At 62.8% G+C, this 57,260-nt stretch carries 55 protein-coding genes and 1 pseudogene (1 of these 56 running past the window's edge); 46 read left to right on the forward strand and 10 right to left on the reverse strand.

What is annotated here, in order from left to right:
• From JQ46_RS02550 to deoC, 10 genes and pseudogenes are all read left to right on the forward strand, one after another.
• Positions 1 to 234: pseudogene (locus JQ46_RS02550) on the forward strand (malate synthase G); the annotation flags it as partial.
• Between the two features lie 226 nt (positions 235 to 460).
• Positions 461 to 1,219 carry an HAD family hydrolase gene (locus JQ46_RS02555; protein ID WP_034985202.1) on the forward strand — a complete coding sequence of 253 codons (759 nt, stop codon included), beginning with the start codon at positions 461 to 463 and terminating at the stop codon, positions 1,217 to 1,219.
• A gap of 164 nt (positions 1,220 to 1,383) precedes the next feature.
• On the forward strand, positions 1,384 to 4,062 hold the full coding sequence (locus JQ46_RS02560) for a glycoside hydrolase family 65 protein (protein WP_034985204.1): 2,679 nt from the start codon (positions 1,384 to 1,386) through the stop codon (positions 4,060 to 4,062).
• A gap of 333 nt (positions 4,063 to 4,395) precedes the next feature.
• A complete protein-coding gene (locus JQ46_RS02565; protein WP_034985206.1) occupies positions 4,396 to 5,181 on the forward strand; it encodes a succinate dehydrogenase cytochrome b subunit in 786 nt (261 codons plus the stop codon).
• 33 nt (positions 5,182 to 5,214) lie between these two features.
• Positions 5,215 to 7,248 (forward strand): fumarate reductase/succinate dehydrogenase flavoprotein subunit, encoded by a 2,034-nt coding sequence (locus JQ46_RS02570; protein ID WP_034985208.1) that lies wholly within the window; start codon positions 5,215 to 5,217, stop codon positions 7,246 to 7,248.
• Entirely contained in the window at positions 7,248 to 7,997 is a 750-nt protein-coding gene (locus tag JQ46_RS02575) for a succinate dehydrogenase/fumarate reductase iron-sulfur subunit (protein ID WP_034985210.1), read from the forward strand. The genes JQ46_RS02570 and JQ46_RS02575 overlap by 1 nt, the downstream gene beginning before the upstream one ends.
• Before the next feature lie 40 nt (positions 7,998 to 8,037).
• Positions 8,038 to 8,358, forward strand: coding sequence for a hypothetical protein (locus JQ46_RS02580; protein WP_034985212.1), 321 nt, complete (start codon positions 8,038 to 8,040; stop codon positions 8,356 to 8,358).
• Between the two features lie 529 nt (positions 8,359 to 8,887).
• Positions 8,888 to 10,162, forward strand: a complete 1,275-nt coding sequence (locus tag JQ46_RS02585) for a DUF445 domain-containing protein (protein ID WP_337588503.1) — start codon at positions 8,888 to 8,890, stop codon at positions 10,160 to 10,162.
• A gap of 5 nt (positions 10,163 to 10,167) precedes the next feature.
• Entirely contained in the window at positions 10,168 to 10,482 is a 315-nt protein-coding gene (locus JQ46_RS02590) for a DUF2516 family protein (protein ID WP_034985216.1), read from the forward strand.
• Complete coding sequence (deoC, locus tag JQ46_RS02595; protein ID WP_034985218.1) at positions 10,479 to 11,237, forward strand: deoxyribose-phosphate aldolase; 759 nt, start codon at positions 10,479 to 10,481, stop codon at positions 11,235 to 11,237. The genes JQ46_RS02590 and deoC overlap by 4 nt, the downstream gene beginning before the upstream one ends.
• 81 nt (positions 11,238 to 11,318) lie before the next feature.
• Here deoC and JQ46_RS02600 read toward each other — a convergent pair whose 3' ends face one another.
• The 3 genes from JQ46_RS02600 to JQ46_RS02610 form a co-directional block, all read right to left on the reverse strand.
• Positions 11,319 to 12,512, reverse strand: a complete 1,194-nt coding sequence (locus JQ46_RS02600) for a DUF2993 domain-containing protein (protein WP_034985220.1) — start codon at positions 12,510 to 12,512, stop codon at positions 11,319 to 11,321.
• A gap of 103 nt (positions 12,513 to 12,615) precedes the next feature.
• On the reverse strand, positions 12,616 to 13,467 hold the full coding sequence (locus JQ46_RS02605; RefSeq protein ID WP_034985222.1) for a class I SAM-dependent methyltransferase: 852 nt from the start codon (positions 13,465 to 13,467) through the stop codon (positions 12,616 to 12,618).
• A gap of 70 nt (positions 13,468 to 13,537) precedes the next feature.
• A complete protein-coding gene (locus JQ46_RS02610; RefSeq protein ID WP_034985223.1) occupies positions 13,538 to 14,035 on the reverse strand; it encodes a DUF2505 domain-containing protein in 498 nt (165 codons plus the stop codon).
• Between the two features lie 23 nt (positions 14,036 to 14,058).
• Here JQ46_RS02610 and JQ46_RS02615 point away from each other — a divergent pair, with 23 nt between their 5' ends.
• Positions 14,059 to 15,375: a UDP-N-acetylmuramate dehydrogenase gene (locus JQ46_RS02615; protein WP_034985225.1), complete on the forward strand. Its 1,317-nt coding sequence runs from the start codon at positions 14,059 to 14,061 to the stop codon at positions 15,373 to 15,375.
• Between the two features lie 34 nt (positions 15,376 to 15,409).
• On the opposite strand, the gene JQ46_RS02620 is transcribed toward JQ46_RS02615, so the two are convergent.
• From JQ46_RS02620 to JQ46_RS02635, 4 genes are all read right to left on the reverse strand, one after another.
• Entirely contained in the window at positions 15,410 to 15,574 is a 165-nt protein-coding gene (locus JQ46_RS02620; protein WP_034985227.1) for a rubredoxin, read from the reverse strand.
• 50 nt (positions 15,575 to 15,624) lie between these two features.
• Entirely contained in the window at positions 15,625 to 15,930 is a 306-nt protein-coding gene (locus JQ46_RS02625) for a hypothetical protein (RefSeq protein ID WP_005292164.1), read from the reverse strand.
• Positions 15,927 to 17,159, reverse strand: coding sequence for an alkane 1-monooxygenase (locus JQ46_RS02630; protein WP_011274219.1), 1,233 nt, complete (start codon positions 17,157 to 17,159; stop codon positions 15,927 to 15,929). The genes JQ46_RS02625 and JQ46_RS02630 overlap by 4 nt, the downstream gene beginning before the upstream one ends.
• 458 nt (positions 17,160 to 17,617) lie before the next feature.
• Complete coding sequence (locus JQ46_RS02635; protein ID WP_034985229.1) at positions 17,618 to 19,351, reverse strand: long-chain-fatty-acid--CoA ligase; 1,734 nt, start codon at positions 19,349 to 19,351, stop codon at positions 17,618 to 17,620.
• Between the two features lie 157 nt (positions 19,352 to 19,508).
• Between JQ46_RS02635 and mshA the strand changes: the two genes are divergently transcribed.
• From mshA to JQ46_RS02660, 5 genes are all read left to right on the forward strand, one after another.
• Positions 19,509 to 20,768, forward strand: a complete 1,260-nt coding sequence (gene mshA, locus JQ46_RS02640; protein WP_034985231.1) for a D-inositol-3-phosphate glycosyltransferase — start codon at positions 19,509 to 19,511, stop codon at positions 20,766 to 20,768.
• A gap of 58 nt (positions 20,769 to 20,826) precedes the next feature.
• Entirely contained in the window at positions 20,827 to 21,483 is a 657-nt protein-coding gene (locus JQ46_RS02645; protein WP_034985233.1) for a YbjN domain-containing protein, read from the forward strand.
• 64 nt (positions 21,484 to 21,547) lie between these two features.
• A complete protein-coding gene (locus tag JQ46_RS02650; RefSeq protein ID WP_034985235.1) occupies positions 21,548 to 22,312 on the forward strand; it encodes a phosphoglyceromutase in 765 nt (254 codons plus the stop codon).
• Between the two features lie 36 nt (positions 22,313 to 22,348).
• Positions 22,349 to 23,674 (forward strand): sensor histidine kinase, encoded by a 1,326-nt coding sequence (locus JQ46_RS02655; RefSeq protein ID WP_034985237.1) that lies wholly within the window; start codon positions 22,349 to 22,351, stop codon positions 23,672 to 23,674.
• 143 nt (positions 23,675 to 23,817) lie between these two features.
• Positions 23,818 to 24,510 carry a response regulator transcription factor gene (locus JQ46_RS02660; RefSeq protein WP_034985238.1) on the forward strand — a complete coding sequence of 231 codons (693 nt, stop codon included), beginning with the start codon at positions 23,818 to 23,820 and terminating at the stop codon, positions 24,508 to 24,510.
• Between the two features lie 6 nt (positions 24,511 to 24,516).
• Here the strand turns inward: JQ46_RS02660 and JQ46_RS02665 are convergent, their stop codons facing one another.
• The gene (locus JQ46_RS02665; protein ID WP_051876213.1) at positions 24,517 to 25,473 is read right to left on the reverse strand and encodes a hypothetical protein; all 957 of its coding nucleotides are present in this window, start codon (positions 25,471 to 25,473) and stop codon (positions 24,517 to 24,519) included.
• 33 nt (positions 25,474 to 25,506) lie between these two features.
• On the opposite strand from JQ46_RS02665, the gene JQ46_RS02670 reads away from it, so the two are divergent.
• The 5 genes from JQ46_RS02670 (at position 25,507) to JQ46_RS10925 (ending at position 29,540) form a co-directional block, all read left to right on the forward strand.
• On the forward strand, positions 25,507 to 26,442 hold the full coding sequence (locus tag JQ46_RS02670; protein WP_034985240.1) for a Ppx/GppA phosphatase family protein: 936 nt from the start codon (positions 25,507 to 25,509) through the stop codon (positions 26,440 to 26,442).
• A 125-nt stretch (positions 26,443 to 26,567) separates the two neighbouring features.
• Positions 26,568 to 27,647: a membrane protein gene (locus tag JQ46_RS02675; RefSeq protein ID WP_034985243.1), complete on the forward strand. Its 1,080-nt coding sequence runs from the start codon at positions 26,568 to 26,570 to the stop codon at positions 27,645 to 27,647.
• 115 nt (positions 27,648 to 27,762) lie between these two features.
• Complete coding sequence (gene proC / locus JQ46_RS02680; protein ID WP_034985245.1) at positions 27,763 to 28,629, forward strand: pyrroline-5-carboxylate reductase; 867 nt, start codon at positions 27,763 to 27,765, stop codon at positions 28,627 to 28,629.
• Between the two features lie 323 nt (positions 28,630 to 28,952).
• On the forward strand, positions 28,953 to 29,153 hold the full coding sequence (locus tag JQ46_RS02685) for a helix-turn-helix domain-containing protein (protein WP_005292138.1): 201 nt from the start codon (positions 28,953 to 28,955) through the stop codon (positions 29,151 to 29,153).
• Positions 29,154 to 29,438: 285 nt separating this feature from the next.
• The gene (locus tag JQ46_RS10925) at positions 29,439 to 29,540 is read left to right on the forward strand and encodes a 30S ribosomal protein bS22 (protein WP_003855542.1); all 102 of its coding nucleotides are present in this window, start codon (positions 29,439 to 29,441) and stop codon (positions 29,538 to 29,540) included.
• 87 nt (positions 29,541 to 29,627) lie between these two features.
• Here JQ46_RS10925 and JQ46_RS02690 read toward each other — a convergent pair whose 3' ends face one another.
• Entirely contained in the window at positions 29,628 to 30,884 is a 1,257-nt protein-coding gene (locus tag JQ46_RS02690) for an HAD family hydrolase (RefSeq protein WP_237744685.1), read from the reverse strand.
• A gap of 85 nt (positions 30,885 to 30,969) precedes the next feature.
• Here JQ46_RS02690 and JQ46_RS02695 point away from each other — a divergent pair, with 85 nt between their 5' ends.
• From JQ46_RS02695 to JQ46_RS02805, 23 genes are all read left to right on the forward strand, one after another.
• Positions 30,970 to 31,293, forward strand: a complete 324-nt coding sequence (locus JQ46_RS02695; RefSeq protein WP_424647993.1) for a glutaredoxin family protein — start codon at positions 30,970 to 30,972, stop codon at positions 31,291 to 31,293.
• Positions 31,294 to 31,443: 150 nt separating this feature from the next.
• The gene (locus JQ46_RS02700; RefSeq protein WP_034985247.1) at positions 31,444 to 32,907 is read left to right on the forward strand and encodes a glutamyl-tRNA reductase; all 1,464 of its coding nucleotides are present in this window, start codon (positions 31,444 to 31,446) and stop codon (positions 32,905 to 32,907) included.
• A gap of 8 nt (positions 32,908 to 32,915) precedes the next feature.
• Positions 32,916 to 34,019 (forward strand): hydroxymethylbilane synthase, encoded by a 1,104-nt coding sequence (hemC, locus tag JQ46_RS02705; protein ID WP_237744686.1) that lies wholly within the window; start codon positions 32,916 to 32,918, stop codon positions 34,017 to 34,019.
• 148 nt (positions 34,020 to 34,167) lie between these two features.
• Positions 34,168 to 36,042: a uroporphyrinogen-III synthase gene (locus JQ46_RS02710; RefSeq protein WP_034985249.1), complete on the forward strand. Its 1,875-nt coding sequence runs from the start codon at positions 34,168 to 34,170 to the stop codon at positions 36,040 to 36,042.
• A gap of 35 nt (positions 36,043 to 36,077) precedes the next feature.
• Positions 36,078 to 37,082: a porphobilinogen synthase gene (hemB, locus tag JQ46_RS02715; protein WP_034985250.1), complete on the forward strand. Its 1,005-nt coding sequence runs from the start codon at positions 36,078 to 36,080 to the stop codon at positions 37,080 to 37,082.
• Between the two features lie 68 nt (positions 37,083 to 37,150).
• Positions 37,151 to 38,017, forward strand: a complete 867-nt coding sequence (locus JQ46_RS02720; RefSeq protein ID WP_237744687.1) for a hypothetical protein — start codon at positions 37,151 to 37,153, stop codon at positions 38,015 to 38,017.
• A 2-nt stretch (positions 38,018 to 38,019) separates the two neighbouring features.
• A complete protein-coding gene (locus tag JQ46_RS02725; RefSeq protein ID WP_034985252.1) occupies positions 38,020 to 38,565 on the forward strand; it encodes a hypothetical protein in 546 nt (181 codons plus the stop codon).
• Positions 38,566 to 38,570: 5 nt separating this feature from the next.
• On the forward strand, positions 38,571 to 41,342 hold the full coding sequence (locus JQ46_RS02730) for a heavy metal translocating P-type ATPase (RefSeq protein WP_034985253.1): 2,772 nt from the start codon (positions 38,571 to 38,573) through the stop codon (positions 41,340 to 41,342).
• A 63-nt stretch (positions 41,343 to 41,405) separates the two neighbouring features.
• Positions 41,406 to 42,737 carry a glutamate-1-semialdehyde 2,1-aminomutase gene (hemL, locus tag JQ46_RS02735; RefSeq protein ID WP_034985254.1) on the forward strand — a complete coding sequence of 444 codons (1,332 nt, stop codon included), beginning with the start codon at positions 41,406 to 41,408 and terminating at the stop codon, positions 42,735 to 42,737.
• A 109-nt stretch (positions 42,738 to 42,846) separates the two neighbouring features.
• Positions 42,847 to 43,452 (forward strand): histidine phosphatase family protein, encoded by a 606-nt coding sequence (locus JQ46_RS02740; protein ID WP_034985255.1) that lies wholly within the window; start codon positions 42,847 to 42,849, stop codon positions 43,450 to 43,452.
• Positions 43,453 to 43,489: 37 nt separating this feature from the next.
• Positions 43,490 to 44,062, forward strand: coding sequence for a TlpA family protein disulfide reductase (locus tag JQ46_RS02745; RefSeq protein ID WP_192817225.1), 573 nt, complete (start codon positions 43,490 to 43,492; stop codon positions 44,060 to 44,062).
• Complete coding sequence (locus JQ46_RS02750; RefSeq protein ID WP_034985257.1) at positions 44,063 to 44,860, forward strand: cytochrome c biogenesis CcdA family protein; 798 nt, start codon at positions 44,063 to 44,065, stop codon at positions 44,858 to 44,860.
• A 93-nt stretch (positions 44,861 to 44,953) separates the two neighbouring features.
• Positions 44,954 to 46,612, forward strand: a complete 1,659-nt coding sequence (locus JQ46_RS02755; RefSeq protein WP_034985258.1) for a cytochrome c biogenesis protein ResB — start codon at positions 44,954 to 44,956, stop codon at positions 46,610 to 46,612.
• 92 nt (positions 46,613 to 46,704) lie between these two features.
• A complete protein-coding gene (ccsB, locus tag JQ46_RS02760; protein ID WP_034985259.1) occupies positions 46,705 to 47,817 on the forward strand; it encodes a c-type cytochrome biogenesis protein CcsB in 1,113 nt (370 codons plus the stop codon).
• A 48-nt stretch (positions 47,818 to 47,865) separates the two neighbouring features.
• Complete coding sequence (locus tag JQ46_RS02765; RefSeq protein WP_051876211.1) at positions 47,866 to 48,237, forward strand: cupin domain-containing protein; 372 nt, start codon at positions 47,866 to 47,868, stop codon at positions 48,235 to 48,237.
• A gap of 1 nt (position 48,238) precedes the next feature.
• Entirely contained in the window at positions 48,239 to 49,375 is a 1,137-nt protein-coding gene (locus JQ46_RS02770) for a dTDP-glucose 4,6-dehydratase (protein ID WP_034985260.1), read from the forward strand.
• Positions 49,376 to 49,489: 114 nt separating this feature from the next.
• The gene (locus JQ46_RS02775) at positions 49,490 to 50,482 is read left to right on the forward strand and encodes a siderophore ABC transporter substrate-binding protein (RefSeq protein WP_034985261.1); all 993 of its coding nucleotides are present in this window, start codon (positions 49,490 to 49,492) and stop codon (positions 50,480 to 50,482) included.
• 91 nt (positions 50,483 to 50,573) lie between these two features.
• Positions 50,574 to 51,575 carry an ABC transporter permease gene (locus JQ46_RS02780; protein ID WP_034985262.1) on the forward strand — a complete coding sequence of 334 codons (1,002 nt, stop codon included), beginning with the start codon at positions 50,574 to 50,576 and terminating at the stop codon, positions 51,573 to 51,575.
• A complete protein-coding gene (locus JQ46_RS02785; RefSeq protein WP_034985263.1) occupies positions 51,575 to 52,633 on the forward strand; it encodes an iron chelate uptake ABC transporter family permease subunit in 1,059 nt (352 codons plus the stop codon). The genes JQ46_RS02780 and JQ46_RS02785 overlap by 1 nt, the downstream gene beginning before the upstream one ends.
• A complete protein-coding gene (locus tag JQ46_RS02790) occupies positions 52,630 to 53,397 on the forward strand; it encodes an ABC transporter ATP-binding protein (RefSeq protein WP_034985265.1) in 768 nt (255 codons plus the stop codon). Before JQ46_RS02785 ends, JQ46_RS02790 begins: the two co-directional genes overlap by 4 nt.
• Before the next feature lie 55 nt (positions 53,398 to 53,452).
• Entirely contained in the window at positions 53,453 to 54,148 is a 696-nt protein-coding gene (gene rfbC, locus JQ46_RS02795) for a dTDP-4-dehydrorhamnose 3,5-epimerase (RefSeq protein ID WP_034985266.1), read from the forward strand.
• The gene (rfbA, locus tag JQ46_RS02800) at positions 54,148 to 55,023 is read left to right on the forward strand and encodes a glucose-1-phosphate thymidylyltransferase RfbA (protein WP_034985267.1); all 876 of its coding nucleotides are present in this window, start codon (positions 54,148 to 54,150) and stop codon (positions 55,021 to 55,023) included. Before rfbC ends, rfbA begins: the two co-directional genes overlap by 1 nt.
• Before the next feature lie 4 nt (positions 55,024 to 55,027).
• On the forward strand, positions 55,028 to 56,089 hold the full coding sequence (locus JQ46_RS02805) for a phosphotransferase family protein (RefSeq protein WP_034985268.1): 1,062 nt from the start codon (positions 55,028 to 55,030) through the stop codon (positions 56,087 to 56,089).
• Here the strand turns inward: JQ46_RS02805 and JQ46_RS02810 are convergent, their stop codons facing one another.
• On the reverse strand, positions 56,090 to 56,446 hold the full coding sequence (locus JQ46_RS02810) for a hypothetical protein (RefSeq protein WP_034985298.1): 357 nt from the start codon (positions 56,444 to 56,446) through the stop codon (positions 56,090 to 56,092).
• Between the two features lie 84 nt (positions 56,447 to 56,530).
• Here JQ46_RS02810 and JQ46_RS02815 point away from each other — a divergent pair, with 84 nt between their 5' ends.
• The gene (locus tag JQ46_RS02815; protein WP_034985269.1) at positions 56,531 to 56,896 is read left to right on the forward strand and encodes a DUF4229 domain-containing protein; all 366 of its coding nucleotides are present in this window, start codon (positions 56,531 to 56,533) and stop codon (positions 56,894 to 56,896) included.
• Positions 56,897 to 56,915: 19 nt separating this feature from the next.
• Positions 56,916 to 57,260 carry the start of a hypothetical protein gene (locus JQ46_RS02820; RefSeq protein ID WP_034985271.1) on the forward strand. The gene runs 387 nt beyond the window's last position, so the window shows 345 of its 732 coding nt (coding positions 1–345); it begins with the start codon at positions 56,916 to 56,918; its stop codon lies off the right edge, out of view.

The raw sequence follows: 57,260 nt of genomic DNA on the forward strand, positions 1-57,260 counted from the left end.
GTGGTGACTGAGGAGCAGGTTCTGGAGTCTTTGCAGCGTATGGCTGCGAAGGTGGATGAGCAGAACGCTGGTGATGCGAACTACCGCAACATGGCACCGAACTTTGATGAGTCTGTGGCTTTCCAGGCTGCGAAGGATTTGGTGTTTAAGGGTCTGGAGCAGCCGGCTGGTTACACCGAGCCGATTCTGCACGCCCGTCGTTTGGAGTTTAAGGCTAAAAACGGCATCGCCTAAAGCCCCGCGCATAGCTAACGCTGCTTAAGGCGTTAAGGATCTAGCCGCCGGTGTGAGCCCGCCTCACCCGGCGGTTTTCCTATGCCCACTTCCGCGCAGCTTCCTTGCAGCTTTCTTGCAACTTCCTTGCACGGACAGCTGTCCAACCCCCTGGTTAGACTGGTGGACACACGAACACACACGCACGAACGCACATGCATCAAGGCGCCCCGGAAGGAGCCCGACTTTGTCCGTCACCACCTTTGGCACCCCGCCCGCCCGTTCTCTCTTTGATTTTGACGCCGTACTTTTCGACCTCGACGGTGTGATCACCCCGACCGCAGAGCTCCACCGCCAGGCGTGGGCACGGATGTTCAGTGCGTTCCTGGAGGCCAAGGGTGCTAAGCCCTACACCGAACAGGATTACTTCGACTACCTGGACGGCCGCCGCCGCGACGAGGGCGTGGCTGCCCTGCTGGCCAGCCGTGACATTGAGGTTCCAGAGGGCAACGCGGACGATAACGCGGATCAGGATACGATCCACGGCCTGGGAGCCCGCAAGAACGCGGACTTCCTGAAGCTGGTGGAAGAAGGTGTGCAGGCCTACGAGGGCTCCGTGCAGCTGCTGGATTCCATCCGGGATCGCGCCGCGGCGGGGGAGAAGGCTCCGCAGATCGCGATCGTCTCCTCCTCGAAGAACGCCCGCCCGGTGCTTAAGGCGGCGGGGCTGCTCGATCGGTTTGAGGTTGTTGTGGATGGGAAGGTGGCGTCCGAAAAGAACCTGCCGGGTAAACCCGCACCAGATACGTACCTGTATGGCGCACAGCAGCTCGGTGCCAGTGCGGAGAACTCGGTGGTGGTGGAGGATGCCACCAGTGGTGTGGCCAGCGGAAAGGCCGGCAAGTTCGGGCTGGTAATCGGCGTGGATCGCGGGGCAGGCGCGGAGGCGCTGCACGAACACGGCGCGGACATCGTGGTCGACGACCTGGCGGACCTGCTGGGCTAGAGTACGTGGCCGGGGGCTAACACGCAGAACCTTTACACGCTGAGCCTTTAGACGAACAACCGGCACAGAACTGCAAAGACTTACGCAGGTTTACATAGGCTTACGCAGGCCTATAAAGAAGTAGACGGAACTAGACAGAACTAGACGGAGAAACCGGAAACACTATGGGAATCAACGCGCAACGACAGACCAAGCGCAGCCCGGAAGACCAGCGGCTGAAGGACTTCCTAGCAACCCGCCGAGAGGGAGCGGAGCCGGGTTATAAGCGACCTGTCGACGGTGGCGATCTGCGTGCGGAGGGCTTCCGCGCCGACCGGAAACACAGCGCCGTCGATCCGCTGAAGGCTGTGAATCGTGATAACAACCCGGTCGATGAGTGGGCGCTGATTGAGACCCGCCCGAACTACATGGATCTGGGCGTTTCCGAAACTCTCTTCGCGCTGTCCAACGGCTACCTGGGCCTGCGCGGTAACCCGGAAGAGGGGCGCGATTCCAAGACTCACGGAACGTTTATCAATGGCGTGCACGAGACCTGGGACATCGAGCACGCAGAGGATGCCTATGGCCTGGCGCGGACCGGCCAAAGTATCGTCTCGGTACCAGATGCGAAGGCCATGCGACTGTACATCGACGACGAGCCGCTGCGCCTGGGCAACGCGGAGGTCATGGAATACAACCGCAGCCTGGACTTCCGCGAAGGCGTGCTGCGCCGCAGCCTGGTCTGGCGCACTCCGGGCGGTAAGCACGTGCGCGTGACCTCCGAGCGCATGGTGAGCTTTCAGGAACGCCACCTGGCGCTGCAATCCCTGGAGGTCGAGCTGCTGGATGCACCGGCGGCCGTCGTGGTCTCCTCCCAGCTGCTGAACCGCGAGGACGGCCAGGGCGAATTCCCGGATAACAACGCCCGCGTGGCCGGCGAGGAGGGCTTCGACCCGCGCAAGGGCGAGCAGTTCCAGGACCGCGTGTTCATCCCGAAGTACCAGTCCAGCACTGAGCCAGAGCGCGCCACGCTGGGCTACCAGATCAACCACTCGGGCATGACCGTGACAGTCTCCATGGACCACATCCTGGACATCGACAATCCCTCGGATGAGACGGACACGGGCGTGGATACCGGCGTGGAGGTCTCCACAGAGGTGGAGGAGGACGTCGCGCGCGTGACATACCACCTGAACGGCAAGAAGGGGATGAAGATGCGCCTGGAGAAGTTCACGGCGTACCACTCCTCCCGCCACGTGGCCCCGCAGGAGCTCGCGTTCCGCTGCGCCCGCACCATCAACCGTGCGAAGTCGGTGGGCTTTAGCAACCTGATGGACAACCAGGCCGAGTGGCTGGCCCGCTTCTGGGAGCGCTCCGACGTGCGCATCGCCGGCCAGCCCGCGCTGCAGCAGGCAGTGCGCTGGAACATCTTCCAACTGATCCAGGCCTCCGCCCGCGCGGAGACAAACGGCGTGCCAGCAAAGGGCATGACCGGCTCCGGTTACGGCGGACATTACTTCTGGGATACGGAAATCTACGTGATGCCGTTCCTCTGCTACACCAACCCCAACCTGGCCCGGAACGCCCTACGCTTCCGTTATGACATGTTGCCCGCGGCCAAACAGCGCGCACTGGAGTTGTCGCACGACGGCGCCCTGTTCCCGTGGCGCACCATCAACGGCCAGGAATCCTCGGCCTACTACGCGGCGGGCACCGCGCAGTACCACATCGATGCCGACATCGCGTTTGCGCTGATGAAGTACGTCTACGCAACCGGCGATACGGAATTCCTGCTGCAGCAGGGCATCAGCCTGCTGGTGGAGACCGCCCGGTTCTGGATGTCCATCGGCTTCTTCAACAGCGAGCAGAATAAGTTCGAGATCCACTCTGTGACCGGCCCGGACGAGTACACGACCGTGGTGAACAACAACCTGTACACAAACGTGATGGCCCAGTACAACCTGGAGGTCGCGGCGGCGGTGGTAAGCCAGATGGAAAAGGAGCGCCCGGAGGAATACCGCAACCTGCAGGATCTCAAGCACATCACGCAGGCCGAGGTTGAACTCTGGCGCAAGGCTGCCGAGTGCATGTACATCCCGTACAACGAGGAGCTGAAGGTTAACCCCCAGGACGACCAGTTCCTGCATCGCCGAATCTGGGACCTGGACGATCCGGAGGTCGGCCCGAAGCGCCCGCTGCTGCTGCACTACCACCCGCTGACGATCTACCGCTATCAGATTTTGAAGCAGGCCGACGTGGTGCTGGCGCTGTTCCTGCAGGGGCAGCGCTTCTCCACCGAGGTCAAGCGCGCGGACTACGACTACTACGACATTCTGACCACGGGAGATTCCACCCTGTCGGCCGTCGTGCAGTCCATCATCGCGGCGGAGCTGGGCTACAAGGAGAAGGCCGAGGAGTTCTTCTACCGCGGCCTGTTCGTGGACATGGGCGATCTGCACCACAATGCCTCCGACGGCGTGCACATCGCCTCGTGCGGTGGTGCGTGGACGGCGCTGACCAATGGCTTCGGCGGGTTCCGCGATTTCTATGGGCAGTTCACCATCGACCCGCGACTGCCGGACGAGTGGGAGTCCCTGACCTACCACATCACCCTGCACGGCGAGCGCCTGCGTGTGGAGGTTCGCCCCGGTGAGGTAGAGCTGGTGCTGGAGGAGGGCGACCGCAAGGTCGGTCCGATCTGGGTCATGGGCGAGGAGGTCGTCGTCGGCCACGAGCCCATCGTTGTGAAAGGACCGACGCTGCTCAGTGAACACCGTACCGACGGAGCCGATGGGGTCGAAGCTGCCCGGGATGCAGATGGCGGTTCTAAGAATGGTTCCCCGGAACACTGGGTAAAGCTATAAAAATATATATTTTCTGACGCCCACCGCCAGCGCACGCCGCCATCCCCGCATTCTCTGTGAGGCGGGTGATGGGCGCAAAGCGGTTGGGGCGTGGCGTCAATAAGAAAGAAACAGAGCGACTCCCGAAAACCGTGTGACCAGTGTGACGCTATGCAGTAACGACCTCTAAGGGGGAATCTAACAGTACGGTCGTACCGTTATGGGTATTTTTGCAAGGTTTGTATTGCGGAAATGCTATACCCCATAACGGGGTGTAAGACCGGGAATATGCAGGTACACAAGTAGTCCGACGGGGGCTTAAGCACATACAGTGTCTATGACACTGGAGGTGCCATGACTGTTAAATATGACGACCGTGAGGCAATCGCTCACGGAAAACTGAGAACTTCGAGCCTGCGCGAGAAGCCAGGCTTCCCTTCGTGGGCGATGAAGCTGACGATGGCCATCACGGGTATCATCTTCGCGCTGTTCGTCCTGGTTCACATGGTTGGAAACCTGAAGGTTTACATGGGGGCCGAATCCTTCAACACCTACGCCGACTTCCTGCGTGAGTTCGGCTACCCGCTGCTGCCGCACGAGTCCTTCCTGTGGGTTGCTCGTATCGTGCTGCTGGTGTGCCTGATCCTGCACGTATGGTGCGCATTCGCACTGACCAGCCGTGCCCACCAGTCCCGCGGCCGCTACCGCCGCAAGGGCATGGTCAGCAGCTGGAACACCTTTACCGCCCGCAGCATGATCGTCACCGGCATCGTGCTGCTGCTGTTCATCATCTTCCACATCCTGGACCTGACGATGGGCGTAAAGCCGGTCGCTTCCGAGGACTTCCAGGGTCCGACTGACGGCGCACACGCTGCCTACCAGAACCTGATTGCATCCTTCGACCGCCCGGCTGTGGCCATCTTCTACATCCTGGCGATGCTGATCCTGTTCATGCACCTGTCCCACGGCATTTGGACTGCCACCTCGGACCTGGGCATCACCGGCCACCGCACCCGCAAGGTCATGCTGTGGATCGCTTACCTGCTGCCCGCGATCGTGATGATCGGCAACATCTCCATCCCGCTGGCTGTGATGTTTGGGCTGGTTGATCAGGTCCCGTTCGTCCCGGCTGGGCAATAACGGCGAGTCTGGTTACAAGGAGAAGAGAGTTAAATGAGCGAAGTAACTAACCACCCGCACAATCAGACCGCGGACTTCGACTACGACAAGGCCGTCGCTGCTTTCACGGCGCCGGAATCCGTCGTCGAGGGCGTGACCGTCGGCAAGGTCCTGAAGGACAACGCACCCCACGTAGTCGGCCAGGATAAGCAGTGGCAGTATGCCAAGGAGCACTTCGGAATGGTGTCTCCGCTGAACCGCAACAAGTTCCGCATCCTCATCGTCGGCACCGGCCTGGCCGGTGGCGCCGCAGCTGCCGCACTCGGCGAGCTGGGCTACGACGTCAAGGTGTTCACCTACCACGACTCCCCGCGCCGCGCGCACTCCATCGCTGCGCAGGGTGGTGTGAACTCCTCCCGCGGTAAAAAGCTGGATAACGACTCCACCTACCTGCACGCCAAGGACACGGTCAAGGGCGGCGACTACCGCTGCCGCGAGAACGACTGCTGGCGCCTGGCTATGGAGTCCCCGAAGGTCATCGACCACATGAACGCTGTCGGCGCGCCGTTCTCCCGCGAGTACGGCGGCACCCTGGCAACCCGTTCCTTCGGTGGCGTTCAGGTCTCCCGCACCTACTACACCCGTGGTCAAACGGGTCAGCAGCTGCAGCTGGCCACCACCTCTGCGCTGTACCGCCAGATCGGTGCCGGCCACGTGGAGATCTTCACCCACAACGACCTGGTTGACCTGATCGTCAACGACGGCCGCTGTGAGGGCGTGATCATGCGCAACCTGCTGACGGGCGAGCTAAAGGCTCACACCGGCCACGCAACCGTGCTGGCCACCGGCGGTTACGGCAACGTGTACCACATGTCCACGCTGGCCAAAAACTCCAACGCTTCGGCCATCATGCGTGCCTACGAGCTGGGTGCCTACATGGCGTCCCCGTCCTTCGTGCAGTTCCACCCGACCGGCCTGCCGGTGAACTCCACCTGGCAGTCCAAGACGATCCTGATGTCCGAGTCGCTGCGTAACGACGGCCGCATCTGGACCCCGAAGAAGAAGGGTGACGACCGCAAGCCGAACGACATCCCGGAGGACGAGCGCGACTACTTCCTGGAGCGCCGCTACCCGGCCTTCGGTAACCTGGTTCCGCGTGACATCGCTTCCCGTGCCAACGCTCAGCAGATCAACGCTGGCTACGGTGTGGGCCCGATGAAGAACTCCGTGTACCTGGACCTGGGCGACGCTATCCAGCGCCTGGGCAAGGACACGATCCGCGAGCGCTACTCCAACCTGATCCAGATGTACGAAGAGGCCATCGGCGAGTCCGCTTACGAGACCCCGATGCGCATCGCCCCGACCTGCCACTACACCATGGGTGGCCTGTGGACCGACTTCAACGAGATGACGTCCATCGACGGTCTGTTCTGCTCCGGTGAGTCCTCCTGGATGTACCACGGCGCGAACCGCCTGGGTGCTAACTCCCTGCTGTCCTCCTCTGTGGAGGGCTGGTTCACCCTGCCGTTCACCATCCCGAACTACCTGGCGCCGCACCTGGGCGAGGAAATCCCGGCCGCCGATTCCCCGGCAGCTCAGGAAGCCCTGCAGCGCGCCAAGGACCGCATCGAGCGTCTGACCACCATCAAGGGCGACGACCCGCACGGTCCGGAGTACTACCACCGCCAGCTGGGTGAGATCCTGTACTTCTCCTGTGGCGTGTCCCGCAACGTGAAGGACATGAAGGACGGCATCGAGAAGATCCGCGCACTGCGCAAGGACTTCTGGGCCAACGTCCACATCCCGGGCGGTACCGAGGAAATGAACCAGACCCTGGAGTACGCAACCCGCGTTGCCGACTACCTGGATCTGGGCGAGCTGATGTGCGTGGACGCACTGGACCGCGACGAGTCCTGTGGTGCCCACTACCGCGATGACCACCTGTCCGAAGACGGCGAGGCAGAGCGTGACGATGACAACTGGTGCTTCGTCTCCGCCTGGGAGCCGAATGGCGAGAACAAGTTCATCCGCCACTCCGAGCCCCTGTACTTCGACCGTATCCCGCTGATGACAAGGAATTACAAGTAATGAAACTGCATCTTGAAATCTGGCGTCAGGCGGGCCCGAATGCCGAAGGCCACTTCGAGTCTGTTGACGTTGACGACGCTGCAGAGCAGATGTCCATCCTGGAGCTGCTCGACCACGTAAACAACAAGTTCGTTGAGGAGGGCAAGGAGCCCTTTGCCTTCGCCTCGGACTGCCGCGAGGGTATTTGCGGTACCTGTGGCCTGATGGTCAACGACCGTCCCCACGGTCCGGATCAGAACAAGCCCGCTTGCCAGCAACGCCTGGTCTCTTTCAACGATGGCGACACCATCAAGCTGGAGCCGCTGCGTTCCGCTGCGTACCCGGTTATCAAGGACATGGTCGTCGACCGTTCCGCACTGGATCGCGTGATGGAAAAGGGCGGTTTCGTGTCTGTCATGGCCGGCACCGCTCCGGATGCCGACTCTCTGCTGGTGAACCACTCCGACGCGGAGAAGGCGCTGGATCACGCAGCCTGCATCGGCTGTGGCGCCTGTGTCGCAGCTTGCCCGAACGGTGCAGCTCACCTGTTCACCGGCGCGAAGCTGGTGCACCTGACGCTGTCCCCGCTGGGTCGTGAGGAGCGCGGCAAGCGCGCCCGCAAGATGGTTGATGAGGTCGAGGGTACCTTCGGTCCTTGCTCGCTGTACGGCGAGTGTGCTGACGTTTGCCCGGCGGGTATCCCGCTGACGGCTGTGGCAGCTATCACAAAGGAACGCACCCGTGCCGCTTTCCGCGGCAAGGATGACTAAGATCGACTCCAAGACAAGTATCAGAAAGTAGGAGAGAACCATGGCACTCAGTGAGAACCTGCACATGGAGCGTTACTACGTTGATGGCTACCAGCCGTCCAGCTTTGATGCGCCGCACTCTTCGCTGCAGCGCTCCCTCACTTGGATCGGCATGGGCTTCTGGCTGCTGCTGATGCCGGGTCTGGGTACCATCGTGTTCGGTCTGGCTACCAACATGTCCGGCACTCAGGAAAACGGCATGACGTACCTGATTATCGGCGTTGTAATGGCCGTTGTTGCTGTTGTAGCTGGCTCTGCGTGCATCCACGCAGGTCGCAAGAACTACCGCGACTACAAGAAACGTTCCGGCCGCATCATCTAGTTATCGATTAGCTAAAGCTAGAGCCTGAGCCAAGGCTGAAGCCAGAGCTTGGGCTTGAGCCAGAGCTGAAGCGCCTCCATTTGCGCAGACCGCGCCACCACTTCCGGTGGCGCGGTCTTGCTTCGCCCAATGTGGTTGTGCATTGGCTAATGGGGAATGTCGTTAGAACGGGAATGTGTACGCCCAGCTTCCCAACCGCCAAAAATAGTCAACGCTTTGACCAGGCGTTTTGGATAGATGAGAAGGGTTGTCTTTAACACATTCCCGATCTAGCGACATCGCAGCCGTATACCTGCTCTGGCGGCCAACACATGCAGGGATCGCTGGTACCCAGCGGGACCCATGTTGACGCCCCAAGTGGTGCCATAATTGAACAATGACTGCTTCCGAAAACCCCACTGCATCAGGCCGACCCGAGCCTGTGCATCAGCAGCAACCAGCGGCCCAGCCAACATCGCCCCAGACCCCCAGGCCGTCATCGCCCCAGGCCGCCCAGGCATCACCACACTTGGACTCACCACTGTCCCAAGTGCCCGGGCCAGATCCTGCCACCGAAGCTGCTCGCCGAGCCGAGTTAAGAAAGCACAAGACCATCGCCACTGGCCTCCTGGTCATCGCGACCCTCATCTATGTGGCCATGCGCTGGCTCGAATATCAGGGCAACCCAGGCGCCTGGATCGGCTACGTCCGTGCGGCCAGCGAAGCCGGCATGGTCGGTGCCCTTGCCGACTGGTTCGCCGTCACAGCTCTGTTCCGCCACCCACTGCACATTCCCATTCCACACACGGCGATCATTAAGCGGAAGAAAGACCAGGTCGGCCACGCCCTCAGCGAGTTCGTGGGGGAGAACTTCCTCAATGCCGCCCTCATCAGCGATAAGCTCCGCAAGGCGCGAATCCCGGAGCGCGCCAGCGATTGGGTTGTCAACGACGGCGGCGCCAACCGCGTCTCGCAGGAAGTCGGCAAGATCATCGACCTCACAGTCAACGGCATCAACCCCCAAGAAGCAGAGCAAGTCCTCCGCGCCCTGGTCATCGACAAGCTCAGCGAACCCACCTGGGGCCCGCCGCTGGGCCGCGGCCTGGAGCAACTCATCGAGGAAGGCCGCACTGAGCCTGCCGTCGACGCGATCGTCGTCTGGATGGACGACAAGGCCCGCACTTCCGAGGACTTCGTGGTCCGCCTCATCGACGAGCGCACTCCGGCCTGGGCACCTCGATTTGTCCGCGAGCTCGTGGGCTCCCGCGTGTACCGGGAACTGGTGGAATTCACCGGCGACGTTCGCCGCGACCCCAACCACGATGCGCGCCGCCAGCTGCGTTCGTTCATCTACCAGCTTTCACAGGACCTCCAGCACGATGAAAAGATGATTGCCCGGGTGGAGGGCTTCAAGAACGACGTCATGACCTCCGGGCCTGTCACCGCGATGCCCGGCCGCTTGTGGGAATCCACCCGCGCAACACTCACCGCCTGGTCCCGCGACCCAGATTCCCTGCTGCGCCGGCAGATTGCGCAATGGGTGGAGGCGTATGGGCGTCGTATCCAAGAAGAACCAGAGCTGCGGGAAGAGCTTGAACGGCGCATCGTCGGGGCGGCCAGCTACCTTGCCGATAACTATGCGGGCGAGGTCACGGGCATCATCGGGGAGACGGTTGAGCGGTGGGACGCGCAGGAGGCTTCCGACAAGATCGAGCTGATGGTGGGCAAGGACCTGCAGTTCATCCGTGTGAATGGCACGATTGTGGGCGCATTGGCTGGCCTGGCGATTTACTCCCTGACTGAGCTGATCTTTGCGTTAGGCTGAGTGGCATGCACATGGTTCTAACGGCGTTGTACTACGCATACTCGGGCATTAATCTGGCGCTGGCAGTCGCTATTTTCGTGCTGGCGGCCATCGGCCTGGCGCAGCTGGCTAGCACCCGCGACGATGCCTTTATGGTTATCGACCGCGAGAAGCAGAATTGGTTGATGCTGATGGGCGGTGCGGTGGCGCTGTCTATCCTGAGTTTCTTCATCGCAATCGAGCTGCTGTGGATCATCGCGGCGGTCATCGTCGGTATTTACTGGCAGGATGTGCGCCCCGCGATCCGCGACGTGCTGGATAATGCGGGTGGTTCTTGGTGACTGCGTTTGATCGTTCTAAGGTCTCCCGCGAGGCCGTCGCCGCCATCCTGGATGCCACGCTGCTGAAGCCCGAAGCTTCGCGCGACGACGTGGCGGCTCTGGTGCGTGAGGCCACGGAGTTGGGGTGCGGCGCGGTGTGTGTGTCGCCCTCTATGTTGCCTTTGGGCTCTGTGCCGCCTTCTGATTCTTTGGGTTCTTCGGGTTCTGACGCCACGCTGCGCATCGCCACCGTAGCCGGGTTCCCTAGCGGCAAGCACGCCTCCTTGGTGAAGGCCACCGAGGCGCGTTATGCCGCGCAGTTGGGGGCTGACGAGATCGATGTGGTGATCGATGTGGCGGCGGCCCTGGCGAAGGATCAGAATGCGCTTCTGGCGGAGCTGATCACCGTGCGGGAGGCCCTGCCGCACCCGCTGGTGCTGAAGGTGATCGTGGAGTCCGCGCTGCTGGACGAGGAGCAGCTGCGCACTGCCGTGCGCGCGTGCGTGCAGGCGGGCGCGGACTACGTAAAAACCTCCACGGGCTTCCACCCGGCGGGTGGTGCGAGCGTGGAGGCTGTGAGTATCATGGCCGACGAGCTGCGCAAGCTGGGGAAGCTGGCGCCGTTCGGCATGGGGGAGGAAGAGCGCGTTGCCGCGGGCCTGGTGGGGATCAAGGCCTCGGGTGGCATCCGCGATTGGGAGGCGGCCCTGGCGATGATTGAGGCGGGAGCTACCCGCCTGGGGGTTTCCGCGGCAGCGAAGGTGCTGGGCGCCTAGAGCCGGTTTGCGGCCTGCGCCCTGCGGCCGTACTCCGTACTGGCGGGCTAGGTGGCCGGAGCCGGGGGGGGGGNGGAGCGGCTAGGCGGCCATGTTGGAGGAACCGACCGGGCCGTCTTCCTTCCAGGGGCGGGTGAGGTCCGCGTCCTCGGTATTGCCCGACCCACTACCGCCGGAACCGCCGGATCCGCTGCCGTTGTCAGAGCCGCTGCCGCCGCTGGAGCTGCTGGTGGCGGAGCCCGTGTCCAGCTCGGAGAAGTTAACGTCCGTGCCGTGCATGTTTACTTCCAGTCCCTCGTCGGTGACGTTGAGGGATTCGAAGTCCATGCCGCCCTGAGCATCAGCGGGGATGGAGTCCTCCAACTGCGACTCCATCTCCTGGGTGAAGGACTCCGGAAGATCCATACCCAGCAGGGAGACGTTCTCCATCTCCATCTTCATTTGCCCGTCCTGGATAACTGGCTTGACCTCGAAGGTCGCCAGACCGCCAGTGAGGTCGAAGCTTAGGGTCTGCTTGTCCGGGTTGGGGCGGACGTCAGTAATCTGCAGTAACCCAGCCAGCGGGTTGTCCTCATCCCCACCGCCGTCGCTGGCGCTTTCGGAGGCCTGAGCCAGCAGCATCTCCTTGGTGACTACCGTCTGCAGGCGCAGGTCGCCCACCACTGAGTCATCAGGATTGTCGGTATCCATCTTCATGTCACGAAGCTCCAGGTGAACCGCGGGCTCGCCGGAGATTTTGGGCTTGGACTTGTCCTGCCCCTCGTAGGTGATGTCCAACGTGGAGGGAATATCGACGGTCATTTGGGGGATCTTGCCTTGCACAATTCCCAGCAGCACTGGGGAAGCGCCCAGGGAAATATCCGGATCCACGGGTTCAGACACGCCGGATTCCTGCTGTTGCTCCCTAAACGCGCTCTGAATCTGGTCCTTCATGAACCAGCGGAGGCCGAACTCGGCGAGAAGCAGCAGCAAAACAATGACAAGCAAGAATCCGATAAGGACCTTCAGCCAAAGCTTGCTCTTCTTTGGCTGCTGCTGGTACATGTTCTGCGGTGGTTGGCCGTACGCGCCTGCCTGGCCATACGGGCCCTGCTGCCCCGGCTGACCGAACTGCAGCTGCTGGTTCGGCTGGCCCAGCTGCCCCTGCGGAGCGCCGTACCCAGAGCCGTACTGGTTCGGGCTGTTGTTGCCGCTGGTGTTCCAGACAGCCGTCTGATCCTCGTTGCCGCCGGCATTCGAGGACGGGTTCTGTGATGGGTTTTGTGGGTTAGTCACCCGTATCAGTGTTCCTTATCGTCGGAGCTGTGCCAACCCGTATCTTAGCCCCAGCCCACTTTAGAGCCCATAGTTGAGCCAAGACTTGGCAGCGAACAGATAGCTAATACACAGGCTCGCACACCAATGACCATGGCAAGGTGATTGAATTATCCGCCAAGCGGCGGCGCGGGTTGAGCCGCGCCGCGGGAGCGTGGGCGTCACCAAGAGAACCCAAGAACTCCTGCTTCGCCGAGCGCCACCGCACTCGTGGCCCAAAGACGGCCAGGGGTGCTGCGCGTTCCCAGCAACGGTCGAGCTCTGCGAGGACGTCGTAGATGAGGTGGCCGGGGGTGTTGCGGTGGATCAGGATCTTCGGCAGGCGTTCGGCCAGGTCGGAGGGTTTTTCGATGTCCTGCGGATCCCACGCGAGGGTCAGGGACTGCGGGCCGGCCTCATCCAGCAGTACCCAGCAGGAGCGGCGGCCGACCTCGTCGCAGGTGCCCTCGATGATCACGCCACCGGGGCGCAGGTTCGCACGCATCGTGTCCCACGCGGCCTGCACCTGGTCCACGTCGTATTGGCGCAGCACGTTAAAGGCCCGCACAACGTCCGCCTGCAGGCCCGCTAACTCGAAGCCACCGAGGGCGAAGTGCACACCCTCGCGGTCGGGGAGCACGCGGGAAGGCTCGATCTCCAGGCCGGTGACCTCCACTGTGGGGGCAATGGTCCGCAGCCACCGAGCCCACTCGCAAGTAGTGGTGTGGGAGGCTCCGTAGCCGACGTCGACGGCCACGGGGTTGCGCTGCTCGTGCAGTACGGCCCCTCGCAGCTGGGCCTGTACCCTCGGCTGCGCCACCAGCCAGCGGTCGGACTTGCGCAGGCGGTTGTAGCCAGTCGTTCCGCGGGTAGGGACGCCAACAGGCCCGTCCGTATTCCACGAACGGGCCTTGAGATTGTGGGCGTGGTCAGCCACGCGGGGTAACCGAGCCTTCCAAGTGAGTGAGTTTTTTCGTTAAAGGTCCAGGCGGAGCCTATGCCGGGCTTTAGGCGTTGTCGCTGATCCACTTCTGGATCAGGGCGGCCTCACGGGTCAGGAACTCCTCCACCCACTCGGCAACCTTCGGCTCCAGGACGGCGCCCATCATCGGGATCTTCACGTCCACGGCGCAGTCGGCCTTCAGCTCGGTGGAGTCACCGGAGCCGGTCAGGGTGACATCCGCGGAGAAGGAAACCGGTGCGCCCTTGACCTCTGCGTTGACCTTACCGGTGGTGGTGCCGTCAGCCAGCGGGCCGAACTCGACGACGCGCTTGAGCTTCAGGTCCTGGGAAACCATGCCGCGCACAGCCTCCGGCAGAGCGGACTTCGGTAGTAGTTCGAAGAGGACGGCCTCGATCGGCTCGGGGGTGAAAGAGTTCACCTCGCCCGGCTCGTCGCCAATGTTCTCGACCTCGTAGGCCCAGTAGTTTGCGGAGGAGAGTGCCTCGTAGACCTTTTCAATGGGGAAGTTAATCGTTGCAGTGTTCTCGCTGTGAGTAGTCATGCCAACAGACTACCTTTAGTGATGTGACTGATTCGACTAATAACGCACATTTCACGTCCGAGGAACGCGCACACCACCTTCTGGAGCGCCTCAGCGGCACTGGCGCCGACCCAGTTTCTATCCCCGACACCCGTGTGACCAGCCGTTCCTTCGCCGAAATGACCACCCTGCGCATCGGCGCCGCACCCGCCGGGGTTGTCGAATGCTCTTCGGCGGAGGCTGTTGCCCAGGTCGTTTCTTTTTTGGACGCCCACACGCAGCCACTGCTTGTCGTCGGCGGCGGATCGAACCTCGTGGTGGGCGAAGGGGATGCAGTATCCCAGTTGGTTGTGGTGCTGTTGAGCGCGGGTGACGGTGACGTAGGCGATAGCGAAGACGCTGACGGTGACGCGACAGGCGAGACAGGGGTGACGATCGACCGCGAGACTGGTGTGGTGCGAGCCTTTGCGGGAGTTGAATGGGATCAGCTGGTGGCCGCGACTGTCGAGGCTGGGCTCGGCGGGTTGGAGTGCCTGAGTGGGATCCCCGGCTCCGTGGGTGCCACGCCTGTGCAGAACGTCGGCGCATATGGCGCGGAGGTTGCGCAGGTGCTGCGGCGCGTGCAGTTGTATGACCGTACGAGCGGGGAGCTCGAGTGGGTGGAACCTTCCGCCCTGGACCTGGGGTATCGCTACTCGAATCTGAAGTTCACCTCGCGGGCCGTGGTGACGTCCGTGGAGTTCCAGCTGACCACCGACGGGTTGAGCGTGCCGCTGCGCTTCGGGGAGCTGGCACGGCGCTTAGGCGTGGATGCAGATGAGGCTGCCGCCGGGGAGATCCGTCGGCCCGCTGCCGATGTGCGCCAGGCCGTACTGGAACTGCGCGCGGGCAAGGGGATGGTTCTGGATGCCGCGGATCACGATACGTGGTCGGCGGGCTCCTTCTTCACGAATCCGATCGTCACCGGCGAGGAGGCGCGCGACGCGGTGGTGGCCGCCGTGCGGGAGAAGTGCGGCGACGATGGGGTGGAGTCGATGCCCCTGTACCCGGTGAAGGCCAATGGTGGCGCCGCTGCGGGCGCGGCTGCTGGCACGGATGCCGGTACGGGCGTGGGCGAGCCACAGTTCAAGTTCTCTGCAGCGTGGCTGATCGAGCGCGCCGGGTTTGCAAAGGGCTGGCACGTGCCGGGGAACGACCGCGCTTCCCTGTCCACCAAGCACACTCTGGCCCTGACCAATCGCGGTTCCGCGACCAGTGCGGATGTGGTGGAACTGGCGCGCGCCGTGCGCGCCGGAGTGCAGGAAGCGTTCGGAGTAGTGCTGGAACCGGAGCCGATCTGGGTCGGCGTGAGCATCGACTAGCTCGAGGTAGTTGAGACCAGCCGACCGGCTGAGGCTAGGCGACCGGCTCGAAATCCACTTTGTCGCGGACGCCGCAGTCCGGGCAGAACCAGTCATCCGGCACCTCGGACCACGGGGTGCCGGGGTTGAAGCCCTCGGCGGGATCGCCTACGGCCTCATCGAATCGATAGTCACAGACAGGGCATTGGAAAACGGACATGGGGGACTCCTTCGCTTGGACTGAAGTGGTTGGGGTTGGGGCTAGGGGCGTCACTTAGAAGCAGCCTTGGCCGCGCGGTTCTTGTCGGTGAACTTGCGCTGCTTCGGACGGGGGATCTCATACGTCGAGGGCTGGCCGGGGCCGCGCCACAAGCCGGCGATCCCGGGGATCAGGAAGAAAAGGCTGATCAACAGAGGCCATGGAACGACGTTGCTCAAAGCGGGAACGCCGAACAAGCCCAAGACCGCGAGCAGTAGGAAGAAAGCACCGACCGCCGTGCCAGCGCCACTGAGCAGGTAGTGAGTGGTTGGGTTGGGTGGGTTGATGGTGCTTCCGGTTGGGGCGGTCGTGCTCATCGCTGCCACCTCGCAGCCAGCTTCTCTTCCTTGCCAGGCAGGACGTTCGCCTTGGAGACGTCGTAGTTGTAGTGCTTCATCAGGCGGCTATCCATGACCTTGAACCACAGCGGCGGAATCGAAGCCATGGCGATCATCGTCGCGTAGCCGGCTGGCAGCTCCGGAGCTTTCACGTCCGAGCGCAGCGACTGGTAGCGGCGCGTCGGATTCGCGTGGTGATCCGAGTGGCGCTGAAGCTGGTAGAGGAAAATATTGGTGGTCAGATTGTCGGAGTTCCAGGAGTGCTCCGGGGTGCAGCGCTCGTAGCGGCCATCCGGCTGCATCTGCCGCAACAGGCCGTAGTGCTCTAGGTAGTTCACGAACTCCAGCAAGGCGATGCCCAGCACGGCCTGGATTAGCATCCACGGCAGAATGTAGATGCCGAAGGCGATGAACAGCCCGCCCCAGACCAGCACGGTGACCAGCCAAGCGTTCAGCACCTCATTGCTGAGGTGGAATTGGGACTTGCCCTTGCGCGCCAGACGCTTCTTCTCGATGTTCCAGGCGCGTGGGATCTGGTGAGGGATGGATCGGACCAGGTAGGTGTAGACGTTCTCGCCCATGCGGGAGCTCACCGGATCCTCCGGGGTGGCGACCTTAACGTGGTGACCCTTGTTGTGCTCGATGTAGAAGTGCCCGTAGGCGGGGACAGCCAGGGTGATCTTGCCCATCCAACGCTCGAAGCTGCCCTTCTTGTGGCCTAGTTCGTGGGCAGCGACGATACCGATGCCGGAGCTCATGCCCATAGACCAGGCAAGGCCCAGGCGGTCGATCATCAACAGGTCCGAGCTGGTCCATAGGTAGCAGCAGGCAATGAGGCTGGCCAGCATGATGGGGAAGTAGAGGTACGTCACCACTCGGTAGTACTTGGTTTCTTCCAGCCAGGGGACGAACTCTTCCGGCACGTTCTCGCCATCGCGGCCGAGGATCACGTCCGCCAGTGGGATCAGGATAAACACGGCAATGGGGCCGGCCCACCAGGTGACATGGATCAGCAGGTCGGGGCCGTTGATGGCTTTGAGCCAGGAGGCAACGCCCCACACGATCAGTGGAATGGCCGCCGGAACGAGGCTGAAAGTCCAGGCGTACTTCTTGGAGTCTTTCCAACCGGGTGGGCGCTTGGCTGGAGCCGTACCGGGAGAGGTGCTAGCGCCGTTGGCTGTGTGCGCTGGGTTTTGCGTGGTTGTCATCGTCGACTCACCTGCATTCCTGTGCATATCGATGGTGTGGGGTTGGTATTCAGTTGGTATCTAGTTGGCGTGCGAGTCGTGCACGTATGGCCCACGAATGGTGCGTGGATGGGCCCGGATGGCGCCCGGATGGCGGAGCGCTCTGCCTCGCACATGTGACACAGAATACCATATGGTTTTCACAACAATATGAAATTAGGGCTTTGGAGGTAGTTGGAGGAGGGGTTCCGGGAGGGGTGGAATGTGGAAATGTCGTTAGAACGGGAATCTGTAAATGGAAACGCAAGGTTCCAAAACAGCGCAACGCTCTAACCTGCGACTTTATGCAGGTGAAAATAGTTTCCTTTAACGCATTCCCGTTCTAGCGACATTCGGCGCTTAGGGAGCCAAGAAAGCCGAAACCCGAGCCCGGCGTATTCGCCGAACTCGGGAAGGTCTAGAAGAGGGGAAGCGTCCGTCTACAGCTTCGTCATGATCAGATCCTTAACCTCGCGGCGGCGGATCTTGCCGATCAGGTCAGCCGGCATCTCGTCGACGACGAAGAAGCGGCGGGGAACCTTGTAGCGGGTCAGACCTTCGCGAGCCCACTCACGGATGGCCTCCTTGTCGAAGTCGGCCTCGCTCACGCCGTCCTCCAGGACAATAGCGGCGACAACCTCTTCAGAGCCGTCGTCCTGCGGCAGGCCGACCACGCCGGCCTTCTGGATCTGCTCGTGCTCCTCCAGGAACTCCTCGACCTCGGCGGGGTAAACGTTAAACCCGCCGGTGATGATCATTTCCTTAATGCGAGAGACGATCTTGATGAAGCCGTCCGGCTCCATCACAGCCATGTCACCAGTGCAGAACCAGTCCTCGTAGAACGGCTGGTCCTCGTCCGGGATGTTGATGTAGCCGTGGAACACCTGGCGGCCGCGGGCCAGCAGCTCGCCCGGCTCGCCGTCCGGCATGGTTTTGCTGAAGTCATTCGGGTCAGCCACGCGCATTTCCGTATCCGGGAACGGGATGCCGATGTAGCCCGCGCGGCGCTCCGGGGTGACGGGGTTCGCAACCAGGATCGGACCGGACTCGGTCAGGCCATAGCCCTCCACGATCTTGCCGCCCGTCTTCTTCTCCCACTCCAGGGTGGTGTGCACCGGCAGCGGCGCCGCACCGGACAGAGCGTTGGCGATTCCGCGCAGGTCCAGGTTGTGCTCATCCGCGGCAGCCAGAATCTTGTCGTACAGGGTAGGTACACCCGGCATGTAGGTGGGGGTCTCACGCTTCAGCTGGTCCACGATTAGCGGAATCTCCGGCTTTGGCAGCAGTAGCAGCTTGCCGCCGGTGGATACGGCCAGTGCGGCGGTCAGCGTCAGGCCGTAGATGTGGAACAGGGGGAGGGCAGCGAGGAACTTCTCCTGACCACGCTCGCCGATGCCGCTGATCCAGGACCGTCCCTGGACAACGTTGGACATGACGTTGCCGTGCGTCAGCTGCGCGCCCTTTGGCTTACCGGTCGTACCGGAAGTGAAGAGGATGAACGCAGGGGAGTCCTGTGTCGTCTCCGGGCAGTTTTCGATGTCGGATCCATCGCCGCCGAATTTGGCGCTGAGCAGTTGAGAGAACGGGATGGTGCCTGGTGCCTCGCCGTGGAGCTGGTCGCGCTTTTCCTTGATCGACTTGATCGGCAGCTTCAGAGCCAGGCGCTTCACCAGTGGCATCGCGTCGATCATGTTCACGCTAACGATCTTTTCCAGTGGCGTGGTGCGCGAAAGCTCCTGGAACATGGGGGCGATCTTGTCCCAGACCACCGCAACCTTCGCTGCATGGTCCTTGCAGGGGCCCTCCAGCTCGCGGGCGGTGTACAGCGGGTTGTGTTCTGCTACTACGGCGCCCAGCTTGTGGACTGCGAAGATCGTAATTAGGTGCTGCGGGCAGTTCGGCAGCGTTACGGCCACGCGGTCGCCCGGGCGCACGCCCAGCTCGCGCAGGCCAGCGGCCACGCTCTTGACCTGCTTAAGGAAATCTCCGTAAGTCATCGTCTGGCCAAAGAAGTCCAGGATGTCGGCGCTCGAGTGTTCGGCGACAGTACGGTCGAGAAGCTTAGCCATGGTGTCGTCTTGGTACTCCAGGCTGTGCGGAGTCCACTCCGCGTAGTACTCCAGGTAGGGCTTGTCCTTCCAGGCCGTTCCCTCTGGGCGCTCGGTGTCAGTCATGTAGATCCCTTAGGTCTAAAGAAACAGTCTTCAAAACGTGATGCACGTTACTTTGGCACCCTATCTAACTTTCTCGTTTTCTTTGGTGGAATTAAGTAATTTTTTGTGGACGCCACCTACCCCCAGCCCCGCTCTAACCTGGCTAAGCTTGAGCGGTATGCGCGTCGCTATGATCTCCATGCACACCTCACCTCTCGAGCAACCCGGCACGGGGGATGCCGGCGGGATGAACGTATACGTGAAAAACATTGCTGAGCAGCTGGAACGTAAGGGCGTCACGGTCGATGTATTTACCCGAGCGACCCGGCCTTTACAGGGCGAGGTAGTCAACGTTCGCCCGGGGCTCAGGGTGATCAACTGCGTGGCTGGGCCGTACGAGGGGCTGTCGAAGGAGGAGCTGCCCACGCAGCTGGCGGCGTTCACGGGCTCGATCCTGGCCTTTTGTCGCGAGGAGGGGGTGAGCTACGACCTGATCCACTCGCACTATTGGCTCTCCGGGCAGGTCGGGTGGCTGCTGCGCGATTTCTGGCAGGTCCCTTGGGTGCACACGGCCCACACGCTGGCGGCGGTGAAGAACAATTCCCTGGCCGATGGTGATTCGCGCGAGCCGGAATCGCGCCGCATCTGCGAACAGCAGATCGTGGACAATGCGGATCTCCTGATCGTAAACACGGACCAGGAGGTGCAGGACCTTATTGAGGGTTATGACGCCACCACGTGCGCGATCAAGGTCGTCCCACCGGGGGCAGACGTGGATCGCTTCACGCCTGGATCGGATCGTGCGACCGAGCGTTCACGCCGCGAACTGGGCATTCCCTTCCGGACGAAGGTCATTGGTTTCGTCGGCCGGTTGCAGCGATTGAAGGGGCCGCAGGTGCTGCTGCGAGCAGTGGCGGAGCTTTTGGACCGGCACCCTCAGCAGCAGCTGGCCGTGGTGATCTGCGGTGGGTCCTCCGGGGCGGGCGGCAAGGAGTTGGAGCGGCTACAGCTGCTGGCCGAGGAGCTGGGGATTAGCCGTTGCGTGCGCTTCTTGGCTCCGCGCCCGCCCGAGGAGCTGGTGGGCGTGTATCGGGCGGCGGACATCGTGGCCGTGCCCAGTTACAACGAGTCCTTTGGGTTAGTGGCGCTGGAGGCGCAGGCGTGTGGCACGCCTGTCGTGGCTACGCGCACCGGCGGCCTGCCGATCGCGGTGGAGGATGAGAAATCCGGCCTGCTGGTGGACGGCCACGATGCGGGCGACTGGGCCGATGCGCTGGGCAAGCTGGTGTTGGACGACGATTTGCGCATTGCAATGGGGGAGTATGCCCCCAGCCACGCCGCTAAGTTCTCCTGGGAGGCATCCGCGGAAGCGCTGCACAAGCTGTACGAAGAGCTGCCGCCCGCCGGCCACCGTGGGGAGCGCCAGCCTGCCGGGTAGAACCGGGGAAAATCCAAGGTGACTGCGCCGCGGCAGGCGGAAATGTAGTTTGGGGCTTATGGATCGCACACGGATTTGTGAACTTCTGGACGAAGCGGAAGTCGAGTACACCCTCCCCGAGGGGCCGGCCGGGCAAGACGGCAACGTCGTAGTCGTGCTGCCGGGCGAGAAGCGCCTGAAGACAAACTGCATCTTCATTCCGCAGGACGGCATGTTCCGCGTGGAGGCTTTTGTCTGCCGCGCGGTGGAGGAAGGTCAGGAGGAGGTCTACAAGCTGCTGCTGCACGCCAACCGCCGCAGCTTTGGAGTGCACTACACGCTGGACCGGAACAACGACATCTACCTGGTGGGCCAGTTCTCGGATAACACCAGCAGCGAGGACATTCAGCGGATCCTGGGGCAGGTTCTGGAGCGGGCGGATGCGGACTTCAACCGCATCCTGGAGCGTGGCTTTGCTTCCTCCATCCGCCACGAGTGGGCATGGCGCCTGTCCCGTGGCGAACCTACCGTGAACCTCGCGGCCTTCGCACACCTCAAGCCCTCCGAGCAGGAGGTCCAGCTGCTGGCGCCGCCACCGGGTTCCAAGTTGGCGTCCGAAGCAAAGAGCCCGAGCACCCCCGACCTAGACGGCACCAGCGACGGTACGGAGCACGGTCGTGCTGACGGCAGTGACCAAGGCGAAGCGGAAGAAACAAAAGCAGACCCGGAAGAATAAACGGAATAGGCGGTACCGCCAAATCCAGGGGCGCGCGGGCGCACATCATGGCAGAATTGGGAGTATGAGCGAGCAAAACAACTCCCACGGAAATCTGATCCTGCTGCGTCACGGCCAGAGTGAATGGAACGCCTCCAACCAGTTCACCGGCTGGGTAGACGTGCGACTGACCGACAAGGGCCGCGAGGAGGCAGTTCGCGGCGGCGAGATGATCAAGGAAGCTGGCCTGGAGCCGACCATCCTGTACACCTCCCTGCTGCGCCGCGCCATCACCACCGCCAACATCGCCCTCGACGCGGCGGATCGCCACTGGATCCCCGTCGTACGCGACTGGCGCCTGAACGAGCGCCACTACGGCGCGCTGCAGGGGCTGAACAAGGCAGAGACCAAGGACAAGTACGGTGAAGAGCAGTTCATGGCTTGGCGCCGTTCCTACGACACCCCGCCGCCGGCCATCGACGCTGACAACGAGTACGCCCAGACCAACGACCCGCGCTACGCTGACCTGCCCGAGATTCCGGCCACCGAGTGCCTGCTGGACGTCGTCAAGCGCTTCATCCCGTACTACGAGGAAGAGATCGAGCCGCGTGTGAAGAACGGCGAGACCGTCCTGGTTGCCGCGCACGGCAACTCCCTGCGTGCGCTGGTTAAGCACCTGGACCAGATCTCCGACGAGGACATCGCGGGTCTGAACATCCCGACCGGCATCCCGCTGGTCTACCGCATCGACGCGGATGGCAAGGTTCTGAACCCGGGTGGCGACTACCTGGATCCGGAGGCAGCTGCCGCTGGTGCCGCAGCCGTCGCCGCACAGGGCCAGGCTAAGTAAGAGCCGGGCTAAGTTATAGCCTTGGGATTTTAAGCCTTGGGATTTCTAACCTCAGGGGTTGCCCTTGGGCTGCTCTTTGGGCTGATCGTCGGCGTGTGCCTGGGCGCGCTCGGCATGTGGGGATACCGCAAGCGAGTGAAGGCTCAGCGCAACACCCACACCCAAAGGGAGCTCGAGGGCAATCGTGTTTCCACGGTGGCGCAGGTTCTGCACTTCGCCATCCAGTCCTCGCCCGATGCGGTGGCGGTAGTGGACCGCAAACGCAACGTTGTACTCTCCAACCCACGCGCCCACGAATTGGGTTTGGTGCATGAGCGGAACCTGAACGCCGAAGCGTGGAAAATGGTGGAGCGGGTCTTCGCAGACCAGGAGCCACGCGAGCTGAACTTCCTGCCCCCACCGCGCCGCAGCAACCGACCCGTCATTGCCGTGGCCGGGCAGGTTCAGCTGCTTTCCCTCGTGGATGACCGCTTTGCGGTGGTGTACGCCACCGACGATTCCGAAACCGTGCGCATGGAATCCGCCCGCCGCGACTTCGTGGCCAACGTCTCCCACGAGCTCAAAACACCGGTGGGAGCGATCTCGCTGCTGGTGGAGACCCTCATGTCGGTGCGCGATGACGAAGAGGCCGTGGAGTATTTCGGCTCGAAGCTGATCGTCGAAGTGCGTCGCATGAACCAGATGATTACAGAGCTGATCAGCCTGTCGAAGCTGCAGGGTGCGGAATCGCTGCCGGACCTGGAGGTCTTGAGCATCGACAAGGTCATCGAGGACGCGATTGATCGCTGCCGCCTGGCGGCCGAAGCGCGCAACATCGACCTGGTTAAGGACGGGCGCTCTGGGGCGATGGTGAAGGGCGACAAGGGGCTGCTGGTTACCAGCGTGTCCAACCTGCTAACCAACGCCATCAACTATTCACCGGAGGGCTCGCCCGTTTCCATTTCCCGCGAAGCACAGGGCGATACCGTGACCATCCGCGTGACGGACCGGGGCATCGGCATTTCCCAGGACGACCAAAAGCGCGTGTTCGAGAGGTTCTTCCGAGTGGACAAGGCGCGCTCGCGCGACACGGGCGGTACGGGTCTGGGGTTGGCCATCGTGAAGCACGTGATGGCCAACCACGGTGGCAGTGTTTCCCTGTGGTCCCGGCTGGGGACAGGCTCCACCTTTACTTTGGAGCTCCCACGCTTCCAGGAGGGTAAGACCAAGGAGCTGCCGAGCGGAGAGATTCCGGTCATTCCGGACGCGCGGCGCCTGGACGACGCGGAACACAAGAGCGCATTAGGCACAGACGTAGCGGGCACGGACGTTACGGGCGCAGATAAAGAGGACACAGATCCGGACGCAGAGGACAAAGAATGACCTCCGGGTTATGTTTTGGTGATCCCCCAGTGAACAGGGTGTCTTGAGGGTTGCTACTCCCTAAAGCTTGTGGGCACGTTACGATAGTTGCGGATAGTTTCTGTAGCTTTAAAAATTTTTCTTTGAAAGGTTATTGAGCGGCTGTGACGAGCGTTTTGATTGTCGAAGACGAAGAGTCTTTGGCGGAACCTCTTGCGTTTCTGCTGAAAAAGGAAGGTTTCGAGGTCTTTATGGCTCCGGACGGTCCCACTGCGCTGGATACCTTCGCTGCGGAAAACATCGACATCATTCTGTTGGACCTGATGCTGCCCGGCATGTCCGGCACCGAGGTGTGCCGCCAGCTGCGCCAAACCTCCAGCGTGCCGGTGATTATGGTGACGGCTCGCGACAGTGAGATCGATAAGGTCGTGGGCCTCGAGCTCGGCGCCGACGATTACGTGACCAAGCCCTACTTCGCCCGCGAGCTGATCGCCCGCATCCGCGCCGTTCTGCGCCGCGGCGGTGAGGTGGAGGTCGAGGCTCCCGCCGACGACGGCCTGGTGCTGCAGGAGGATCGCGTGATGATGGACGTGGAGCGCCACATCGTCACCGTCGACGGGCAGAAGGTTCCTATGCCGCTCAAGGAATTCGATCTGCTTGAGTACCTCATGCGTAACAGCGGCCGCGTGTTGACCCGTGGCCAGCTGATCGACCGCGTGTGGGGCGCCGATTACGTCGGCGATACCAAGACCCTGGACGTGCACATCAAGCGCCTGCGCTCCAAGATCGAGCGCAACCCCTCCCGCCCGGAGATCTTGGTGACCGTCCGCGGCCTGGGCTACAAGTTCGAGGCCTAACTCCGCCTAAATCCCGCGCCGCCGTGCTTCGGCCGTCGCCGGGTGGATCGACAGCAACGGAAACCCGCTGGGGGAGACCTTAGCCAGCTTTTCCCGTTCTTCACAGTTCGCGGCCAGCACCTCGTAGGCCTCTTCGCCGATCAGTTCCGTCAGCTCTTCGCGGCCGGTGCGCCACAATGCTTCGCCACCTGCGTGGCAGTTCGGGTCCGAGGAACAGTACCAGTCAAAGTCCTCACCGCCGTCGCCCCATCCGCGGCGGTTGTATTCGGTGACGGTCGTCCGCAGCATCTCCACCCCGTCGGGGCGGGTTTCCCAGTCCTCAAGTCGCCGCAGCGGCACCTGCCAGCACACTTCGGGCTTCGCCGCGGTCAGCTCGACGTCGTTGCGCAGCGCCCAGGCGTGCAGTGCGCACCCGCGGCCCGCGGGGAATCCCTCCCGGTTGGCGAAGATGCACGCCCCGTTGGTGGTCACGGTCTTCAGGGCGGGTTCCATCTCGCCCTCGTCGTTTTCTAGCTCGTCCCATTCGAGCCACGGTTCGATGTCGTCGCCGCTTTTTTCTTGTGGACGCCCCTTCGCCTCCCATTCATCCATCTCCGCGGGGCGGTTCTGCCACTCTTCCGCCGTGAGCTTCTCCGCGACATTCCGCAGGGTCGCGCGGTCGTCTTCGTCGGTGAGAAATGCACCGTGGGTGCAACAGCCGACGTCCGGATTCTCGGCGTCAATACCTAAACAGGCTTCCGTGCCGAACCGGCAACGGTACGTGGACAGCAACCACGTGAGATCCACCTGGATGATGTGTTCGGAATCGGCGGGGTCGATGAACTCCAGCCATTCGCGGGCGTGGTCAGCGGGCATTTCGTGACCGGCGCGGATGGATAGGTCAGCGGGTGTGCCCTCCGGATAGCCGGTGGCTAGCTCGTTGTTTGAGGTTCCCGATTCGATCTCCGCAGACGTTTCATTCACGCGTTCCACCGTAGACCCATTAGGCTGGGGTGCGTGCGATTAGGTGTGCTTGACGTAGGAAGCAATACGGTTCATCTGGTGGTCGTCGATGCACAGCGCGGCGGACCGCCGACTCCAATGAGCAATTGGAAGACTCCCATGCGCTTGGTGGAATACCTAGATAAGAAGGGTGCCATCAACGAAAAGGGACAGGAGAAGTTGCTCAATGGGGTGGCTCTGGCCAAGGAGATGTCGGAGCAGTTCCGCTGCGAAGGCATGCTGCCTTTTGCTACCTCCGCGATCCGCTCGGCTGAGAATTCCGAGGAAGTGCTGGACAGGGTAGAGAAGGAAACCGGCGTGCGCCTGCGGATTCTGTCGGGGGACGAGGAAGCGCGACTGACGTTCCTGGCGGTAAGGCGCTGGTACGGCTGGTCCGCTGGGCGCATCTGTGACCTGGATATTGGCGGCGGCTCCCTGGAGATGTCTATTGGCATGGACGAGGATCCGGATGTCGCCTGCAGCGTGAACCTGGGTGCGGGGCGCTTGACCCGCGAATGGTTCGATACCGACCCGCCATCTAAAAAGAAGGTCGCGGAGCTGGGGGAGTTCATCGACGAAGAGTTGAATGATCCGGTGGAAAAGCTGCTGGATTCCGGCGACATTGACTTGGCGGTGGGCACTTCTAAGACCTTTAGGATGCTGGCGCGGCTGACGGGTGCGGCGCCTTCTTCCGCTGGCCCGCGGGTAAAGCGCACCTTGACCCAGGCCGGCCTGCGACAGCTGATCGCCTTTATTTCCCGCATGACTGCCGCCGATCGGGCGGAGTTGGAGGGGGTGAGTGCGGAGCGTTCGCACCAGGTCGTTGCCGGCGCGCTGGTGGCCGAGGCGGCGATGCGCAAGCTGGATATTGAGGTTTTGCACATGTGCCCGTGGGCGCTGCGCGAGGGCGTGATCTTCCGCCAGCTCGACCATAATCCGGATTTGACGTAAGTAACGCCAGTTGCTTCTGCCTATATGTAGGCGAGTAAAGTAGTGTGTTTGAAGACATATGTTTAAAGTGACGCTTGAGGGCAGTTGAGACTGCGTTGCAAGTGATCAAGTGATGGGATCAATGGATGAGTGAGAAGCTGACAGTCGCCGAACTTCTCGCCCGCAACGGGCGCGAAGCAGGTCCTGCTGACACTGGCCGGCGTCGACGCCGTCACCGCAACTTGGAGAAGGGCGGCGTTTCCGTTGCCGAGCTGACGGGTTCCATTCCAGTAGTTCAGACCGAGGACGACACAGCTTCGGATGAGTCCGCGGTCAAGGCTACAGATAAGGCCGCTCCGAAGGCTGCCGCCAAGGACACTGTGGCGACACAGCCCGAGAAGCAGGAGAAGAAGGAGAAGAAGCTCCAGCCGGATCAGCGTTCCGTAAGCCGCACCCCGGAGCGCCCGGAGGAACAGACCGGCCAGCTTGCTACTGCCAAGGATGTCGAGGACTCCAAGGATGTTAAGGACGTCAAGGGTGCTGACGCTGAAAAGCCGACCTTCGGCGAGGTCGCGCGCGGCAAGGTGGTTGAAAAGCCGGAAGCCAAGAAGGAGCCGTCGGTAAAGCCAGAGGCTGAGAAGGCTGAGGCCAAGAAGGCCGAGAAGGTTGAGGCCAAGAAGGCAACCAAGGAAGTCAAGCCGATAAAGCCTGCCGAAAAGCCTGGCAAGGCTGAAAAGGCAGCCAAGCCTGGCAGCGCTGAGAAGCCAGGCAAGGCCGGGGTCGCCGCGGCAGCGGCAGCGGGCGGAGCCGGGGCAGCTGGCGCCGCTGGGGTTGCTAAGTCGACTGAGGCGGACGCTGCTGACAAGGTGGGCGTCAAGTCGCGGTCGCAGGCTACCAGTGACGAACAGGCACAGTTCGCGCAGCTCGAGGAATCCCTCGAGGACGGCGAAGTTGTCGAGTACGAAGACGACACGATCTCCTGGCCGATGATGATCCTGCAGGCAATCCTGGCGATTGCCGTGGGTGTGGGCGTGTTCTTCGGCTTCAGTTTGATCTGGGCCAAGGCTCCGGCGGTTCTGGCGCTGGTGCTGGCCATTGCCGTGACGCTGCTGTTGGTTGGACTGGTGCACGCGCTGCTGCGCCACCGCGACAAGCTGCTGATGATCCTTGCCGCCATTGTTGGTTTGGTACTGACGATCGGGCCGCGACTAGTCCAGGGGCTGTAAAAGCCTCCTAAGACGTGGACGGGCGCTGGTTGGCGAGCCAGCGCCCTTTTGGTATTTGCGGGGAACCAAAAGGGCGGGGTAGCAGGAAGCCGCCAATCCTGGCACGCTGGTTTATATGACTCAAATTGGAATTATTGGCGGAGGAAACATCGGCGAAGCCCTGCTCGCCGGAATCGTTGCGGACACTGAGGATGCCGCAGACGCAAAGAAGATCATCGTCGCGGATCCGTCGCAGGAGCGGCTGGACGAGCTCAAGGATAAGTACGGCATGGTTACTGCCCGCGAGGGGCGCGAGGCGGCCGAAGGTGCCGATATCCTGTTCATTTGCGTGAAGCCCAACATCGTCCCCATCGTGCTGGACGAAGTGGCCGAGGTGCTGGACAGTAACTCCCAGGACACGATCGTGGTTTCCCTGGCGGCAGGCGTGACCATCAACACCATGGAGTCCGCGCTGCCCGCGGGCACCACCGTTGTGCGCACGATGCCGAACACCCCGATGCTGGTTGGCAAGGGTGCGATCGGTATCGCCGGTGGCCGCTTTGCCGAAGAGGATCAGCTAAAGACGGTGCAGGACATCATGTCCAAGGTCGGCGAGGCCGTCATCGTGAAGGAAAAAGAGCTGGACGCCGTCACGGCAGTCTCTGGTTCCGGTCCGGCCTACATCTTCCTGGTTGTGGAAGCCATGATCGAGTCTGCTGTGCAGCTGGGGCTAGCCCGCCCGCTGGCGGAGAAGCTGGCTATCGCCAACGTGCAGGGCGCGGCCACCATGATGTCCCGAAACCTCGCAGAGGGCGGGGATACGCCGTCCGTTCTGCGTACCAAGGTCACCAGCCCTGGGGGAACCACTGCGGCGGCTCTGCGCGAGCTGGAGGAGTCCGGCATCCGCGGAGCATTCTTCCGCGCCATGGAGGCATGTAAGGACCGCTCCGAGGAACTGGGTGCACCGAAGCCGGGTGCGAATGCGGCTAACGGCGATAACTAAGTGCGCCTGTGGGCGGTGCGTAGACGTGAGCCCCGCCCAAATGGGGTTAATTTCTTCCCCTTTCCGAGCGACCTCAGTGATCTTTTTAGACACAATGGTTTAACACAAATCACGCCTGTTCAATCCGGTCACGGCCAGTAACAGGTGTGGGCTTATGGCGCCTTGAGTTGCGTAGGCCACAACGGGCAATCTGCCCTCAATGGTCACCCTTGTTGCACATTATTCACATATTTCACGTTATGATGGTTCGCGAGCGATCACGTGTGAAGTCCTGCAGGAGGGGAAGCCTGCAGCGCATGAGAGCGCAAAGAAAGTGATGATCTATGGCTAACACCGAAAATGGAACATTTCTGACCGTCGCAGAGGTCGCCGATCTCATGCGCGTGTCGAAGATGACTGTTTACCGTCTCATCCACTCGGAGGAGCTGCCTGCCGTACAGGTCGGCCGCAACTTCCGCGTTCGTGGATCCGCTGTCGAGGCGTACCTCGGAGCTTCCGAGTACAATCCCGGCCAGACCGGCTAACTAGCGAGACGCAACAGTCCCCCATTTTCGGAGCCAGGTGGTCTAAGCCACCCGCCCGGTGATGGGGGATTTTTGTTTCTCCAGGGCGCAGGGGGCTAAACTGTGGAACATTCGTGTCTACGGATGTGAAGCAACTCTTGTGTGGCAGCCCCTGTGGTTAGCCCCTTGTAGCAGGCAGCGTGCATCCGAGGACACATCTTCTCCGCCGCCGTAAAAGGTCCGGCGGTGGGGGAGCAGACCTTTAACCTGAAGAGATAACTAACCGAGAGAAACGAGGCTTACCCCATGGGTTCTGTCATCAAGAAGCGCCGCAAGCGCATGTCCAAGAAGAAGCACCGCAAGATGCTGCGCCGGACCCGCGTTCAGCGTAGGAAGCTCGGTAAGTAGCCTTCCGCTGCCGCATTTAGAGAAACCCACCGCAGGCGCCCTTCGAATGGGCGTGGCTACGGTGGGTTTTTGCGTTCCCGGGGAGCTCTAGCGCCGCTTCCGCGCCCACATGCCCGCGCCACCGGCCAACCCGAGCAGGCCAGCTCCCGCCGCCAGCCGCGTCCCGCCGATGCGGCGGAGTGCACGGCGCAGCCGCCGGTAGTCGCGGATCTCCCAGCTGCGTTCCAACGCCGCCTTGCGCAGCTTGGAATCTGGGTTGATCGCCACAGCCGTTCCCACGGTGGAAAGCATCGGCAGGTCGTTCACAGAATCCGAATACGCGGTGCAGCGCTGCAGATCCAGCCCCTCGTAGTTGGCCAGGGCGATAACGGCGTGCTTCTTTTCCTCACCGTGCAGCATGTGACCGATCATGCGCCCGGTGAAGCGGCCATCCTTCACCTCCGCCACGGTGCCTAGCGCGCCGGTGAATCCCAACTCCTTGGCGATGATCTGCGCCAGCTGCACCGGCGAGGCGGTCACCAGCCACACCTGCTGGCCCGCCTGAATGTGCATGTCGGCCAGTTCCTTGGTGTCCGGGAAGATGCGTTCCGCGATCGTCGCCGCCCAGATCTCCTGGGCCATCTCGATGACCTCAGATTCCTTCCGCCCCTTCACCAGCGCCAGCGCCTGCTCCCGGCCGCTGGAGATGTCGTCCGCGCTTTCCTTGCCTAGCACTCGGAACTTCATCTGCACCCAAATAAAGCCCAGCAGTTGTCGGGCGGTGAAGAAGCGCCGTTTCGCCAGGCCACGAGCGAAGAGCAGGATCGAGGCGCCCTTGATCAGCGTGTTATCCACGTCGAAGAACGCGCCGACTCCGGCATCCTGCGGGATCGAGGGATCGGGGTGGTCCAGATACCGCGGCTTTTCCGCTGCCAGCCCCGCGCCCTCCAGGTTGGCTAGCCCGGTACGCAGCTGGTCGCCCTCGATCTCGTAGCTGTGCGCCAGCTGATCCAGCTGCGCCTCACTGAGCTCCCAGAGCGCTTGTGGGGCGCCGGTACCGTACCCGACCTGCAGGTTTTGTGTCGTTGGGGTGGGGTGTTCGTGTTTCTTGGGTTGCGGCGCCACCTTCTCCGCCGCCGCACGCTCAGCATCGCTTGAGGTCTTTTCGCGGCGAGGTTTTCCGAAGCGTTCCTCCCGGAACTCGCGGAGGAAAGACTGCGCAGTCAGGGAGAGTGCGCGCAGGTAGCCTCGCCACTCACTGCCAATATCGCGCCATTCCGCCAGTAGGCCCGCGCGCTCACCCGCATTCCGGCCAGGAGCCGGTGTGGGGTGGTCCGACGGTTCTAGATCAGGCGCTGCATTCACACACATTAAGTTACCTTGAAAATGCGGGGATAGCGCTGCCGAGAGGTATTAGCTGGGGGCTTTCCGGCGGGTAGCATGGGAGCCCATGAGCTCTGACAGTATTTCCCCAGATCAGGACCCTGCCCAGGTGTCGGCGCAGATGCCAGCCCAGTCCGCACGAGTGCAGCTGATCAGCCGCTCGACGTGTGGCTCCTGCGCCCGCGTACACCAGCAAATCCTGCCCATCGCGCAGCGCTTCGGCACGACGGTGGAAGTGATCGAGCTGGACCGTGGTGGCGTCACCAAAGAAAAAGAGGAATTGGCACAAGAGTTCGGCGACCGCGTGCCCGTCGTGCTCGTCGACGACGAGGAGGTCGCGTGCTGGGAAATCGACGATGACGAGCTGATCGCGGCGCTGGAGCAGGGCTAGAGCACTGTATAGCCGCTATATAGCAGCCCCGCGAACTCGTTTTGGCAACGGGGTGGGTTAAGGGCTACCGTAGACACTCGTAACTACTTGGGGGTTCAGCCCCGCGAGCGGCCGTTCCCCAAGTGATCCCTGCAGGAGGCATGAAGACATATGAGTAGTAGCACCCGGACTGGTTCCGCGTCGGTGTTGCTGGTCGGACTGTCTTTCCGCTCAGCTCCGGTGACCATGCTGGAGCAGGCGACGGTCGCCGATGCGGATCTACCGAAAATGCAGCTATCGCTGGTGGATAACGACGTGATCTCCGAATCGCTGGTGCTTTCCACCTGCAACCGCATGGAGTTCTACACGGTCGCCAACGCCTTCCACTCCGGCCTGGACCACGTGGTGGACACGATCGCGCAGTTCTCCGGACTGGAGACCACCCAGCTGGAGCCGCACCTGTACGTGCACTACGCGGACTCCGCGGCCGAGCACATGCTGAAGGTCGCCTCCGGGCTGGATTCTATGGTCATCGGCGAACAGCAGATCATCGGCCAGCTGCGCAGTGCCTACCAGTCCGCCAACGAGACCGGCACGGTGGGGCGTACCCTGCACGACCTGACCCAGCGAGCCCTCCGGACGGGCAAGCGCGTGCACTCCGAGACCGCCATCGATTCGGCGGGCGCCTCCATGGTGTCTTTCGCCGTGGATCAGGCGCTGCGCTACGTCGAGCCCGCGCGTGCTCTTTCTGCTGTTGTTGATGACGCCCCTTCGTCCCAACCCCTCGCCGGCCACCGTGCGCTGATTATCGGTGCGGGGGCTATGGCATCCCTGGCTTCCACCCACCTGGGCAGGCTGGGTATCGACCACGTGACCGTGGCTAACCGCACGCTGTCGCGGGCGGAGAACCTGGTGAACCACGCGCGTGAGGCGGGGGTGGATGCCTCCGCCGTGCCGTTGGACGGAGTGGCCGACTGCCTGAGCGCCGTGGACATTGTGGTTTCCGCAACCGGCGCGGTGGGCAATGTGGTTACCGAGCGGGACGTGCGCGCGGCCATGGGGGCGGCGGGCACGAAGGTGCTGATTGATCTTTCCATGCCTGCGGACATCGAGCGTTCCGTGGCGGACATCGACGGCGTGAAGCTGCTGAACATCGAGGAGCTCACGACGATGGCCGGCGACCAGGTGCAGGACGAGGACCCGGCACGCGAGATCGTGGCCGACGAGCTGCAGACTTTCCTGGAGCAGCAGCGCGCGCAGTCCGTGGTGCCCACCGTCAAGGCCCTGCGACAGAAGGCCGGGGAAGTCATGGCCGAAGAGCTGATGACGCTGGAGCGACTGACCCCCGACATGTCGGAGGCCGACCGCGAGGCTGTGGTCAAGTCGATGAAGCGCGTGGTGGATAAGCTACTGCACACCCCAACGGTGCAGGCCAAGAAGCTTTCCGCCGGTGGCCAGCAGGTCAGCTACCCGGATGCGTTGGCTGCCTTGTTCAATCTGCCCAACGGGATGGTGGATTCGGTGACCCAGCCGGGACAGACCGACACCAGGCCGGCCCAGACCGCGGGAACCTCTGCCCGTGCCGATCAAATTCCAAGCGCTGCCCGCATTAGCCAGGTAGCGAAGGAGGCTTAAGACTTTCCATGTCCGCAACATCTAGTGGCGCTAATGCCGCCAATGCCGCGAACACCGCCAACTCAGCTAACGCCGCTAACCCAGCGGCCGATGGCGGCCGTACTTTCCTGATCGGCACCCGTAGGTCCGCACTGGCTACAACGCAGACCAGCCACGTCCGCGCCGGAATGCGATCCGCTGGTTACGCGGCGGAGCTGCATCTGGTGCAGACCCCGGGCGATGCCTCCCAAGCGGCGCAGACCCCGGTCGCACAGATCGGCGTGGGTGTGTTTACCGAAACGCTGCGCAAGGCCCTGGAAGCCGGTGAGTGTGACGTGGCCGTGCACTCCTTCAAGGACCTGCCGACTGCCCCGGACCCGCGTTTCCGTACCGTCGTTCCGCGCCGGGTGGATCCACGTGAGGTGCTGGTCAGCCGGAACAATCAGCCGCTGCTGGAGCTTCCGCAGGGCGCTAAGGTGGGCACGTCCGCACCGCGGCGCGTTTCCCAGATCCGCGCGGTACGCCCGGACCTGGAGCTGCTGCCGCTGCGTGGAAACATCGATACCCGCATGGGGCGCACGGAAAAGGACCTGGACGCGGTGGTTCTGGCCCGTGCGGGCCTGGAGCGCGTAGGCCAGCTGGATCGCGCCGCCGAGTCGATCGATCCGTCCACGATCATGCCCGCGCCCGCGCAGGGTGCGCTGAGCGTAGAGGTCCGCGCGGATGACGAGGCCGCCTGGCAGGCCGTCCGCCACCTGGACCACCTGCCCAGTCACATGGCCGCCGTGGCCGAGCGGGCTGTGCTTTCCACCCTGGAGGCCGGCTGCACCGCGCCGGTTGCTGCATACTCCCAGTGGGTGGAGCAGGAAGGCAGAGAAGGCACAGAAGGCACAGAGCAGCGCTACGTCCTGCGCGTATTCGGTGGAGTGTTCGCCATGAACGGCTCCCGCAAGCTGGTGCGCAGCGGCGAGGCCGCCTTCGACATTCCGGATCCGACTGCGGACGAGGGATTCCCCGCCGCCGAGGAACCTCGTTGGCGCGAGTGCATAGATGCCGCCAGAGCCATAGGCACCGACATAGGCAGAGAGTTACTCGAGGACGGTGCCGCCGAGTTAGTGGCCGAGGCTGAATAGCTTTTTCTTCGGGAGCGCCCCCTGCGGCGCCCCACCCTCAAACTTCACCGGCACCGTGTACGTAGCCGCCGGGGCTACATGCGCGCGGCTGCCCCAAGCAGATTTTTCAAGACACAATTACAGACCCGACAAGTTAGAAAGTTCCACTATGACCGATTCCGGAAATGCCCAGGTAGGGGGCGCTGATTCCGCCGCAGTGGCGGCAGTCGCCGACCTGGCACCCACTGGATGCGGCCGGATCCTCTTCGTGGGCGCGGGCCCGGGAAACCCGGAGCTGCTGACCATCCGCGCGCGCGACATTCTGGAGACTACCGCCCATGCGTGGGTGGATCCGTCGGTATTGGAATCCGTGCAGAACATCATCGCCACCCGTCTGCCGGTGCCGCAGGAGAAGCTGGATGCCGCAGAGGCCGAGTGGGAGGCGAAGGTAAAGGCCGCCAAGGAGGCTGGTGCGCGCCGCCGCCCGCCGCGCCCGGCCCCGCCGACTGCCGCGGAGATCGTGTTGGCCGCCCCGGCGGCCACGGATCCTGAGATTGGAACAGAGTCCGGCAGAGAAGCCGGCGCAGATGACGAGTCAGATGCCGGAGCAGAGACCTACGGCGAGCCGGTGCCGGATGCCGTCGCGCCGGACGTTTTAGCCGAGCAGATGCTCGCCTGCGCTAAGGCGGGTAACGACGTTGTCCGCCTCGTCGCCGGCAACCCGCTGAGCAACCCGGCGGTCATGCACGAACTGCAACACGTCGCAGCTAGCTCCGTGGAATTCCAGGTCATCCCCGGCATGACCGGATCCGTGGCCGTTCCCGCCTTTACCGGTATTGGCCTTGGCCCGGACGTCACTGAGGCTGATGTTCGCGGTGGCGCCGACTGGGACCAGCTGGCTGCCTCCGGGCTGCCGTTGATCCTCACCGCCGCCCCGGGTGATCTGGCGACCATTGCGCAGGAGCTGAAGGCTCGCGGCATCGCCGGAACGACTCCGGCGACCGTTACGCTGCACGGCACTACTCGCCGTCAGCGCAGCTACGATGCGACCCTGGATACCCTGAAGTCCGTCACCACCCAGTCCGGCCCCGCTGCCAAGGATGGCGAGCTGCCGGCCGAGCTGATCGTCACGCTGGGCTCCCAGGTGGGCAACCGCTCTAAGTACTCCTGGTGGGAGAACCGCGCTCTGTACGGCTGGACCGTGCTGGTGCCACGTGCCAAAAACCAGGCCGGCCCCATGAGTGCTCGCCTGGCCTCGCATGGCGCTATCCCCGTGGAGGTGCCCACCATCTCCGTCGAACCACCCCGCAGCCCCGTGCAGATGGAGCGTGCCATTAAGGGGCTGGTTGATGGCCGTTACCACTGGATTGTCTTCACCAGCGTCAACGCCGTGAAGGCCGTGTGGGAGAAGCTGCGGGAGTTCGGTCTCGACGCCCGCGCCCTGGCGGGCGTGCGCGTGGCCGCCGTGGGTCCGAAGACCTCCCAGGCAGTGAAGGATCTGGGAATCACCCCGGAACTGCTGCCGAAGGACGATGCGCGCAACGCCGCGGGCCTGGTGGACGTTTTCCCGCCACACGACCCGGACTTGGATTTGGTCGACCGCGTGCTGCTGCCGCGCGCCGACATTGCCACCGACGTGTTGGTCGACGGCCTGATCGACCTCGGCTGGGACGTGGAGGACGTCGTGGCCTACCGTACCGTGCGCGCCGCCCCGCCCAGCCCGGAGATCCGCGACATGATCAAAACCGGCGGCTTCGACGCAGTCTGCTTCACCAGCTCCTCGACCGTGAAGAATCTGGTGGGCATCGCGGGCAAGCCGCACGCGCGCACCATTATTGCCTGCATCGGGCCGATGGCCGCACAGACCGCTCGCGAGCATGGCCTACGCGTCGACGTCATGCCGGAGGCCGCTGGCGTGCCGGAGCTTGTGGACGCCCTCGCTGACCACGTGGCTGACCTGCGCGCTAAGGGACAACTTCCGCCTCCGCGGAAGCGGAGGCGGCGTCGTAAAAAGACGAGCGAGAAGAAGGACACCGGGGCCTAACAAGCCCGTCCGGGCGCGGGAGTAGCATCGTTGGCATGACTTCGAACTACACCCCGTTCCGTCGCCCCCGCCGACTCCGCACGTCCCCGCAGATGCGCAACTTCACTGCGGAGACGGACCTGAACCCCAATCGGCTGGTGCTTCCGATGTTCATCGCCGATGGGCTGGACGCCCCGCGGGACATCACCAGCCTGCCCGGCGTGCAGCAGCACACCGAGGATTCGCTGCTGCGCGCGGTGGAAGAAGCCGCGAACGCAGGAGTGGGATCCATCGACCTGTTCGGCGTGCCGCTGGATGAGGACAAGGATGCGACCGGCAGCCAGTCGGTAGCTGAGGACGGCATTCTAAACCGCGGCCTGCGCGCCGTCCGCGAGCGCTTCGGCGACGACATCTTGGTGATGGCCGATACGTGCCTGGATGAGTTCACAGACCACGGCCACTGTGGCGTGCTCTCCACCGACCGTTACGGCCACCAGATCGTGGACAATGACGCCACCCTGCCGCAGTACGCGAAGATGGCAGTTGCACAGGCCGAGGCTGGCGCGCACATCGTGAGCCCCTCCGGAATGATGGATGGGCAGATCCGGCACATCCGCGAAGCACTGGACGCGGCCGGTCACCAGGACGTATCGATCATGGCCTACTCCGCGAAGTACGCCTCCGCTTTCTTCGGCCCCTTCCGCGAGGCCGTGGGCTCCTCCCTGCAGGGCGACCGCCGCACCTACCAGCAGGATCCCCGCAACCTGCGGGAATCCATCCTGGAAACCCAGCTGGACATCGACGAGGGGGCGGACATGGTGATGGTCAAGCCCGCCATGCCCTACCTGGACGTGCTGCGTGAAGTGGCGAACATGTCCCCGGTGCCCGTGGCGGCCTACCAGGTCTCCGGCGAGTACGCGATGATCTCCGCAGCTGCGCAGAACGGCTGGATCGACGAGGAAGCTGCGATCATGGAATCCATCTATGGCATCCGCCGCGCCGGGGCGGACATCATCCTGACCTACTGGGCAACCCGCGTGGCGCAGATGCTGCAGGGCTAAGATGCTTAATCACCAGTAATCACAGTAGGCTAGATGGCTGTATGAACAGCACCGACAGCAGCGCACATATGAGCACACAGCAACACGACCCCCGCCTCCAGGGTGGTTCCCAGGGCGGCCCTCAGCAGGCCTCGCACGGCCAGCAGCCGGGGCCACAGCGGGGCCAGCAGAACCCGCAGGGGCAGCCGGGGCCGCACGGCCCGCAGGGGCCGTATGGTTCACACGGCCCGCAGCAACCCCTCAAGCCGCCGAAGCCTCCGAAGGTGGGGCGCAAGGACGGCCTCGCTCCGAACCTCAAGGAGGCGCCGGAAGACGTGCGCTACGGAGTATGGGCCTGGCTGGCGGTAGCCGCGCTACAGCTGCTGGCCAGCGTGGTGCAGTTCGTGGCCAACATCGTCGACCCGCGTGCGCTGACCCAGAGCAGCCAGGGTCTCCTCGATAGCCAAAGTGGCATGTTCGCCAGCGTTTTTGCAGATCAGGATGCCTCTGAGATCGCCATGCAGGTAAACATCAGCTCGCTGATGTGGGGCATCATCGCCTCGGTGGCGTGCGCTTACCTGGCCTGGCGCGCAGGCCGCGGGGCTCCGTACTCCCGCCTGTTCCTGAACGTCGCCTCCGTGTTCATGATCTTCAACGCGGTGCTCATCACGTTCGCCAACGGGCCGGACTTCATGCCCGTAGGCTTCGTTCTGCTCATCGGCATTCTGACCATCCTTTCCGGCGTATGCGCTGCATTGGGCCTGTGGTTTATGTCCCGCCCGGAGAACCACGACTGGTTGGGCATGCCCAGCGCTAAGGAAATGGAGAAGTACGCCAAGGAGATGGACGAGTACAAGGCGGAAGCGCGGCGTCAAAAAGAAGAGCTAAAAAAACAAAAGAACAGCAACGATAGCGACCGCACCGATCACACCGACCACACCTGGGGAGGGCGCTAACCATGCCCGCGATGTTTCCCTCGATGGTTCCGAGCGGCCAGGACCCGAACCGCGATGTTAAATACTGGCAGCCCGGGGATCCCACGCCGCGCCTGGTGATCATCAGCTTCGCCATGCTGGTGGTTCTAGGATTGCTGATGATTTTTTCCGGCGTGCTATCCCTGACGGCCTCATGGGACCGCGAGCCGATGAACGCAGAGGAAGCTGAGAAGATGGATTTCGTGCGCAACAACGTGCGTATCCTCGGCGGCATCAACGTCGTGGTCGGCGCGGTGCTGGTCTACTTCTCCCGCGGCGTGCGCGACGGCTACCGCGGCAAGCGCCGCCTGGTGCTGTGGTTCGGCGCACTGGGCATCCTGTTCATGCTGGCAGGGTGGGTTTTCGGCTTCACAGGCCCCGGGCAGGCCATCCTGGCCTTGCTGTTGGCAGTCGCGCTGCTGATGGCCTATCGCCCTGCGGTTAACCCGTTTTTTGACGCCGGGCATCGGCTCGATGGACCACCCATCGAAGGTGACGGTACCCTGCCGGGCGATAGCCTGCGGAGTTAACAACAATGGCTGAAAACGACTCAAGGATCGTCCCGGCCAGCAGCCGGGCGGCGCGAAAAGCTGCCGTGGGTGTCGATGACGTCGACGAAGCGATCCTGCAGGCCCGCGAGGCGGCGGCGAAGGCCGGCTTCGACATGGACCGCACGCCGTCCACCGAAGAGGAAGCCGACCGTGCCGCACGCGAACACTGGGGACTCGCCAGTTTCGCCTACCGCCTGGAAGGACTGGAATCCGCGGTGGCCGCCACCACTGTGGAGGAGGAACTCAATGACATTCCGGGCGTGCAGGCCGCGGTGGTGTACTCCACCGGCATGGCATGGATCTCCGCGGAAGATCACGTCCTGCCCGCCCAGATCCAGGAGGTTCTGGAAAGGCACAACCTGGATAGCTGGCTGACGGATTCCTCCCTGCGCCGCCGCGCCTCGCGGCTGGAGATCGAGGAAACGCGCCGGCGCATGCGGCGCCACGCCAGCGACCACCGGCGGGCATGGGCCGCGGCGGAGAGCCGCAAGAGGCGAGACCGGAACAAGGTGGAGATGGATAGGTTCCGCCGCCAGAACCCCTTCGATTCCACCGAGGGCCTGCACACCGCCCGACAGTTGATTACTCGCATGCGGTTGATCGTCGCCGTAGTGCTTGGGCTGCCGGTGGTGGTGCTGCAGCTGGTTTCCGCCTGGCAGTTCGACTATTGGCAGTGGGTCTGCTTGGCGCTGGCCACCCCAGTGGCGACGTGGTGCGCGTGGCCATTCCACCGGGCATTCTTCGGGGGTCTAAGGCGCAGGCAATCCGCCCTGGATGGCGCCAGCTCCGTGGCGATCCTTCTGGCCTACTTGTACTCGGCGTGCACCCTGATTTTCACTTCCGCCGGCAACGTGGGGTGGCAAAGCCATCAGGTGCTGTTCGCCGGAGTGTGGTCTGCGCAGGACATCGAGGGCGCGATCTTCTTCGACGTCGCCTGTGGCGGCACTATCCTGCTGCTTTTCGGCAGGCTACTTTCCCGACGCACGGCGTTGCGTTCGAAGTCGATCCTTTCCGTGCTGACCGTGCCCGCAGCCAAGGAAGTCACGGTGGTGCGTAAGACTCGTAAGTCGAAGACGGAGAAGAAGGATATTCCGATCGCGGAGATCCGCACGGGCGACGACATCATCATTCCCACCGGCATGATGGTGCCCAGTGACGGCGAGATCATCAGTGGAAAGTCCCTGGTGGATATGGGTCCGGTGGGCGGCATGCACCGAACCTTCGAGGTTTCCGTCGGCGACCGCATTTTCGCCGGCGCCCGCAATTACGGCGGCACGTTGAAGATGCGTGTACACGCTACGGGTTCCTCTACGCGCCTGGCTGCGATGCACCGTTGGGTGCGCGGGTCCGCGTTGGACGAGACTCGCCTGACGCAGCTGACGAACCGCACCGCCAGCCTGCTGGTGCCGTGGGCTTTCGTGTTGACGGCGGTGGACTTCATCGCCTGGCTGGCCATTACTAAGTCCGTTGATGCGGCGATGGCTACCGTCTTGTCCCTGTTGGCAGTCGTCGCGCCCGTCGCCCTGGCCCTGTCGGCGCCCCTGGCGCTGCGCTTGGGTCTGTGGCGCGCTGCCACCTCGGGCGCTCTACTACGGGATACGGGCACCATTCACAAGCTCGCTGAGGTGGACGCCATCATCTTCAACCGCGTTGGCACCCTCACCGATGGGCCGATGCATGTCATCGACGTCACACCTGTCAAGGGGGAAAACCCGGACCTGATCCTTCGCGTGGCCGGTGCTCTGTCCCTGGAATCGAACCACGCGGTTTCTCAGGCGCTGGTGCGTGCCGACCGCGAGGCGCGCGATAGCGGCGCGGGCGGGGAGGGGATCCCCAACTGGCTGGACGTGGGCGAGGTGAAGATCACCAAGGACGGCACCTTCGAGGGCATGGTGGAACTGCCGATGGAGGGGGAGATGCGCCACGTTAAGGCACGCCTGTGGCGCCCGCACGACCTGGGTGAAATCCGCGACCCGCGCCTGGCCACGGCAGCCTTGAACGGCGGCTCGCCCGTGATCGTCAGCTGGAAGGGCAAAGACCGCGGTGTGATCAACCTGGCCGATAGCTTCAAGGACGATGCCCCGGCCGCGATCGACCGGCTGGAAGACATGCAGCTGGAGACGTACATGCTCTCCCGCGACATCTACCCGGTGGCTCGCCGGACGGCGAACGCGCTCGGCATCTCCACCGTCCTGGCTGGTATCGCACCGAACCGCAAGGAGGCCACTGTGCGCGGAGTGCACGCCATGGGCGTGCGCGTGGCGATGGTGGGCGATAGCGACGTGCTGGGCGCGCTGCGAGTCGCGGATGTGGGAATCCTCATGACTTCTTCCAACCGCATCGACCCCTCCGCCGCCGAGGCGGCGGACGTGGTGATGCAGCGCGAGGACGTTTCCGCGCTGCCGGAGCTGGTGAACCTGGTCCGCCACGTTCGCAACACCACCGACTGGAACGTGTGGCTGTCCTGGACGTACAACGCGGTCGGCGCGACGCTGGCGGTCGTCGGCGTACTCAACCCCCTGCTGGCTACGGTGTTTATGCTGCTCAGCTCCACTTTGATCGAAAGCCGGAGCGCCCGCATCTTGCACCGTAACTATGCGCGCGGCACACTGCGCCAGACCCACTCGTGGCAGGGCTGGGTGGAGCGCCGGCGGGAGATCCGCGAGTTGCGCAAGCAGGAGAAGCAGCGCGCCGAGGCGATTTCCCTGGCCCGTGCGGAGGCCGCGGACGAGGAGTATGAGCAGTCCCAGCGTTAGCCGCGCTAGGCTGGTGGGGATTGCAAGCTAACCACTAGTGAAGTGGCAGGAAGGATTCCTTTCGTGTCTGTTAATGCCGACCCTCAGCACTCAAACAACTCTTCGCACCAGGCCAGCGAGAAAGCCTTCGATCGGGCTCGCACGCTGATTCCGGGCGGGGTGAATTCCCCGGTTCGCGCGTTCGGATCTGTGGGTGGCACCCCGCCGTTTATCACCTCCGCGCAGGGTTCTACGCTGCACGACGTCGACGGCAACTCCTACGTGGACCTGTTTTGCTCCTGGGGGCCGATGATCCACGGGCATGCGCACCCGCAGATCGTGGAGGCAGTTCGGGAGGCCGCGGGTCATGGCCTTTCCTTCGGTGCGCCGACCACGATGGAGGTTGACCTGGTGGAGGAGATCGTCCGCCGCACCTCCGTGGAGAAGGCCCGCCTGGTGAACTCCGGCACCGAGGCCACGATGTCCGCCATCCGCCTGGCCCGCGGCTACACGGGTCGCGACAAGATCCTGAAGTTCGAGGGCTGCTACCACGGTCACGTCGATTCGCTGCTGGTGGCGGCCGGTTCCGGCGTGGCTACGTTTGGCCTGCCGGATTCCCCGGGCATCACCAAGGCCGCCGCGGGCGATACCGTCGTGGTGCCTTACCGTGACGTGCAGGCCGTGGAAGATGCGTTTGCCTCCCACGCGGGCGAGATCGCCGCGATCATCGTAGAGGGTGCCGCCGGCAACATGGGCACCGTTAACCCGCATGGCTTCAACGCGGAACTGCAGCGCATTGCCCACGAAAACGGGGCCCTGCTGATCGTCGATGAGGTCATGACGGGCTTCCGCGTCAGCGAGTCCGGCTGGTACGGCAGGGATGGCGTGGCCGGCGACCTGACAACGTTCGGCAAGGTCGTCTCCGGTGGTCTGCCCGCCGCCTCTTTCGGCGGCAGGGCGGAGATCATGGATCACCTCGCGCCGGTGGGGCCGGTCTATCAGGCCGGTACTTTGTCGGGCAATCCGGTTGCCGTCGCCTCGGGTCTGGCCTCTTTGAAGTTGGCTGACGCCGCCGCGTACCAGAAGCTCGATGCGAATGCCGACGCGCTGGCAGGCATCCTGTCCGACGCTTTGACTAAGGCCTCCGTGGCCCACCACATCCAGCGCGCGGGCAGCATGGTGAGCGTGCGCTTCGCCGAGGGGGAGGGCGCGAACTTCGCGGACATGAAGGCCGCGGATACCTTCCGCTACCCGGCCTTCTTCCACGCTTTCTTGGACGGCGGCGTATTCCCGCCGCCAAGCGTGTTTGAGACCTGGTTCGTCTCCACGGCATTGACCGATGCCGACTTCGAGAAGATCGCGGCGGCCGCCACGCCGGCTGCGGAGGCTGCTGCGGCGGCCACCCCTGCGGTTTAAGTTTCGCGCTGGGGTCTAATTCAAAGAATCTAAAACCCCAGTAAGAAGCACTTAAAGCAGGGTTTGCCTTACTTGGGTTGGGGTGGCGGGCACGCTAAGCTAGGTGACCATGGCAACGATCGTTCACCTAGTACGGCACGGAGAAGTGCATAACCCGGATCGCATTCTCTATGGCCGTTTGCCCGGCTATCACCTCTCCGAGCGGGGGCGGAACATGGCGCATGCCACCGCAGCGGACCTCGCTGATCACGACGTGGTGTACCTGGCTGCCTCCCCGCTGCAGCGGGCGCAGGAAACCGCCCGGCCGTTCTCCGAGAAGCTGGGCCTGGAGGTCCACACGGACGAGCGCATTATCGAGGCAGGTAACGATCTGCAGGGTCTGCACATCAAGGGCGTACGCAGCGCGCTGTGGAACCCGAAGCGTTGGCCCATGCTAAAGAATCCCACCATCCCCAGCTGGGGCGAGCCCTACCAGGAGATTGCCGATCGGATGTGGGAGGCCGTAGACGCCGCGCGAGAGAAGGCCCGCGGGCACGAGGCAGTGCTAGTCACCCACCAGCTGCCGATCGTGATGATCCAGCGCGACGTGCAGGGCCTGCCCCTGGCGCACAATCCGGCTGATCGCCAGTGCGAGTTGGCCTCCGTGACTTCGCTGGTTTTCGACGGCGGGCAGCTGACGGACATCTTCTATTCCGAGCCGGCGCAGGAGATTTAAGGTGCGTAAAAAGCTAACGGCAGTGTTTGCAGCAACTATGCTTGCCAGCGGGGCAGCGCTTACTGCCTGCGGAGAGGAAAGCACCGCGGGTAAGGACGCGGTGGCCAGTGGTGGAACGTTTGAATTCGTAGCCCCCGGCGGGCAGACCAGCATCCACTACGAACCAGAGGAGCGCAAGGAGGTCGCCGACTTCACCGGCACCAATCTGGACGGCGGCGATGACATCAACCTCTCGGACTTCGAGGGCCAGGTCGTGGTGCTGAACGCCTGGGGGCAGTGGTGCGGGCCGTGCCGAAGCGAATCCGATGACTTGCAGCGCGTTCAGGAGAAGCTGGAGAAACACGGCGGCGGCACCATCCTGGGCATCAACGTGCGCGACAACGTCAAGGAAAAGTCGCAGGACTTCGTGAAGGACAACGGGATCACCTACCCGTCGATCTACGACCCGCCGTTCAAGACCGCCCTGGCGCTGGGCGGCGTGCCGGCCTCCGTTATTCCCACCACGATCGTGTTGGATAAGCAGCACCGCCCGGCCCACATCTTCTTGAAGGAAATCACGGACAAGGAGTTGTGGGAGCAAGTCGAGCCGCTGCTGGACGAGGAAGCCTAAATGATCCTCGCGGAGTCCATCGGAGAGACCTTCGCGGATACGGCCGCCGCCGGTCCGCTACTGCTTGCGTTGCTGGTATCCACTGCTGCGGGTCTGGTTTCCTTCGCCTCCCCGTGCGTGATTCCGCTGGTACCGGGGTATATTTCCTATCTCGCCGGAGTGGTGGGCGCGGAGACCGAGTTCACGGAGCAAGGCACGGTGGTCAAAGCCAGACGCGGCCGGGTGGCCACCGCAGCGCTGCTGTTCGTACTGGGATTCACCGTGGTGTTCGTGTTGGCCACGGTCACGGTCTTCGGGGTGATCAGCGCGCTGACGCTGAACCAGGACCTGCTGATGCGCATAGGCGGCGTGGTCACCATCGCCATGGGTGTGGTGTTCATGGGCTTCATTTCTCCCCTGCAGCGCGATACTCGCCTCAGCCCGAAGCGCTGGACCACCATCGCCGGTGCGCCATTGCTGGGCGGAGTGTTCGCCCTGGGGTGGACACCCTGCCTGGGGCCCACGTTGGCCTCTATCATTTCGGTTTCCGCAGGCACCCAGGGGATGACGGCCGCCCGCGGTGTGGTCTTGATCGTCGCTTATTGTCTGGGCCTCGGGCTACCATTCATTGTCGTGGCGTTGGGGTCCTCGAAGGCGCTGACGGGCGTCGGCTGGCTGCGCAAGCACTCCCGCACCATCCAGATGATCGGCGGCGCGTTGCTGGTCATCGTCGGCCTGTTGCTGGTCACCGGGCAGTGGGCGGTGTTCGTGGACTATATCCGGGAGGCATTCATCTCGGATCAGACCCTGCCGATCTAAAGCCGATCTCCTGCCGTTGGCTTAAGGGAAAAGGTCGCGGCCGAGAAGTGGGCGTCAAGAATAACGAGAGAGCGAAAGTACGAAAGAGCAACCATGCTGAAGAAGATCCTGAGTTGGCCGAAGAAGGGCTGGCAGTGGCTCACGAAGATGAAGACCGCCCTGGTGCTGCTTTTCCTGCTGGCGCTGGCTGCGATCCCGGGCGCGTTGCTGCCACAGCGGTCGCTCAACGAGGGCAAGGTTGCCGAGTATATTGACGCCAACGGGAAGACCGCCGAGGTTTTCGACAAGCTGCAGCTTTTCGACGTCTTTGGGTCCACCTGGTTCGTGGCGATCTACGTACTGCTGTTTATTTCCCTGGTCGGCTGCATCCTGCCGCGCAGCATCGACCACTACAAGGCCCTGCGTTCCTCCCCGCCGCCGGCGCCGAAGCGTCTGGATCGCATGCCCTACCACTACTCCGGCGTTGTCGATGAATCGGTGGAGGACGTGCAGAAAACCCTGCGCAAGGAGTTTAAGGGCTGGAACGTCAACGAGGTCGATAAGGATAACGACCGTGCCGGGGCCTGGTCCATGTCCGCGGAGAAGGGCTACCTGCGCGAGGCCGCGAACCTGGTATTCCACTTGTCGCTGGTGGGCATCCTCATCGCGGTGGCGACGGGCAAGATGCTCTACTACGAGGGGCAGGTCATCGTGGTGGCCGGGACGGATACCGAGCAGTCGCAGTTCTGCAACTCCGCGGTTTCCAACTTCGATTCCTTCCGCAACGGCCCGGTGTTCGACGGCACGGGGCTGACTCCCTTCTGCGTGAACGTCAAGGACTTCAAGGCCGACTACCTGCCAAACGGTCAGGCGGTGGGCTTTGAATCCAACATCGACTACGCGGGCAAGGAGGATGCCTTCAAGCCGACGGATCAGTGGCAGCATAAAACGCTGAAAGTGAACCACCCGCTGCGCATCGAGGGCAACCGTGTGTACCTCCAGGGCCACGGCTACGCCCCGACGTTCACGATTGAGTGGCCGAACGGGGAGAAGCGTACCGAGACCGTGCAGTTCCGTCCGGACGATATGACGTACTTCCTGTCCTCCGGTGCAGTGCGCTGGGATCCGCCCGCGGGCATGTACCCGGATCTGCAGGAGCGCCGGCAGAACCAGATCTCCCTGCAGGGACTGTTCGCTCCGTCGGCGGAGTGGACCGGGCCGAACGGCAAGATCCTTTCCTCCAACTACCCGGCAATGCGCGACCCCGCGGTGGCCATCGACATTTACCGCGGTGATACGGGCCTGGACGGCGGGCGCAGCCAGAACGTCTTCGCGTTGGATTCGGAGGCCCTGCACTCCGGCCAGATGCAGATGCTGGACCGCGTGAACCTGGAGAAGGGCGAGTCCGTCACCCTGGACGATGGCACCGAGATCACCTTCGACGGAGCCAAGGAGTTCGTGAACCTGCAGATCTCCAAGGACCCGACGACCACCTGGGTGCTGGTGTTTGCTGTGCTGATGCTGGCCTCGCTGGTCGCCTCCCTGGCCGTGAAACGTCGCCGCTTCTGGGTGCGCATCACCCCGGAGGGCGAGGGCACCCGCATCCAGATCGCCGGCCTTTCCCGCACGGACTCTGCCGGCTGGGGTCGCGAGTTCAACCGCCGTGCCGAGCGCCTGCTGGGGCTGGAGGAAGAGGCTCTGGACGAGGAATACGATGTGGATTCCGACGACTGGGAGGACCACGTCGACGATCACCTGGAGCCACGGGGCTGAAATACCCCGAACGGGTGATTGTGGAAGCGCGTGAACAGGCGCTAAGCTGATATTTTGTAGCGATTTAAGACTTTTCTTTAGAAGGATTTTCGATGCAGATCGATCCGCAGCTATCCGAATTCTCCGACTTGGCTTTCCGCTCCGCGGAGTCCCTCTACCTGCTGGCACTCGCCATTTCCCTGGTCTTCTACGGAATGGTTCGTGTGGGCGCAGATCGCCGCCGCCAGCGCGCCGAGGAGCTGGAGAAGCTGCAGGCGGAGCACTCCGCACGCGCTGCCTCCACCACCAAGGTGACCGTAGGCGCAGGTGCTACGGGCGACGCGACCGACTCGGATGTTGCCGATGCCGGTGAGATTACGGGCGACGACATCGAGCCCGACTTCGCCTCCTTCGAGGCACAGCTGCCGGAGCGCCTGCGCTCCGAGAGTATCTCCAAGACCCTGGACCGCTCCAACAAGCTCGGCGGAATCACCCAGTCCCTGGTCTGGCTGGCCATCGCAATCCACGCGGTGTTCGTGATCCTGCGCGGCCTGGCTGCCAACCGCTTCCCGTGGGGCAACCTGTTCGAGTACGTCGGCGTGGTCACCTTGTTCGCCATGATCGTTGCCGCGCTCATGATCCGCCGCAAGGCAATGCGTGTGATGTGGCCCTGGATCCTGACCCCGGTCGCCGGCCTGCTGTTTTACGCTGGCACCAAGCTGTACGCGGAGACCGCTCCGGTGGTACCGGCGCTGCAGTCTTACTGGTTCGTCATCCACGTATCCGTGGTGTCTATTGGCGCCGGCATCGGCTTGATCTCCGGCATGGCTTCCCTGATGTACCTGCTGCGCCGTAAGTACCCGAAGGGTGAGGAAAAGGGCTGGTTGGGCACTGTAGCCGCCCCGCTGCCGGATGTCACCAAGCTGGATGCACTGGCCTACCGCACCGCCGTGTGGGCACTGCCGATCTTCGGTTTGGGTATCATCTTCGGCGCCATCTGGGCGGATGCCGCATGGGGCCGCTTCTGGGGCTGGGATCCGAAGGAGACCGTTTCCTTCATCACCTGGATCCTCTACGCCGCCTACCTGCACGCCCGCGCCACCCCGGGCTGGCGTGGCCCGAAGTCCGCGTGGATCAACGTCTTCGCCTTCGCCACGATGGTCTTCAACCTCTTCTTCATCAACATGGTGGTCTCCGGCCTGCACTCCTACGCTGGCCTGAACTAGCTCGGCGCTAGATTCGCCGTTCTGCCTTAATCCAGGAAGGATCTCTCCGTGACCGAGCACAATGCCGCCCAGCACACCTTCATCCCGGACCTCACTGTCCCGAAGGACGTCGAGGGCGGTCGTGCTGTTCCACAGGTTAAGGTCGCAGCCAATGTCGATGGTGCCCGCGTGGTGCGTATCTCCTTCCAGCCAGGCGACGTGTTTGCAGACCACAAGGCACCGAAGCCGATTCTGGTGATGGGGCAGCAGGGGCGCATCGAATTCACTGTCTGGCCCGGTTCGGAAGCTGAAGGTACGCCGGAGATCGTAGAGCTAACCCCAGGTACCGCAATCCATGTACCTGCTCACCAACTGCACGCTCTGCGTAGCCTCGGCGATGCTCCGGCAATAGCTACGCTGATCCTGCTAACGGGGGAGTAACGTGAGCAGTTTTCCCACCGTCCTCGTCACCGGCGGGGCCGGCTTTATTGGCGCGAACTTCGTCCACCGCACGCTGGAGACTAGGCGGGACGTCAAGGTTCTTATTTTTGACGCCCTCACGTATGCAGCGAACCCACTGAATCTGCGCACTGACGACGGCACGCCGCTGGAGGATGCCTATCCGGGACGGGTGGAGTTCATCGAAGGAGACGTGGCGGATGCGTCGGCGTTCCGGGAGACTCTCGAGCGGGCGATTACGCTTACCGAAGCCGCAGGGGATGCAGGAAACAAAGGCGCTGCCGAGTCCCAGCAGTCCGCTGCCGACCGGGTGGCGATCGTGCATTTCGCGGCGGAGAGCCACAACGATAATTCCCTGGCTACGCCGGCGATCTTCGCTCGCAGCAACGTGGAGGGCACCCTGAACGTCGCCCAGGCGGCCGCGGACCTCGGGGTGCGCCTGCACCACATTTCCACCGACGAGGTCTTCGGCGACCTCGCCCTGGACGATCCGAACCGTTTCACGGTAGATACCCCGTACAACCCTTCTTCGCCCTACTCTGCATCCAAGGCGGCGGCGGATCACTTCGTCCGCGCATTTGTGCGTTCGCGGGGGTTGAAGGCCACTATCTCCAACTGTTCGAACAACTACGGCCCGCGCCAGCACCCGGAGAAGTTCATCCCCCGGCAGATCACCGGCCTGATCGAGGGGCACCGTCCTCGCCTATACGGCACGGGGGAGAACGTCCGCGATTGGATTCACGTGGATGACCACAACGACGCTATCTGGGCGATCCTGGATTCTGGAAAGCTGGGGGAAACGTACCTCATCGGTGCGGAGGGGGAGCGCTCCAATCTACAGGTCGTGCGCGACCTGCTGGAGCTTTTCGGTCGCCCGGCGGATGACTTTGTGCACGTCACCGACCGTCCGGGACACGACCGCCGCTATGCGATCGATCCCAGCAGCATTGCCGAGCTGGGGTGGCAGCCGCGCTTCACGGACTTCGCTTCCGGGCTTGCCGAGACGGTGGAATGGTACCGCCAGAATGAGAAGTGGTGGGTTGAGTCCAGGGCGGCGTCCGAAAAGAAATACAGCGCCACCGAACAAGAAATAACCGCAGAAGAGATCGATCCCTCGTAGCGTCACCCGCGCGGGGGTGACCGCCCTTTTAAGCAAGGCTTGACTAACTTAGTGGAGCCTATATAAGGTTCGGCTAACCGTACATTAAGTTAGTTTGAATCTTGTAAGGGAAAAATGGCAAAGAATCGCATCAAGCTGCTGGCCGCACTCGTGGCAGCAGGTATGTCCCTGGCTGCTTGCGGCTCCGCCGATGAGAGCACCTCGACCAACCAATCCAGCGGAGATTCGATCTCCATCGAGGACAACAACGGCGAACTGCAGGTTCCGAAGAACCCGAAGTCCGTGGTTGCACTGGATAACCGCAGCTTCGAGATTCTCAACGAGTGGGGAGTGGAGCTTTCCGCTGCTCCGAAGAAGCTGGTTCCGGCGACCGTCACCGACTACAAGGACAACGAGGAGATCAAGGATCTCGGCAACCACAAGGAGCCCGACTTCGAGGCTCTGGTGGCAGCCCAGCCGGACCTGGTGATCAGCGGCCAGCGCTTCAAGGACCGCGACGAGGAGATCAAGGAACTGGTCCCGGATGCGGCCGTCGTGGAGCTGGAGCCCCGCGAGGATAAGCCGATGGACGAGGAGCTGATCCGCCAGATCACCACCCTGGGTGAAATCTTCGATAAGAAGGACGAAGCCGACAAGATGGTGCAGGACTTCAACGATGCGAAGGATCGCGCGAAGAAGGCCTACGACAAGCTGGATGGCGACAAGAAGGTCATGGCCGTCAACGTTTCCGGCGGCGAAATCGGTTACGTTGCGCCGCACATCGGCCGCGTATGGGGTCCTGTGTTCGACTGGCTGGGCATGGACCCGGCACTGGAGGTCGACAACGCCTCCAGCAACCACGAGGGCGATGACATCTCCGTCGAGGCCATCGCAGATGCGAAGCCGGACTGGATGCTGGTGATGGACCGCGACGGTGCCATCAACGCGGACAAGCCGGATTACTCCCCGGCGGCAGACGTGATCAAGCGCGCCGATGCGCTGAAGGGTGTGCCGGCGCTGAAGGAGGATCGCGTGCTCGTGGCACCGCAGGATACGTACATCAACGAGTCGATCACGACCTACACCGAGATCCTGAACTCCCTGGCAGACGCCTTCGAAGGGAAGTAAAAGCGCGAACGCTGCGCACCGCCGTGCAGCACCGCGCATTGCCGCTATGTAGTAGCGCGCAACGCTATAGAAAGTGAATTGACCAGCTGGAATGACTGCTCAGAGCACTACGTCACCCGAGGTTCGCAACGAACCTCGGGTTGCGCGTACCCGGGGAAAGCTCGTCGACTGGAAGTTCCTCGTCGCCGCAGCGGTTGTAGGGGCGCTTCTCGTCGGCAGCCTGTTGATCGGCGAATACGACGTTTTCAACGCGCAAGATGGCATTGACATGTTTTCCATCACCCGCGTCCCGCGCACCATCGCATTGGTGCTGGCGGGCGCGGCGATGGCGATGTGCGGGCTGGTGATGCAAATGCTCACGCAGAACCGCTTCGTTTCACCGACCACCACCGGCACCACCGAGTGGGCGGGCCTGGGGCTGCTCTTCGTGATGGTCGTCTTCCCCGGTGCGACTGTGATGGGGCGGATGATCGGCGCCGTCGTGTTTTCCTTTGTCGGCGCGATGGTGTTTTTCTTCTTCCTGCAGCGCGTATCGCTGCGCTCCTCGCTGATCGTGCCGATCGTGGGCATCATGTTGGGCGCGGTTGTCTCCGCGGTCTCCACCTTCGTCGCCCTGCAGACCGACATGTTGCAGCAGCTGGGCGTGTGGTTCGCCGGTAGCTTCACCTCGGTCTACAAGGGCCAGTACGAGGTGCTGTGGGTAGTGCTGTTGGTCGTGGTGGGCGTGTTCCTGCTGGCCGACCGGCTAACCCTGGCTGGCTTGGGCGAGGACTTCGCCACCAGTGTGGGCATGAACTACCGCCGGATCGTGCTGGTCGGCACCATCATGGTCGCCATCGCAGTGGGCGTGGTGACCGTCGTGGTCGGCAACCTGCCCTTCCTGGGGCTGATCGTGCCGAACATCGTCTCGATGATCCGCGGTGACGACTTGCGCAGCAACCTGCCGTGGGTGTGCCTTGTGGGCATCGCTACCGTCGCCGCCTGTGACCTACTGGCCCGCACACTGATCTCGCCTTTCGAGATCCCCGTTTCCGTGGTGCTGGGCATCGTTGGCGCAATCGTCTTCGTCGTACTGATCGTGAGGAACCGCTAATGACGAACCTAACCCTCGAGCGGCTGGTCCCACAGCGCTTGCTCTCGAGCATGCCCGGCCGTTCTTCCGGTGCGTTCCCCACGCAGTCGATGGCGGCGAAGTACTGGCTAGCCCTGGGCATCATCGTTGCCCTGGGCGCGGCCTCTGCGGTGGGGTTGCTGGCCTATGGCAATCCGATGCCCTTCGGCACACGCGGGTTCTGGCTGCTGGCGGAGCGCCGCATGAACGCGGTGATCGCCATCGCTATCGTCGCGGTTGCCCAGGCGGTGGCCACTGTGGCTTTCCAGACGGTGACGAATAATCGCATCATCACCCCGTCGATCATGGGGTTCGAGTCGCTGTACGTGGCCATTCACACCTCCACCGTGTTTTTCCTGGGCGGCAGTGGTTTGGTGGAGGCTCGCACCATGACGACGTACATCATCCAGCTGGCGCTCATGGTCGGCTTCGCGCTGCTGCTGTACTCCTGGCTGCTCACCGGCAAGAACGCGAATATGCACGCCATGTTGCTGGTCGGCATTGTTATCGGGGCTGGTTTGGGATCGGTGTCTACCTTTATGCAGCGCCTATTGACGCCCAGCGATTTCGACCTACTGACCGCCCGCCTGTTCGGATCGGTGAATAATGCGGAGCCAGAGTACTTCCCGATCTCTATTGCGCTGGTCGCCGTGGCCGCCGGCGCGCTACTGCTAATGTCCCGTACTCTCAACGTGCTGGCCTTGGGGCCGGATGCGACGACGAACCTGGGCATCAACCACCGAAGCAAGTCGATCGTGGTGCTCATTCTGGTCGCGGTCCTCATGGCTGTCTCCACCGCGCTGGTTGGCCCGATGGCCTTCCTGGGATTCTTGGTGGCCACGCTGGCTTATCAGTTCGCAGGCACCTCTGACCACCGCTATGTCTTCCCGATGGCCATCGCCACCGCCTTCCTTGTGCTGGCGGGCGCGTACTTCGTGATGAACCACATTTTCTACGCGCAGGGCGTGGTCTCGATCATCATTGAGCTGGTCGGCGGTACGGTGTTCCTCTACGTCATCCTCAGAAAGGGTCGACTGTGATCAAGCTGTCCGAAGTCGCTAAGAAATATAGTGACGCCTCCGGTTCCGGAGCCAGCATCGGTCCGGCGAATCTGGAGATCCCCGCCGGGGGAGTCACCTCCCTGGTCGGCCCCAACGGTGCGGGCAAATCAACCCTGCTCACCATGATAGGGCGACTGCTGGATCTGGACGAGGGCACCATTGAGGTCGCCGGCTTTGATGTGAGCACCACGAAGTCCAAGGACCTGGCGAAGGTGCTGTCCATCCTGCGGCAGGAGAACCACTTCGTCACCCGCCTGACAGTCCGCCAGCTGGTGGGCTTCGGCCGTTTCCCATATTCCAAGGGGCGGCTGACGCGGAAGGACGAGGAGATCATCTCCACCTACATCGACTTCTTAAACCTCCGCGAGCTGGAAAACCGCTACCTGGATCAGCTGTCCGGCGGGCAGCGGCAGCGCGCCTATGTGGCGATGGTGCTGTGCCAGGAAACCGACTATGTGTTGCTGGACGAGCCGCTAAACAACCTGGACATCGCCCACGCGGTGCAGATGATGAAGCACCTGCGCCGGGCGGCTTCGGAGTTCGGTCGCACCATCATTGTGGTGCTGCACGACATCAACTTCGCGGCGAAATACTCGGACCACATCTGCGCCGTTAAGGACGGGCAGATTGTGCGCTTCGGCACTCCGGAAGAACTCATGACCGACGAGATATTGACCGACATCTTCGACACCCCTGTGACCGTCGTCGATGGCCCCGATGGGCCACTGGCCTGCTACTTCTAGGCCCTCCGCATAACCTTGCCGTTGGTTGTCCTACGGCGCCGCTAAAGTAGAAACCATGAGCGAAATCACCCTGCGTATCGACGAGCTACTGGCAACCGCTGAACCCGGCAGCATTGTGGATCTACCCATCCCCGGCGCCTGGGTTTATGTGCCCAAGATCCATGGTGACGAGCGCGGCAGCTTCCACGAAAGCTTCAAGGCGGAGGCATTCGGTGAGAAGCTGGGGTATCCCTTCGAGGTAGCTCAGGGGAACCTCTCGCGCTCCTCCCGAAACGTCGTGCGCGGCATCCACCTGGCGGATGTGCCTCCGGGACAGGCGAAGTTCGTCAGCTGCCTATCCGGTGCCATCACGGACGTGCTGGTGGATGTGCGTGTGGGCTCGCCGACGTTCGGCCAACACATCTCCGTAGAGCTGTCTGCGGAGAATAATTTCAGCGTCTACGTGCCCCTGGGCGTGGGCCACGGATTCCGCGCACATACCGACCAGACGACCGTGAACTATCTGGTTACCGAGGCATACAACCCGGAGAGGGAATACGGTATCGACCCGTTTGATGCGGAACTGGCTGTAGCCTGGGGCGTCACTAAGGAACAAGCCGTACTATCCAACAAGGACGATTCGGCGCCGAGCTTGAGCGAGGTACGCGACCGCCTGCCCGAATACCGCGAGGTGCGGGCATGGGAGGAACAGCTGCGCGCCGACTGGGCCGAAGCGCTGCAGGCCGCCGACGAGTGGGAGCAAACCGACTGATGAAGGGCATCATCCTGGCCGGGGGAACCGGCTCGCGGCTGTGGCCGATCACGCAGGGCATTTCCAAGCAACTGGTGCCTGTGTACGACAAGCCGATGATCTACTACCCGCTGACAACTCTGATGCTGGCGGGCATCCGCGACATCCTGGTGATCACCACGGGAGCGGATGCGCAGCAGTTCCGCGGGCTGCTGGGCGACGGCTCGCAGTTCGGTGTGCAGATCAGTTACGCGGTGCAGGACCAACCGAATGGCCTGGCGGAAGCCTTCATTGTGGGCGAGGACTTTATCGGCGACGACGCAGTGGCCCTAGTGCTGGGCGACAATATCTTCTACGGCACCGGCCTGGGCACCCAGCTGCGGCGCTTCCACAACCCGGACGGCGGGGCGATCTTCGCTTACTGGGTAGCTGAACCCGAGGCATACGGAGTGGTGGAGTTCGACCGCGAAGGCACGGCCCTGAGCTTGGCAGAAAAGCCCGCGGAGCCGAAGTCCAACTATGCAGTTCCTGGACTGTACTTCTACTCCAACGACGTGGTGCGAATCGCTAAGTCGCTGGAACCTAGCGAGCGTGGGGAGCTGGAGATCACAGACATCAACCGCCGCTACCTGGCGGAAGGGCGCTTGCACGTGGAGGTGCTGCCGCGCGGTACCGCCTGGCTGGACACGGGAACCGTCGACGACCTAGCTGCCGCCGGCGACTTCGTCCGCGCCGTCGAGCAACGGCAGGGGCTAAAGATCAGCTGCCCGGAGGAGGTCGCGTGGCGCCTGGGCTACATTGACGATGTGGAGCTGAAGGCATCGGCATCGAAGCTGGGCAAGAGCGCCTACGGGCAGTACCTCAGCGGGCTGCTGAAGCGTGGGAAAGAGCGGTAGACAAGTGGCTATTTCGATCGAGAACATCCCGGAGATGGTCGCACGCACCTGGCGCGACCTGGAATGGACGGGGCAGCGCGTGCCGAAGCAGGGCATCGACCACGCAGTATTGATCCTGGACGGGCTGCGCTCAAAGGAGTATGAACTCAACGACATGCTGCCTGAGTCCGTAGTGGTGCGCGTTCCCTTCGAGAAGGAATACCGGGAACAGGCGATGCTGGAATCCTCGCTGATCGCGCAGCTGTTCCGCCGCACCAAGGTGCGGGTGCCGGGGACGGTGCGGCAGGCCTACGCGCGGGGGACTTTCAACACCGCCGAGCCTGTGATGCTGACGATGCAGACAGAGCTACTCGGCGAACCACTGACCGCCGAGCTCTGGCAGACGCTGTCCACTAGCCAGCGCGCGTGGATAGCCGAGCAGCTGGGTAGCCTGCTGGCCACGATGCACGCCTTCGACCCGGACGTTCTGCCGATGAGCCGCGTGGATTCCTGGTGGACCGACGGCGAGGCGACCAGTGAGTTGAACCACGCGCCACGCACCCTGCCGGGCAAGCTGGAACTGATGAAGTCCCGCACGGAAACGATTCTGGCGCCGCACCTAAATGCTGCGGAAGCGGAGTTCGTGGAGCGCGTGTTTGCACAGGTAGATGAGATGCTTTCCCGGTCTGAACAGCAGCGCGCGCTGACCCACGGGGAGCTGCACGAGGACCACATGCTGTGGAACGCTGAAGGCGGCGTGGGTGTGATCGACTTTTCCGACATGACCGTCGGCGACCCGGCCCTGGACTATGCACACTTCGCGGGCATCGCCCCGGAGCTGCCGACAATGGTCTACGAACAGGCAATTATTCAGCACGAGCAGCGCCGCCAAGCCCCCGTTGTGCCGGGTGTTCCGCAGCCGATGCCGGGGCCGCTATACCGCGCGCCGGATGGCGGACGTACCTCCGAGAGCGCCGAGGATACGGGCGTGCTGCGCCGCGCGGAAATCTACAAAAACTGGGACAACATATTCCTGCTGATCGACCACTACCGCACGGGGCGTTCGCCGCGCGTGGAGTTGCTCTAGTTACGCTCCGTCTTTCGGGGTGTCCGGGTCGTCCGTGTTTTCCGGGTCATTCGGCCTCTGCCCGTCGTTGCCGCGCGCTTCTCGCCGCTGCTGCTCGCGGAGCTCCTGGCGGCGCTTCCGCTCGGCATCTTCTGCGTCCTTGGCTTCCTGCGCGCGCCGCTTCTTGAAGCGTTCTTTCTCGATGTTCCACAGAAAGTCCGGGTCGTCGTCCGGACCCTTGTGGCTTAGCCGCTCTTGTTTATTGCTGACGCCCCTACGTCTCAACGGTGATTCATTTCCCCAGGTCTGTGGACCAAATGCCTTCCACAGCAGCACGATGGTGACGATGATCAAAATGAGCAAAACAAGGCGACCCATGGCCTCCAGCATAGAGGATTTGCCCGCGTTCAATTCCGGCCGGTGATTACCCGTTATCCAGGGGGTGAACGTAGTGTTGGGGGCGTGACTAATGATGATGTAAAGGCAAAAGACACGGCGGGAGACAACGGCCTTTCGGCCGACAAGGTTCAGTCGGTCGACAAAGGTAAGGCTGTACGCGACATTGCGCTCTATGGCTTCCTACGCCTGGCTTTGTTCCTAGTGCTGACGTTCATCATCCACATGGTCGTGGTGCTGCTGGGAATGGCGAACTACTTCCCGCTGCTGATCAGCATGACGTTGGCACTGATCCTTGCTCTGCCACTGTCGATGTTTATGTTTAAGGGCTTGCGGCTGCGGGTGACGCAGCAGGTGGCAGCCTGGGATGCCGATAGGCAGGCCCACAAGCAGGAGCTGCGTAACCAATTGCGCGAGCGCCTGGACGACTAAGGCGATTACGCTGACTGCCATGTATGGCAGACCCCAGGATGTTGTGGTGTGGGTAAACCCGCGAACCCAACGTGGCAAGCAGCTCGGCGGGCTGGCTATTGGCGTGCTCTTCGTTGCTCTCGCTGCGGGGTGCGTGGCCATGATGGTGGTCGAGAAGACTCTGATTCCGCTGGTAGCCCTCGCCCTGGTGGGGCTTGCGATGTTTGGCTGGTACACCAGCCAGCGACAGGCCAATGCGCGGGCCGCGTCCAGTACAACGATCAACCCGGCGCTTGTCGTAGACGATTCGGGGGTGGGGGATGCGGCAATCAGAATCCCATGGAGCGACATTGCGCGGGTGGACGTGATCAGCACTCGCTATCGA

Source organism: Corynebacterium jeikeium (assembly GCF_000738175.1).
GTDB classification, from domain to species: domain Bacteria; phylum Actinomycetota; class Actinomycetes; order Mycobacteriales; family Mycobacteriaceae; genus Corynebacterium; species Corynebacterium jeikeium_C.

What these genes read in the sequence shown, in the direction of transcription:
- ccsB (WP_034985259.1), top strand. Translation starts at nt 46,705, where the DNA reads ATGCAGATCGATCCGCAGCTATCCGAATTCTCCGACTTGGCTTTCCGC.
- JQ46_RS02580 (WP_034985212.1), top strand. Translation starts at nt 8,038, where the DNA reads ATGGCACTCAGTGAGAACCTGCACATGGAGCGTTACTACGTTGATGGC.
- JQ46_RS02675 (WP_034985243.1), top strand. Translation starts at nt 26,568, where the DNA reads ATGAGTGAGAAGCTGACAGTCGCCGAACTTCTCGCCCGCAACGGGCGC.
- JQ46_RS02810 (WP_034985298.1), bottom strand. Translation starts at nt 56,446, where the DNA reads ATGGGTCGCCTTGTTTTGCTCATTTTGATCATCGTCACCATCGTGCTG.
- JQ46_RS10925 (WP_003855542.1), top strand. Translation starts at nt 29,439, where the DNA reads ATGGGTTCTGTCATCAAGAAGCGCCGCAAGCGCATGTCCAAGAAGAAG.
- JQ46_RS02720 (WP_237744687.1), top strand. Translation starts at nt 37,151, where the DNA reads ATGAGCACACAGCAACACGACCCCCGCCTCCAGGGTGGTTCCCAGGGC.
- JQ46_RS02725 (WP_034985252.1), top strand. Translation starts at nt 38,020, where the DNA reads ATGCCCGCGATGTTTCCCTCGATGGTTCCGAGCGGCCAGGACCCGAAC.
- mshA (WP_034985231.1), top strand. Translation starts at nt 19,509, where the DNA reads ATGCGCGTCGCTATGATCTCCATGCACACCTCACCTCTCGAGCAACCC.
- JQ46_RS02740 (WP_034985255.1), top strand. Translation starts at nt 42,847, where the DNA reads ATGGCAACGATCGTTCACCTAGTACGGCACGGAGAAGTGCATAACCCG.
- JQ46_RS02565 (WP_034985206.1), top strand. Translation starts at nt 4,396, where the DNA reads ATGACTGTTAAATATGACGACCGTGAGGCAATCGCTCACGGAAAACTG.
- rfbC (WP_034985266.1), top strand. Translation starts at nt 53,453, where the DNA reads ATGAGCGAAATCACCCTGCGTATCGACGAGCTACTGGCAACCGCTGAA.
- JQ46_RS02775 (WP_034985261.1), top strand. Translation starts at nt 49,490, where the DNA reads ATGGCAAAGAATCGCATCAAGCTGCTGGCCGCACTCGTGGCAGCAGGT.
- JQ46_RS02620 (WP_034985227.1), bottom strand. Translation starts at nt 15,574, where the DNA reads ATGTCCGTTTTCCAATGCCCTGTCTGTGACTATCGATTCGATGAGGCC.
- JQ46_RS02755 (WP_034985258.1), top strand. Translation starts at nt 44,954, where the DNA reads ATGCTGAAGAAGATCCTGAGTTGGCCGAAGAAGGGCTGGCAGTGGCTC.
- JQ46_RS02570 (WP_034985208.1), top strand. Translation starts at nt 5,215, where the DNA reads ATGAGCGAAGTAACTAACCACCCGCACAATCAGACCGCGGACTTCGAC.
- JQ46_RS02625 (WP_005292164.1), bottom strand. Translation starts at nt 15,930, where the DNA reads ATGAGCACGACCGCCCCAACCGGAAGCACCATCAACCCACCCAACCCA.
- JQ46_RS02710 (WP_034985249.1), top strand. Translation starts at nt 34,168, where the DNA reads ATGACCGATTCCGGAAATGCCCAGGTAGGGGGCGCTGATTCCGCCGCA.
- JQ46_RS02695 (WP_424647993.1), top strand. Translation starts at nt 30,970, where the DNA reads ATGAGCTCTGACAGTATTTCCCCAGATCAGGACCCTGCCCAGGTGTCG.
- hemB (WP_034985250.1), top strand. Translation starts at nt 36,078, where the DNA reads ATGACTTCGAACTACACCCCGTTCCGTCGCCCCCGCCGACTCCGCACG.
- JQ46_RS02780 (WP_034985262.1), top strand. Translation starts at nt 50,574, where the DNA reads ATGACTGCTCAGAGCACTACGTCACCCGAGGTTCGCAACGAACCTCGG.
- JQ46_RS02745 (WP_192817225.1), top strand. Translation starts at nt 43,490, where the DNA reads ATGCTTGCCAGCGGGGCAGCGCTTACTGCCTGCGGAGAGGAAAGCACC.
- JQ46_RS02575 (WP_034985210.1), top strand. Translation starts at nt 7,248, where the DNA reads ATGAAACTGCATCTTGAAATCTGGCGTCAGGCGGGCCCGAATGCCGAA.
- JQ46_RS02785 (WP_034985263.1), top strand. Translation starts at nt 51,575, where the DNA reads ATGACGAACCTAACCCTCGAGCGGCTGGTCCCACAGCGCTTGCTCTCG.
- hemC (WP_237744686.1), top strand. Translation starts at nt 32,916, where the DNA reads ATGTCCGCAACATCTAGTGGCGCTAATGCCGCCAATGCCGCGAACACC.
- JQ46_RS02590 (WP_034985216.1), top strand. Translation starts at nt 10,168, where the DNA reads ATGCACATGGTTCTAACGGCGTTGTACTACGCATACTCGGGCATTAAT.
- JQ46_RS02650 (WP_034985235.1), top strand. Translation starts at nt 21,548, where the DNA reads ATGAGCGAGCAAAACAACTCCCACGGAAATCTGATCCTGCTGCGTCAC.
- JQ46_RS02700 (WP_034985247.1), top strand. Translation starts at nt 31,444, where the DNA reads ATGAGTAGTAGCACCCGGACTGGTTCCGCGTCGGTGTTGCTGGTCGGA.
- JQ46_RS02730 (WP_034985253.1), top strand. Translation starts at nt 38,571, where the DNA reads ATGGCTGAAAACGACTCAAGGATCGTCCCGGCCAGCAGCCGGGCGGCG.
- JQ46_RS02630 (WP_011274219.1), bottom strand. Translation starts at nt 17,159, where the DNA reads ATGACAACCACGCAAAACCCAGCGCACACAGCCAACGGCGCTAGCACC.
- JQ46_RS02685 (WP_005292138.1), top strand. Translation starts at nt 28,953, where the DNA reads ATGGCTAACACCGAAAATGGAACATTTCTGACCGTCGCAGAGGTCGCC.
- JQ46_RS02750 (WP_034985257.1), top strand. Translation starts at nt 44,063, where the DNA reads ATGATCCTCGCGGAGTCCATCGGAGAGACCTTCGCGGATACGGCCGCC.
- rfbA (WP_034985267.1), top strand. Translation starts at nt 54,148, where the DNA reads ATGAAGGGCATCATCCTGGCCGGGGGAACCGGCTCGCGGCTGTGGCCG.
- JQ46_RS02635 (WP_034985229.1), bottom strand. Translation starts at nt 19,351, where the DNA reads ATGACTGACACCGAGCGCCCAGAGGGAACGGCCTGGAAGGACAAGCCC.
- JQ46_RS02610 (WP_034985223.1), bottom strand. Translation starts at nt 14,035, where the DNA reads ATGACTACTCACAGCGAGAACACTGCAACGATTAACTTCCCCATTGAA.
- JQ46_RS02560 (WP_034985204.1), top strand. Translation starts at nt 1,384, where the DNA reads ATGGGAATCAACGCGCAACGACAGACCAAGCGCAGCCCGGAAGACCAG.
- proC (WP_034985245.1), top strand. Translation starts at nt 27,763, where the DNA reads ATGACTCAAATTGGAATTATTGGCGGAGGAAACATCGGCGAAGCCCTG.
- JQ46_RS02645 (WP_034985233.1), top strand. Translation starts at nt 20,827, where the DNA reads ATGGATCGCACACGGATTTGTGAACTTCTGGACGAAGCGGAAGTCGAG.